Below are 57,390 nucleotides of genomic sequence, written 5' to 3' on the forward strand. Positions count from 1 at the left end.
CGACCTCGCGCAGGTGCTTGCGCAGGGCCGGGTAGCCGTCGAAGCCGAGGGCCACCGCGAACCGGGTCACGGAGGGCTGGCTGACCCCGGCCAGCTCGGCCAGCTCCACACTGGACAGGAACGGCACGTCGGCGGCGCGCCGCACCATGCTGTGCGCGATGCGCCGCTGGGTCGGCGTCAGCCGGTGCCCCTCGAAGAGCGCCTGCAAGCGGGCGGCAGGACTGTCGGTCACGTTCATGACGTGCTCCCCCTCCAGATGTCCGTGAACCGGTCGAGCAGTGCGGCCGCCGCCGTCACGTCGTCCGTGAGCGGCCGGTCGGCCTGGTCGTCGTCGAGTACCGACTCCGCCAGTGCCAGCGCGTGTCCGGCCGGGAGGTCCGGGTCCGGCCGGATGCCGCGCTGGCGCAGCGCGCGGACGGCGGCGACGAGTTCGCAGCCGACCACCAGACGGTACGCACCGCAGGCGCGCAGCGTCTGCCGGGCGGCGAGCGAGGCGAAGCTGGCCTGTTCCTCGACGCCCCGGGAGAGTACAGCGTGCCCGAGCGAGGCGGGAGCCGAGAACGCCCGCAGGTCGCCGAGGGCGGCCGCGGCGGAGTACTCCAGGATCATCACTCCGGAGGAGGCGGCCTCCTGGTCGGCGAGGAAGGGGCGCAGACGGGTGTAGGCGGGCTCGTTGAGGGTGGACAGCCGGGACGTGGACAGCCGGGCCACCTGGGTGACAGCCAGCCTGAAGTGGTCCAGCGCCAGGGCCAGTTGGGCCTGGTAGAAGCCGCCGTGATGGTAGGCGGCCATGTCCTCGACGCAGATGAGGGGGTTCTCGGCGGCCGCGTTGATCTCCGTCGTGAGCACCTCCTCCAGCAGGTCCGCCGCGTCGTGCGCGGGGCCGTGGATCTGGGGCAGGCAGCGGAAGCCGTAGGGGTCCTGGATACGGCCGAGCGGCGGCGTGGGCCGGTCGGCGGCGCCGATCAGCTGCCGCATCCGGCGCGCCACTTCCGCACTGCCCCGGTGCGGGCGGGCCGCGTGCACGGGAGCGGCGTAGGCCTCGTGCGAACCGTCCACGGCCACCAGGGAGAGGGCCGCGACGACCTGGGTGGCGGCGATGAGGCCGCGCAGCTCGTGCAGGGCGAGGGCGGACTGGCCGAGGGTGAGGGCGTTACTGCTGATCAGGGCGAGAGCGTCGTTGTTGTCGAGGGGCTGCGGCTCGGGCGCGCGGACGGCGGGCGGTGCGTCCGGCCCGTCCGGTCCCCGCCAGGGATGTTCGCCGGCCAGCGCCAGCCCGACCTGTGCCAGGGCCGCGATGTCCCCGGTGCCGACGGAGCCGAACTCGTTGACGACCGGGTACGCGCCCGCCTCCAGGGCCTCGCACAGGGCGGTGACGACGCTGGGACGCAGGCCGGCGCCCCCGGCCAGGAGCTGGTTGGCGCGGACGGCGAGCATCGCCCGTATCTGACGGGCCGGCAGTTCCGCGCCGATGGCGCCGGCGTGACTGCGCAGCAGGCGCAGGCCGTGTCCGGCGGCGGCCTCGGTGGGCACGTCCTCGTTCCGGTTGGCGCCCACGCCGGTGGAGCGGCCGTAGACCCGTCCGGTCGCGGCGATCCGCCGGGCCGCGTCCCAGGACTCTCCCGCCCGCTTCATCGCGTCGGTGCCGGGCACCGGCCGCGCCGCGCCGTCGGCGAGCCGTACGACGTCCAGCACGCCGAGACCGACCCCGTCGAGGACGACGAGTCCGCGGTGCCCGGAGGTCTCGACTCCCGGCACGTCCACGATTCGAGACGACATAAAGCCCAAACCACCTCCAGCCGGACATTCCGTCTTGCCTGCCGGTCATCGTTACGCCGGATTAACGCCGGAGCATTGACAACCTATTCAGACACCAAGAACTCTGCATGACGTTATACAGCCGGGCAAGGGACATCTCATGATCCAGTTCGATGCGGTCCACAAGCGCTTCCCCAACGGCACCACAGCAGTCCACGACCTCACCCTGGAGATGCCGGAAGGCGGCGTGACCGTCCTGGTCGGATCCTCCGGTTGCGGCAAGACGACACCCTGCGGATGATCAACCGCATGGTGGAGCCGACCTCCGGCACCATCCGGGTCGGCGGCCGGGACGTCACCGAACAGGACGCCGCCGAGCTGCGCCGCTCCATCGGCTACGTCATCCAGCAGGCGGGCCTCTTCCCGCACCGCACGGTGCTCGACAACGTCGCCACCGTCCCCCTCCTGCTCGGCTGGAACCGCAGGAAGGCCCGCGCCCGGGCGGCCGAACTCCTGGAAACCGTCGGTCTTGCCGCCGACGCCGGGAAGCGCTACCCGCACCAGCTCTCGGGCGGCCGGCAGCAGGGGGTCCCCCCAGGCCCTTAAGGCACTGGGGGAGTGTCGGCGTCGCCCGTGCCCTGGCCGCCGACCCGCCCGTACTGCTCATGGACGAGCCCTTCGGCGCCGTCGACCCGGTGGTGCGCACCCAGCTCCAGGACGAGCTGCTGCGTCTGCAGAAGGAACTGAGCAAGACCATCGTCTTCGTCACCCACGACATCGACGAGGCCGTCCGGCTGGGCGACCGCATCGCGATCTTCCGCACCGGCGGCCACCTCGTCCAGTGCGCCCCGCCCGCCGAACTGCTCGCCCGCCCCGCCGACGACTTCGTGGCCGACTTCCTCGGCGCCGAGCGCGGACTGAAGCTGCTGTCCCTGAAGACCCTCGCCGACGTCCCGCAGGGCCCGGCGCCCGAGGGCGGCACCTGGTCGCTCGTCCTGGACGAGACGCGCAAGCCGACGCACTGGCGTTCGACACAAGGGGCCGAGCTTCCCGTACGGCCGCTGCGGGACACCGACTCCCTGCTCTCCGCGCTCAACGAGTCGGTCTCCTCCCCGACCGGCCTGATCGCCCGCGTCGACGCGACCGGCACCCTCACCGGCGTCTCGTCCCGCGACGACATCCACGAGCACGCGGGCCGGGCCCACACCGAAGTGGGCGTGGCCGCGTGACGATCGACCGGTCGTGGATAGGCGACCACACCGACGACCTCGCCAGCCTCACCCTCTCCCACCTCCAGGCCGCCCTGACCGCCGTGTTCTTCGGCCTGCTGATCTCCCTGCCCCTCGCGGTGATCGCCCACCGGGTCCGCCCCCTGCGCGGCTTCCTGCTCGGCGTCTCGAACATCCTGTTCACGATCCCCTCGATCGCGATCTTCGTGCTCCTGCCGCCCGTCAGCGGCCTGACCCGCACCACGACCGTGACCGGCCTGACCGTCTACACCCTGGTCGTCCTGCTCAGGAACACGGTCGAGGGCCTCGAATCGGTCCCCGCGAAGACGAAGGAGGCCGCCAAGGCGATGGGCACGCGCCCGTTGCGCACCCTCCTCACCGTGGAGCTCCCCCTCGCACTCCCCGTGATCATGGCGGGCGTCCGCATCGCCACCGTCATGTCGATCTCCCTGGTGTCCGTCGCGACCTACATCGGCGACGGCGGCCTCGGCCAACTGTTCACCGACGGCTTCCAGCGCGACTTCCCGACCCCGGTGATCGTGGGCGTGGTCCTCACGATCCTGCTCGCGGTGGTCGCGGACGCGCTGCTGGTGGCCCTCCAGTACGTGCTGACCCCGTGGCGCAGGAGGCGGGCCTGAGATGTACGAGCTGTTCAAGAACCTCGCCAAGTGGCTGACCAGCGGCTCCCAGTGGGCCGGCCAGGACGGCATAGCCCACCGCCTCGCCGAGCACCTCCAGTACTCGCTCCTCGCCACCCTCATAGCCGCCGCGATCGGCCTGCCCCTCGGCCTGCTGATCGGCCACACCGGCAAGGGCGCGTTCCTCGCCATCAACCTGGCGTCCTTCGGCCGCGCCCTGCCGACCGTCGGCCTGGTGGTGCTGGTCTTCCTGGCCGGCGGGCTGTCGATGCTGCCGGTGTACGTCGCGCTGGTCGCCCTCGCCGTCCCCGCGATCGTCACCAACACCTACGCCGGGATGACGGCCGTGGACCCGGACGTCCGCGACGCCGCACGCGGCCAGGGCATGCGCGGCCACCAGGTGCTCTTCCAGGTGGAGCTGCCGCTGGCCCTCCCGTTGATCATGACCGGCCTGCGGCTCGCGCTCATCCAGGTCGTCGCCACGGCCACCATCGCCGCGTACGTCTCCTTCGGCGGCCTCGGCCGCTACGTCTTCGACGGCCTCGCCCAGCGCGACCTCGTCCAGGTGCTGGGCGGCGCGGTGCTGGTCGCGATCGTGGCCGTCGTACTCGACCTGCTGCTCAGCACCCTCCAGCGCTTCCTTTTCCGCCACCGCACCACTTAGGGACCCTCGATGAACCGACGTACTCTCCTCGGCGGCCTCTTCGCAGCGGCCTCCGTCCCCGCCCTCTCCTCCTGCGCCGGCGGTGTCACCTCCCTCGACGGGCAGGGGGGTTCGACCGCCGGCGGCGGCTCCAGCAAGGGCGGGATCACCATCGGCACCGCCAACTTCACCGAGAACCAGGTGCTCGGCTACCTCTACGCGGCGGTCCTGTCCGCGGCCGGCGTGAAGGTGAAGGTCCGCCCCAACCTCGGCACCCGGGAGATCGTGATCCCCGCGCTCAAGGCCGGCGACATCGACCTGCTCCCCGAGTACCAGGGCGCCCTGCTCAACTACCTCGCCCCGAAGGACGATTCGGCGGACCCGGGCACCATGCAGAACGCGCTCACCCTGGCGCTCCCGGCCGGCCTCCAGGTGCTGCCGTACGGGGAGGCGGCCGACTCCGACTGCTTCGTCGTCACCCGGGCGACCGCCCGGAAGTACGGCCTCGCCTCCCTCGCCGACCTGGCTAAGCAGAGCGGCGAACTTGTCATCGGCGCCGCGCCCGAGGTGAAGAAGCGCCGGGTGGGCGCGGTCGGGCTGAAGGACGTGTACGGCGTGGAGTTCAAGGAGTTCAAGTCCCTCGACTCCGACGGCCCGCTGGTCAAGGGCGCCCTGAAGAAGGACGACGTGGACGTGGCGAACCTCTTCACCACCGACACCGACATCGCGGCCAACGGCTGGGTGGTGCTCACCGACCCCAAGAACCTGATCCCCAGCCAGCACATCGTCCCGCTGATCGCCGACCGCAAGGCCGACTCCACGGTCCGCAAGGCCCTCGCCCGCCTCGGCAACACCCTCACCACCGCACAGCTCACCCAGCTCAACAGCCAGGTCGACAACGACAAGAAGGACCCGGAGGACGTGGCGAACGCCTACGCGCAGCAGCACGGGCTCATCAGGTGACCGTCCGGGAACAGGGGGGCTAACCCCAGTGCGGCAGGCGTCCCCGCTGCCTAGCTTGGTCCCATGACCGCTATGGAGGCGCGGGACGCCGATCTGAAGAAGGAACTCAACGCCACCCTGCAGGCGCGCAGGGAGCTGGGTGAGGAGTACGAGTCCGCGCTGGTGGAGTCGTTCCTTGAGAAGGTCGACCAGCGCATCGACGGCGCGGTGGAGCGCCGCGTGCGCCGGCAACTGGCCGAGCAGCAACTGCAGGTCGCGCGGGGCAGCCGGGAGCCGAAGGACGGCGACTCCTGGGGCGAGCGCTTCGGCTTCGGCATCGTCTCCCTGGTGCTGGCGATCCCGCTGTCCGCGATCGGCGGCGGCATCGCGCACCTGCCCGGACTGCTGACCGCCTGGGCCGGCATCGTGGGCGTCAACGCGGTCCAGGCGGCCCGCGCCAACCCCGGCCTGTTCTCCCACCGGCGCCGCGCCTCCTCCCAGCCTTCCGACTGGGAGGAGTGACCCCTCACGCCTGCCGGGTCGGCAGCACCATGATCTGCCGCAGGTTCACGTGCCGGGGGCGGCTGGTCGCGTAGGCGATGACGTCCGCGACCTCCTCGGACGTCAGTGCGCCCATCGCCTCCAGCATGCCGTCCAGCTGCCCGGACAGCTCCGCGCTGTCCACGTGCGTCGCGAGCTCGGTCTGCGTCAGCCCCGGCTCGATGTTGGTGACGCGCACGTCACGCGGGCCGAACTCGGTGCGCAGCGACTGGGACAGATAGGTGACGGCCGCCTTGGTCGCCCCGTACACCGCGTAGGTGGGGAAGGGGATGTGGGCTCCGATGGAGGAGATGTTCACCAGGTCCGCGGTACGGCCCTCGGCGGCGGCCCCCACCAGGTCGGCGGTGAAGGCGCGGATCATGCGCAGCACACCGGTCACGTTGGTGTCGAGCATCCGCTGCCACTCGTCCATACGACCGTCGTCGACCGGGTTCGGCAGCATGACGCCCGCGTTGTTGACGACCAGGTCGACACGTCCGTAGGCCTCCTGGATCCGCTCCTTGGCAGCCTGCACGGACGCGTCGTCGGTGACGTCGGCGACGACCGCCAGCGCCTGTCCGCCGTCGGCCCGGACCTTCGCGGCGATCTCCTCCAGCCGCTCCCCGCGCCGGGCGAGCAGCGCCACCCGCGCGCCCCGCGCCGCGAGCAGCACGGCGACGGCCTCGCCGATTCCGCTGGCGGCGCCGGTGACGACGGCGGTGCGGCCCGAGAGGTTCTCGTACGACATGGGGGACTCCCTGGGTTCGCGGCCGGGGCGTCTCCCCGGCGGCACTCACCACCCTGCGCCGTCGTCGCGGCCGTACCCAGGGATGCGCTTTTCCTGGGTCTGCCAGTACCAGGTTCGGGACCGGCCGTTCCCCTACGATCGAACCCATGGACGGGGACCTCGGAGATTTCCTGCGCTCACGCCGCGCCCGCATCCAGCCCGAGGAGGTGGGTCTGGCCTCGCACGGCAGGCGCCGGGTCCCGGGCCTGCGCCGCGAGGAGGTGGCGCAGCTCGCGGGGGTGAGCGTCGACTACTACATCCGGCTGGAGCAGGGGCGGGGTCCTGGGGGCCCCTCCCGGACGAAGTCTGGGGGAGTGTCGGACGCGGTGCTGGACGCGGTCGCCCGGGTGCTGCGGCTGGACGAGACCGAGCACGAGTACCTGCGGACGCTGGCGCGGCCCGCGCGGCAGAAGCAGAGCAAGCGGCCGCCCGCACCCCGCGTGCGCCCCGGCGTGCAGCTGCTGCTGGACGGCATGGAGCGCAGCCCGGCCTTCGTCCTCGGCCGGCGCATGGACGTCCTGGCCTGGAACGCCCTCGGGGACGCGGTGAACGGCTTCAGCCGGATGGCCCCGGACGACCGGAACATGCCCCGGCAGGTCTTCCTCGACCCCGCGGCCCGGGACCTCTACCCGGAGTGGTCCGCGGTGGCCGCCCAGACCGTGGCCTACCTGCGGCTTGCCGCGGGGCAGTACGCCGACGACCCCGCGCTGTGCGCCCTGGTCGGCGAACTGTCCCTGAAGAGCGAGGACTTCCGCCGCCTCTGGGCCGACCACCAGGTCGCGGAGTGCGCGTACGGCGTGAAGAAGATCCGGCATCCGGTGGCGGGCCTGCTGACCGTCCCGTACGAGACCCTGACCGTGCCGTCGGAGCCGGAGCAGACGATCGTGGTGTACACCCCGGAGCCGGGTTCGGAGACAGCCGAACGCCTCGCGCTGCTGGGCAGTTGGGAATCCGCGCCCGCTCGCTGAGAAGCACATGCGCGGGGACCGCCGCACCCCCGTCACCGGGGGGCGGGACGACGGCGGTCCCCGCGGGGGACGCGGGCCGGGTCAGGGCCGGGCTTGCGCGTCCGTGGCGTCCATGGAGGTCCGGGAGCCGCTCCGGTAGTCCTTGGCGCCGCTGGGCGCCGGCCTGGGCGGGGAGCCGCTCCCGCCCTGCCGACACCCACCAATGTGCCGTACATGTGTTAAGCGGGTGCTGCGCGCACGTGACGCGCTCGTACCACTTCCGCGAAGTCCACCGCTTCGGCAGGACACCGCAAGTTCCGTGCCGCCACCGCCCGTTCACCGGACGTTCGCTACTGCTTCCCGCCCTTGGCGAGGAAGGCCAGCAGGTCCTGCCGGCTGACCACGCCGGTCGGCTTGCCCTCGACGAGGACGATCGCCGCGTCCGCCGAACCCAGCACGGACATCAGGTCCGCGACGGGCTCGCCGGAACCGACCTGGGGCAGCGGGGCCGACATGTGCTTCTCCAGCGGGTCCTCCAGCGAGGCCCGCTTGCTGAACAGCGCGTCCAGCAGTTCCCGTTCGACGACCGAGCCGACGACCTCGGCGGCCATCACGTCCGGGTGGCCGGCGCCCGGCTTGACGACCGGCATCTGCGAGACGCCGTACTCGCGCAGCACCTCGATGGCCTGGCCGACGGTCTCGTCCGGGTGCATGTGGACCAGGGACGGGATGATGCCGCCCGCCTTGTACTGCAGCACGTCGGCGACGCGGGCGCTGGGGCCCTCGTCCTCGAGGAAGCCGTAGTCGGCCATCCACTCGTCGTTGAAGATCTTGCTGAGGTAGCCGCGCCCGCTGTCGGGGAGCAGGACCACGACGACGTCGTCCGGACCGAGCCGCTCGGCGACCTTCAGCGCCGCCACCACCGCCATGCCGCAGGAGCCGCCGACCAGCAGACCCTCCTCCTTGGCCAGCCTCCGGGTCATCTGGAAGGAGTCCTTGTCGGACACGGCGACGATCTCGTCCGCGACGGTCCGGTCGTAGGCGGTCGGCCAGAAGTCCTCACCGACGCCCTCGACGAGGTACGGCCGCCCGGAGCCGCCGGAGTAGACCGAGCCCTCGGGGTCGGCGCCGATCACCTGGACCTTGCCGTCGCTGACGTCCTTCAGATAGCGGCCGGTGCCCGAGATGGTGCCGCCGGTGCCGACGCCCGCCACGAAGTGGGTGATCCTGCCCTCCGTCTGCTCCCACAGCTCGGGGCCGGTCGAGTGATAGTGCGACAGCGGGTTGTTGGGGTTGGAGTACTGGTCGGGCTTCCAGGCGCCGGGCGTCTCACGCACCAGCCGGTCGGAGACGTTGTAGTACGAGTCCGGGTGCTCGGGGGCCACGGCGGTCGGGCACACGACCACCTCGGCACCGTACGCCCGCAGCACGTTGATCTTGTCGGTGCTCACCTTGTCGGGGCACACGAAGATGCACTTGTACCCCTTCTGCTGGGCCACGATCGCCAGGCCCACCCCGGTGTTGCCGCTGGTCGGCTCGACGATGGTGCCGCCCGGCTTGAGTTCCCCGCTCTGCTCGGCGGCCTCGATCATGCGCAGGGCGATGCGGTCCTTCACGGAACCACCCGGGTTGAAGTACTCAACCTTGGCCAGGACGGTCGCCTGGATCCCCTTGGTCACACTGTTGAGCCTCAGCAGCGGGGTGTTGCCGACGAGGCTGATCATCGAGTCGTGGAATCGCACCGTGGTCTCCGGTTGCTTGCAAAAAATGGTCGTGATGGGTGCGGCCAGCCTACGGCCCGGGTCGGTGCCGTGGCGGGCGTTCACTGACCGTTGAGATTGGAGTACGGGCCGTACGGGGCAAGGAGTGGATGTACGGGTACGAGGAGGTGGCGGCGAGGCATGACGAGCATGTCAAGGGCGAGAGTTGCCCGGCGGATCGCGGCCGGCGCGGCATACGGGGGCGGCGGGGTCGGGCTGGTCGGCGCGGCCACCGTGGGCGTGGTCCTGGCCGAGATGCGGCTGGCCAGGCGGCATGTGGGCAACGGCACGCGCGGGCGGGTGCCCGTGGCCGACGGTGTGTACGGCGGCTCCTACGAGACCCCCGGAGAACCGCCCCTCCGGCTGACCATGCTGGGCGACTCCACGGCCGCGGGCCAGGGTGTGCACCGGTCGGGGCAGACACCGGGAGCGCTGCTGGCCTCCGGGCTGGCGGCAGTGGCGGAACGCCCGGTGGAGCTGCGCAACGTCGCCCTGACCGGCGCCCGGTCGGACGACCTGGACCGCCAGGTGGGCCTGGTCCTCGCCGATCCCTCCGCGGTGCCCGACATCTGCGTGATCATGGTCGGCGCGAACGACGTGACGAACCGGATGCCCCCGACCCGCTCGGTCCGTCATCTCTCGGCCGCGGTACGCCGGCTGCGCACGGCGGGTGCCGAGGTGGTGGTGGGCACCTGCCCGGATCTGGGCACCATCGAGCCGGTGCAGCAGCCGCTGCGCTGGCTGGCCCGCCGCGCCTCCCGGCAGCTGGCGGCGGCCCAGACGATCGGGGTGGTGGAGCAGGGCGGGCGCACGGTGTCGCTGGGCGACCTGCTGGGCCCCGAGTTCGCCGCGAACCCGCGTGAGCTGTTCGGCCCCGACAACTACCACCCCTCCGCCGAGGGGTACGCCACGGCGGCGATGGCGGTCCTGCCGACCGTCTGTGCCGCCCTGGGGCTGTGGCCGGCGGAGGAGGAGCGCCCGGACGTCTCGCGGCGGGAGGGCTTCCTGCCGGTGGCCCGCGCGGCGGCGGAGGCGGCGGACGAGGCCGGTACGGAGGTCACCGCGGCGATGCCGACCGGGCCCCGGGGGCCGTGGGCCCTGCTCAAGCGACGCCGCAGGCGGCGGGTGGCCGAGCCGGAGCCGGCCCCCGAACCGGCTCCGACGACACCCCTGACGTGACAAAGCAAGCGCTTAGACAAGTGCGGTCAGGGTCACACCCGGTTACTCGTGACCTGAGCCATACGTACGGGTAACTTCCCAGGGAGCCCACCAGATCCCGTAGCCCGCGACGCTACGCGCTGCCTTTCGAACTGGAGCCGTGATGCCCGAAGCAGTCATCGTCTCGACCGCCCGCTCCCCCATCGGCCGCGCCTTCAAGGGCTCCCTCAAGGACCTCCGCCCGGACGACCTGACCGCCACGATCATCCAGGCCGCCCTGGCCAAGGTCCCCGAGCTGGACCCCAGGGACATCGACGACCTGATGCTCGGCTGCGGTCTGCCGGGCGGCGAGCAGGGCAACAACCTCGGCCGGATCGTGGCCGTGCAGATGGGCATGGACCACCTGCCGGGCTGCACGGTCACCCGTTACTGCTCCTCCTCGCTGCAGACCAGCCGCATGGCCCTGCACGCCATCAAGGCCGGCGAGGGCGACGTCTTCATCTCGGCCGGCGTCGAGACGGTCTCGCGGTTCACCAAGGGCAACTCCGACAGCCTCCCGGACACGCACAACCCGTTCTTCGCCGAGGCCGAGGCCCGCACCGCCGCCGTCGCGGAGCAGGAGGGCACCACCTGGCACGACCCGCGCGAGGACGGCCTGGTCCCCGACGCCTACATCGCCATGGGCCAGACCGCCGAGAACCTCGCCCGCTGGAAGGGCGTGACCCGCCAGGACATGGACGAGTTCGGCGTACGCTCGCAGAACCTCGCCGAGGAGGCCATCAAGAACGGCTTCTGGGAGCGGGAGATCACCCCGGTGACCCTGCCGGACGGCACCGTGGTCGGCAAGGACGACGGCCCGCGCGCCGGCGTCACCCTCGAGGGTGTGCAGGGCCTCAAGCCGGTCTTCCGCCCGGACGGCCTGGTCACCGCCGGCAACTGCTGCCCGCTCAACGACGGCGCCGCCGCGCTCGTCATCATGTCCGACACCAAGGCCCGCGAGCTGGGCCTGACCCCGCTCGCCCGCATCGTGTCGACCGGTGTCTCGGGCCTCTCCCCCGAGATCATGGGCCTCGGCCCGGTCGAGGCCAGCAAGCAGGCCCTCCAGCGGGCCGGTCTGACCATCGACGACATCGACCTGGTCGAGATCAACGAGGCCTTCGCCGCCCAGGTGATCCCCTCGTACCGCGAGCTCGGCATCGACCTCGACAAGCTGAACGTCAACGGCGGCGCCATCGCCGTCGGCCACCCCTTCGGCATGACCGGCGCCCGGATCACCGGCACGCTCATCAACTCGCTGCAGTGGCACGACAAGCAGTTCGGCCTCGAGACGATGTGCGTCGGCGGCGGCCAGGGCATGGCGATGGTCATCGAGCGCCTGAGCTGAGCACCCGGGCGGGCGCCGCCCGGTGACCGCCACGGGACCCAACGTGACCGCATGGCCCGGCGTTCGAGAAAACCTCGAACGTCGGGCCGGTTTGTGATCCAATCTCCCCCAGGATGTGACCTATCTCCCGCAGGAGGTATCCAGGCAGGTCAGAGCGGCGAACACAGGAACATCGAGGCAGAGAACTGTCCGTTTCGTGACGTTACGCACTGACAGCTGGTTAGTCCGCCCTTCAAGCTGATGTAGGAAATCGGGGGTCGACTTTTAACCGGGAGTACGTCAGTGAGCGCCATGCCGATCGCCCTGCTGGTCACCACGGCCGCCACCGGCGCCGTGGGCGTCGCCGTCCTGCGCGCACTGCTGGACCTGCGTCGGCAGCTCGCGGCCCTGCACAAGCAGCTCGCCGAGAACCGCGGCGCCGCCACGCGCGCCCTGCTACCCGCCGCCCGCACCGCGGCCGGCACCGACGAGATACGCGCGGCCGTGGCCGCGGCGCTCGCCGAGGAGCGGGAACGCGAGCTGGCCGAGGCACGGGCGTTCTGGGCCGCGCAGGAGGCCCGCGAGACGCCGGACGCGCCCACCCTGCTGGGCCTTCCCGACAGCGAGCTGTTCCTGCCCCGCCCGGCCGACTTCGCGGGCCTGGAGCCGGTGGCGGAGCCCGGCGCGGACACCGACGAGTTCGCCGGGGAGTCCCCGGAGCTGGCCGCGGCCCGCCGCCGCCACCCCTCCCACCCCGACTTCCTCCCCGTGCAGTCGCCCGTCGTGAACGACCACGAGCGCACGGTCACCATCCTCGAGGAACTCGCCGATTCCCGCACCGAACTCACCGACGTCCGCCCGGGGCCGCTCGGCACCCTCGACGTCTACGTCTTCGCCGACGGTACGACCCTGTGCATGACCCCCGGCCACCGCGAAACGGCGGAACGTCTGGCGGCGGCTCTGCGGGCGGGTGAGAAGCCGTACCTGCTGGGCGGCTCGGGCATCTCGGGCGCGTACACGCTGACGTTCGCGTGCGCCGAGGAGAGCGTCTACATCCTGGCGGACCGCGTCATCGCGTCCCAGTAGGGGCACTCCCCGGCGAACGGGGCGAACCGCCCCGCACGGCACGGGGAGCGAAGCTCAGACCCCCGCCCGCTTCTGCGCCTCGGCGACCAGCCGCACCGCGTCCTCGACGTCCGCCTCACTGGACAGCACGAGCGCCAAGTCGTGCGCGGCGACGGTGATCTGGTCGGCGGCCGCGAACATCCCCGCGTCCGGCATCCGCCTCGGCTCGAGCCCGGGGCACTCGATCCGCTGGGCCCGCACCGCCAGGTCCCGGGCCAACTGCAGGGCCTCCGCGGCAGCGCTTCGTTGCAGTCGGGACTGCGGCGCCGCCCGCAACCGGTCGGCGAAATGATCCACGGCACGGGTCAGGGGCGTCGTATCAACCACGCGGTGAGCGTAACGCGTCCCAGCGGGACTGTTGCCAATCCGCCAACGCTAGGGCACGGTGACCTGAAGGACCGGCTTACATCCCCTTTGCGTTCGGAGGCGCCGATGTCCCAACTGTTCTCCGAGGAGACCCACCGCAACCTGCTCGCCCGCATCCCCCACTGCACCGGTCGTGAAGTATCCGACTGGCTTCGCGCCGTAGAAGAAGGTCCCGCGCTCTTCCGCTTCGAGGAAAAGGTCAGCTGGCTCCGGCACGAGCACAACCTCGCGTACGGCCACGCCAAGGCGATCGTCCATGAGTACGACCTGAGGAGGGCCGCGCGCAAACTCCTCTAGTCGCGCATCACGCCGTACCCGCACGAGAAGGGCCCCGGGGAAACCCGGGGCCCTTCTCGTGACCGTCGGCCGGCCACCGCCGGGCGGTGGCTAGTCGTTGCTGCTGAAGATCGCCGCGAGCCGCAGCATCTCCACGTAGATCCACACCAGGGTCATGGTGAGGCCGAACGCGGCCAGCCAGGCCTCCTGGCGCGGGGCGCCGTAGGCGATGCCGTCCTCGATCTGCTTGAAGTCGAGGGTCAGGAAGAACGCGCCGATGATCACCGCGAGGATGCCCACGGCCGCGCCCAGCGGACCGAAGCTGCGCAGACCGCCGTCGCTCGCGACGCCGAACGCGACCAGCAGCAGGTTGACCGCCATGACCAGCACGAACGCCATGGCGATGGCCAGGCCGATACGGGCGTACCGGGCGGTGACGCGGATCCAGCCCGCCTTGTAGACCAGCAGGGTGGCGGCCGCGACCGCCATGGTGCCGAGCACCGCCTGGAACGGGGCGCCGCTCCACTGGCTGTTGTACATCTCGCTGATCACGCCGAGGAACACGCCCTCGAAGGCGGCGTATCCCAGGATCAGCGCGGGCGACGGGGTGCGCTTGAAGCTCTGGACGAGGGCCAGGACCATCGCGACCAGCGCGGAACCGATCGCCAGGCCGTAGCTGCCGGCCGAGACGGGAAGCAGGGCCCAGGCGAGGACCGCGCCGACGGCGACGGTGCCGAGCGTCATGGCCGAGCGCATGACGACGTCGTCCATCGTCATCCGGCCGGTGGAGACCGGTGCCTGCGGCGGAGCGCCGTACTGCTGGTCCTGCTGGGCGTACGGGTTGGTCGCGTAGGGGTTCTGCCCGTAGGGGTTGCCCTGGGCGTAGGGGTTGCCCGGTGCGTACCCGGCCTGCGGCGCGGTGTTGAAGCCCGCGTAGCCGTTGTCGCGGCTGAACCCCCGTCGCGAGAAGACCGGGTTGCTGCTCCTCATTTCACTCCTCCATGGCCACCCTTCGTGGCCTTGGCTCAAGAGTAATGGATTGGCAAAGGAATGCCCCTCGTACTTGAGGAGGATCTTTCCCTGCCCGTGCTGGCCAACACGCTACGCGGATGCGTGATTCCCGGCCACGGAGGGATCCATTCCTCACCGAACCGGTACACAGCCGGAACCGGACACGGACGACGGGCCGTCGCCGGTCGCCGTCAGTCGAACGCGAAGCCCGTGTACGCCTCGGCCAGATCGGCCTCCGCGGCCCGGGAGTTGGCGATCCGCTCCAGGCGGGCGAGCTGGAGGCGGTCCTCGAACGCCGTGGCGTCCGGGGTGCGGTGCAGCAGGGTCGTCATGTCGTAGGAGAACCGCTCGGCCTGCCACACCCGGCGCAGACAGGTCTCGGAGTACGCGTCGAGCAGTTCGGCCGAACCGGTGTCCCGCCGGTGGGTCAGCGCCCGAGCGAAGGTGACGACGTCACCGACGGCCAGATTCAGCCCCTTCGCGCCGGTCGGCGGCACGATGTGGGCGGCGTCCCCGGCGAGGAAGAGGCGGCCGTGCCGCATGGGTTCGTGGACGAAGGAACGCATCGGGGTCACCGACTTCTGGGTGATGGGCCCGCGCTCCAGCCGCCAGCCGTCGGCGGTCTCGAACCGGCGCTCCAACTCGTCCCAGATGTCGCCGTCGGCCCAGGACTCCGCCTCGGTGCCGGCGGGCACCTGGATGTAGAGGCGGGAGACGGACGGGGATCGCATGGACAGCAGGGCGAAACCGCGGTCGTGGCGGGCGTAGACCAGTTCGTCGTGCGAGGGGGCGACATCGGCGAGGACGCCGAGCCACCCGAAGGGATACGCGCGTTCGAAGACTTGGGAGAGCGCCGCGGGGACGGCCTTCCTGGACACACCCCAGAAACCGTCGCAGCCGACGACGTACTCGCACTCCAGTACGTCCTCACGGCCCGCGTGCCGGAAGGGAACACGGGGGCGGTCGGTGTCCACGCCCTCGACGGCCAGCGCCTCCGCCTCGAACAGCAGCGGGCCGCCCTCCTTCAGCTGGAGGGCGATGAGGTCCTTGCAGACCTCGGTCTGGGCGTAGACCATCACGGACCGGCCGCCGGTGAGCGCCGGGAAGTCCACTCGGTGGCGCCGTCTGGCGAACCGCAGCTCGATGCCGTCGTGCCGCAGCCCCTCCCGGTCCATGCGCTCCCCCGCGCCGGCCGACCGCAGCACGTCCACCGTCCCCTGCTCCAGGATCCCGGCGCGCTGCCGGTGCTCGACGTAGGCGCGGTCACGGCTCTCCAGGACCACCGAGTCGATGCCCGCGGTGTGCAGCAGCCGCGCGAGGAGAAGCCCGGCGGGGCCTGCCCCGATGATGCCGACGGTGGTGCGCATCGGTCGTTCCCTTCGGTCGGTGCGCGAACTCGCGCCACTGTTGTTCGTCTGGTGAAATTTCCTTCACTTTGCCGCTGGTCGAGTCTCCGCCCGGCCTGCGGTGATGTCAATGGCCGTGGGACAGCCCTCCGCCGGGCCGCGCACAGTGCGCGGCCCGGCGGAGGGTGGGGGGTGACGGAGGCCCGGGTCAGTGGCCGGGCCAGCCGTCGAGGTGGCGGTGCACGGTCACGTCGGGCTGCGTGTCACCCTTCGGGGCCTGTGCCACCGCGTCGTGGAGGACACCGGTGACCTCCGCGGCGAGGCCGTCGACCTTCGACTTCAGTTCGGCGGCGGGGAGCGTGGACCGCGTCAGCTCGTCCAGCCGGCGGTGGATGTCGGCGAGCCGTCCCCGGGCGGTGTCGTCCAGGGTGAGCGGGGCCGGCGTGGAGACGACGAACTGGTAGGCGCCGGCGAGCGTCTGACAGCCCGTGCACTTCTTGTTCGCCGCGTCGCTGAGGTTCACGGCGTTCAGGTGGGTGTGCTCCCCGGCGACCGTGACGATCTGGAAGGACAGCGCCACCGAGCGGCAGTGGGCGTCGGCCGAGCAGCCCGCCGAGACCGCGTTGGCCTGGTTGCGCACGGCGGTGGCGTCCACGTTGCCGAACTGCCGGATGGTGAAGGAGTCCTTCGCCTGCGTGTGGTGCGCCCGGTCGGCGTGGCTGAACACGTGGTCCGAGGCGATGGCCATGTGCGTCTGCGGCGCGGCGGTCGCGGCCTGGGCCGGCACGGCGGTCGCCACACCGGCGATTCCGGCGGCGAAGAGCCCTATGCGGACGGCCCGTTGGGTGAAGGGGCTGCTGGTGGAGCGTGGCTTTCGATGGCTGTTCATGGGATCTCCAGCGATGGATCGGACACGTACGGGTGGGCTTCCGCCGCAGGTGGACGGGCGGCTGCCGGGGCGGGGCACGGTGGGCGGCTGACGGGGCCGGGGACCGGTGGGCGGCCACCGCAGGTGGGCGGTCGGCCTGCCCCCACCGGCGCCGCCCGGCCGCCGGGAGCGCCGGCGGCGACTGCCGTCACGAGGGCGCGGTCCGCGGCCGCCACCGCAGGTGGGCGGTCGGCTGCCGCGGGCGGGATGCCGAGGTGACTGCCGCGACCGGCCCCACGGCCGTCCCGGGCAGGTGTTCGGCGGATTCTCAGGACGTCACCGGGGCGGGCGAGTCGCTGACCGGTGGTGCTGAAGGGCTGTCCGTCGGGGTCGCCGGGACGCTCTCCGACGGGGTGGGCGAAGGATCGACCACCGGGCCGCCGCCGGTCCCGCCGGAGGCGGTGGGCGGCACGGGATCCCGGGTGGGCGGGACGCTCGGCGCCGCCTTCGGCGAGGACGCCGTCCGGCTCGGCTTGGCCGACGCGGAGGCCGAAGCCGACTTGGACGCGCTCTGAGAGGCCGAGGCCGACGGACCCGCCCCCGGCCGCGCCGACCCGGTGCCCGCCGCCCCCGACGGCGAGGCGGCGTCCTCGCGCCCGGGATCGTACGAGGCGCCGTCCTCCGGCGTGGACGCCTCCCGCGGCTCCGGCTCCCGTGTGGAGACCCCCGGCTGCAGGATCGGCGCGATCGGCGGCTTCTTCGGCAGCGGCTGCGGCGTCAGCCCGGACACCCAGGCGTAGCTGAGACCCGCCAGCCCGGCCAGGGCCAGCGCGCACAGCGCCACCCGCAGCCGCGGCCGGCCGTCGGTGGAGCGTTTCGCGGCCCGCAGGATCCGGCCGCCCATCTTCACCGACAGGTAGACGACACCGGCCATCGGGCACAGCAGCATCACGCAGCCGATGACCCCGACCAGGCCCTCGACGATCTGCCCGTGCACGAAGGCCGACCCGGTGCCGAGGAGCTGCTCGGTCAGCGACCGGGTCATCGTGGCGACGATCCGGGGCAGGTTCCACAGGGCGTACCCGAGTTCACCGACGATCAGCGGGACCATCGTCAGCACCCAGGTGGCCACGATGGTCCGGGCCGACTTCTTCAGCCCGGCGACCTCCTCGCGGGCCGCGCGTCCCTTCCGTCCCGGCACCAGGCTCAGCAGGATCGGTTTGACCTTGCCGTACAGGTCCGGCACGCCGGCGAGGTCGCCCAGGATGTAGTAGCCGTCCAGCCGGACGGCCGGCATCAGCTGCTCCAGGATCTCGAAGTGCCCGAGATAGACCGTGGCCAGCAGGAACTGCGCTCCGGTGGCGAAGTACAGCCCGGCCATGGCCAGCATGAAGACGACGTTGAAGTACACCCCGCCCAGGTCGGTGCGCAGCCGGCCGCCGCGTCCGATCCGGTAGACGTCGGTGACGTCGGTGTACATCGACGGCCAGATGAGGAAGAGCCCGCAGCCGATGCAGCCGGGTCTGGCACCGCCGTATCTGCAGGCCGACGCGTGGCCGAACTCGTGGAAGACGAGGGAGGCCACGGTGAGCACGAAGACGACGAGGATCAGCACCGGCTGGTCGAGAACCTCCAGGACCGGCTCGATCGCCCCGAAGAACCCGAACAGCCAGACGTCCATGGCCACGGCCGACAGCAGGACGAACACGACCGCGGCCGGCCGGTGCAGCCAGGCCAGCGCCCGGGCGATCCGCGCGGTGCGCCGCTCGTCGAAGATGACCCGGTGCCCCTTGAGGGCGAGCAGCAGGTCGGAGCGCGGGGCCTCGACCTCGTCGCTCTCCTGCCCCTCGGGCACCGTCAGCCCGAGCGGCTCGAGCTTCTCCTCGACCAGGTAGCGGACGTTGTCACCGCTGACCTCCTTGCCGTACCGGGCGCTGACCCGGTGGGCGATGGCCTCGACGTCCCGCTCCCCGTCCACGGACGACGCGACGAGGTACAGCAGCCGCGACAACTGCACGACCTGCCCGTCCCCCCGACGGGCGATGTACTTGGGGTCGGTGAAACCCGATCCCTGGTACTCACCGTGCAGCCGCAGCCCCGCGCTCAGCCTCGGTACCAGCGCCGGCGGCTCGACGACCGGCAGGCTGCCCGTCGCCACCTGCTCGTAGGTCACCGGCCAGCCGCCGGGGCCGGGGACCGGTCCTGTGTCGTGCAGCGCCGCGGTACCGTCTCCGAGCACCGTCATCCGTGTTCTCCCCCCACGTGCTCACCGCTCCCCCCGTCCGGCTCCGGGGGCGGACCGCGCCACCTCGCGGGTCCGCCCCCGTCAGGCCGTCGTCGCGGCGCCGCCGCTTACTGCGTGACGTTGATCGTCTGGGCGGCCGAGGACTCGGCGGCCGACCACGCCGAGTGGTCGTTGAGCGCGGCCGACTCGTTGTGCGCGTTGATGTTCGCGACGTGCTTGGTGACGTTCACGGTCTTGCCGAAGCTGAACTTCAGGCGACCCAGGGCCTCACGGCCCGGCAGCAGCTCCGCGGACTCGGTGTCGAGCTCGTGCATGTCCATGCTCATGATGGATGTCCTTTCGGTGTTTCAGTGGTGCGGATATCTCGGGTGTTCAGGTGCTCGGCCCAGCGGCTACCAACTGCTCGGCCGGGCGTGCGTCACTGGGCGACGTTGATGGCCTGCGCGGCACCGGAGTCGGCCACGGACCACAGGGAGTGGTCGTTCACGGCGGCGGACTGGTTGGCAGCGTGGATGTTCGCGACGTGCTTGGTGACGTTCACGGTCTTGCCGAAGCTGAACTTCAGGCGACCCAGGGCCTCGCGGCCCGGCAGCAGTTCCGCGGACTCGGCCTCGAGCTCGTGGGCGTCCATCATGATCGATTCCCCCTCAGGGATAGACATTTCCGGTCGGATCGAGTCAGGTTCCCCCCGGACTCTGTCCAACGTGGTCGGACGTGCTGTCCAACGAGATTGGACACTACGGGGTCGGGGACCCTCCGCGCAACCCATTCGGGTAATCACCCTTTCGGCCGCACCTGCCCCCGACCGTAGAATCGGCCCCGACATGGACAGCCAGGCCCCAAGCCGAGCGGCGAGCAGGAAGTGACCGTCAGTGGCCAACGCACTGCAGCAGTTGATCCGGGAACGCCTCGACCGCAAGAGCTGGTCCTACGGTGACGTGGCGCGCCGCGGCGGCATCCCCCGCTCCACCGTCCACCACCTGGCCACCGCCGACCGCGTCGTCCGCATGCCCCAGGCGGCCACCCTGGAAGGCCTGGCCAAGGGACTGGAGCTGCCCCTGGACGCCGTGCGGCGCGCCGCCGCCGAGGCCTGCGGCATCCACGTCTACGGCACCCCGCCCGCCGATGCCGGGGCCGCTCCCGCCACCGACCCCGAGGTGGACCTGCTCATCGCCAGTGTGCAGAAGCTGTCCTCGGACGACCGCCGCCACGTCGCCGCCCTGGTGGAGTCCCTGCTGGACCGCTCCGCACGGGAGGAGTGACCGCGGCCCCGGCCGGCCCGGCCGCGTCCTGAAACCCGAACGGTCGCTCTGTCACCAAGTCGGTTAAAGAATCCGACACCGCCCGAAACCGCCGAGATCCCCCGCTAGTCTCTCGTCCTGCCCGACAGCCTCTCGTCCTGTCCCGACGCGCGAGAGCCGCACGACCACGGGCTCTCAGGGGGGAATGTGTTGTTCGTGCACGGCGGACCGACCACGGCAGTGGTCCGGGGACCCGCCGGTGAATCGGTCGTCCTGTTGTCCGGAGACCTGCCCGAGGTACTCACCGTGGAGGCGGTCGACAACCTACTGGACCTGGCCGCCGCCATCCTGGACGCGGAAGAACTCGCCCTGTTCCGCACCTGCCTGGAGACCCTCCGCCGCAACGGCATGCGCGCGGGACGGCGGATCGAGGTGGGGGGCGCCGTGCTGACGGTCTACGAAGGCTGACCGCCGGCACCGGTCGACCGTCGACGGGGGCCGACGGCGCGCCGCAGACATACGAAGTGCCCGGAACCGGACTTGAACCGGTACGCCCGCGAGGGGCAGCGAGGTTTAAGCTCGCCGTGTCTGCATTCCACCATCCGGGCAGGCCATGGGCTCCGCTTCGAGGTTCGAGCCTATCGGGGGCGCATCCCCCGAACAGCGGGAGGGCGGACCGATGTTGTCTTATTTTATTGAGGTCTGAGGGTGCATCAGCCCACTGAACTAGCCATCAGCACTTGCCAACAGCGTTACGCGCGGTGGGTGCCCGCGTACACGGAATGACGGAATTTCACCGTACGAACAAGGGGGCCCCACCTGTTCTCGACAGCTTGTCCACTGGTCTGAGGGCCTTTCAGGGGTCGGCCCTCATCCCCAGGTATGACACGACGCCGCCCGGTCCGACCGCAGTCGGCCCCCGGAACCGGAACAGCGGCTGACTACGGGACGGGGAACGGCCGGGACGATGGTTCACGTCCCCAGCGAACGCCGTCGTCCCGACAGGAGCACGATTCCGTGACCACCACACCCACCGCCGACCGGACCACCGCCGTGGCCGCGCGCGCCTCGGAGTTGTCGAAGATCTACGGTCAGGGTGAGACCCGGGTGGTCGCCCTCGACCAGGTCTCGGTCGACTTCCGGCAGGCCGAGTTCACCGCGATCATGGGTCCGTCCGGCTCCGGCAAGTCGACCCTGATGCACTGCGTGGCCGGGCTGGACACCTTCTCCGCCGGGTCCGTGCGGATCGGCGACACCGAGCTGGGCGCCCTGAAGGACAAGCAGCTGACCAAGCTGCGCCGGGACAAGATCGGGTTCATCTTCCAGGCGTTCAACCTGCTGCCCACGCTGACGGCGCTGGAGAACATCACCCTCCCGATGGACATCGCGGGCCGCAAGCCGGACAAGCAGTGGCTGGACACCGTGATCGAGATGGTCGGCCTGTCCGGGCGGCTGAGCCACCGGCCGTCCCAGCTCTCCGGCGGTCAGCAGCAGCGCGTCGCCGTCGCCCGCGCCCTGGCCTCCAAGCCGGACATCATCTTCGGCGACGAGCCCACCGGGAACCTCGACTCCCGCTCGGGCGCGGAGGTGCTGGGCTTCCTGCGCAACTCCGTGCGGGAGCTGGGACAGACCGTGGTGATGGTCACCCACGACCCGGTGGCCGCGGCCTACGCGGACCGGGTGGTGTTCCTGGCCGACGGCCGGATCGTCGACGAGGTGTACGCGCCCACGGCCGAGTCCGTGCTCGACCGCATACGGCATCTTCCTGGGGGCGGTAACACCAGCGGCTCCGCCGCGCGGCCCCGGACCCCCGAGTTCGACTCGAAGGGCCGTACCAGCTGATGTTCCGCACCGCACTGCGCAACGTACTCGCGCACAAGGCCCGGCTCCTGATGACCGTGCTCGCCGTCATGCTCGGCGTGGCGTTCGTGTCCGGGACGCTGGTCTTCACCAGCACCATCTCCCAGGCCTACCAGAAGAGCTCCGCCAAGGGCTTCGACCAGGTCGACGTCGCCGTCACGGCCGAATACCAGGAGGACAAGGGCAACACCGTCGGCAAGACGGTGAAACTGACGCAGGCGATGCTCGACAGGAGCGCGAAGGTCCCGGGGGCCGCCTCCGCGACCGGCGTCGTCACCGGGTTCACCGCCATCGCCGACAAGGACGGCAAGCTGGTCGGCAGCGGCTGGCAGTCCGAGGGCGGCAACTACTGGGGAACCAAGGACGCCCGGTACCCGCTCGTCCACGGCCACGCCCCGCGCGGCGAGGACGAGGTCCTGATCGACTCCAGGACCGCCGAGCGGGCCGGTTACAAGGTCGGCGACAAGGTGCGCGTCTCGGTCGACGGCCCGGTGCTCGAGCCGACCGTCAGCGGCATCTTCACCACCGACGACGGCAACGTCGCCGCCGGCGGCAGCCTCGCCCTGTTCGACACGGCCACCTCGCAGAAGCTGTTCGGCAAGCCGGGTACGTACGACGAGATCGACGTCAAGGCGAAGCCGGGCACCAGCCAGACCGCGCTGCGGCACGCCGTCGACCAGGCCCTGCCGAAGAACCTCGTGGAGACCACCACGGGGCAGAAACTCGCCGACGACCAGGCGAGGGAGATCTCCTCGCAGATGAGCGGACTGAAGCAGAGCCTGCTGGTCTTCGCCTACATCGCGCTCTTCGTCGGCACGTTCATCATCGCCAACACCTTCACCATGCTGGTCGCCCAGCGCACCAAGGAGCTGGCCCTGCTGCGCGCGGTCGGCGCCTCCCGCCGCCAGATCACCCGGTCGGTGCTGATCGAGGCCTTCGTGGTGGGCGCGGTCGCCGGCGTGACCGGTCTGCTCGCCGGCATCGGCATCGGCGCCGGGCTGCGGTCGCTGATGAGCACGCTCGGCGCGACCGTCCCGGACGGCCCGCTGGTCGTCACGCCCGGCACGGTCGCCACCGCCCTCGCGGTGGGCGTCGTCATCACCATGCTGGCCGCCTGGCTGCCCGGCCGCCGCGCCGCGAAGATCCCGCCGGTGGCCGCGATGAGCGCGGTGCACGCCAAGGCCACCACCAAGTCGCTGGTGCTGCGCAACACGATCGGCGCCCTGTTCTCGGCAGGCGGCATCGCGGTGGTCCTGGCGGCCACGTCGATGGACGCCGACGCCGCCAAGGGCCCCATGGGCCTGGGTGCCGTGCTCCTGATCATCGGCGTGTTCGTGCTGACCCCGCTGCTGTCGCGTCCGCTGATCGCGGCCGCCGCGCCGGTGCTGCGCGTGTTCGGGGTCTCCGGCAAGCTGGCCCGGCAGAACTCGGTGCGCAACCCGCGCCGCACGGCCGCCACGGCCTCCGCGCTGATGATCGGGCTGACCCTGATCACCGGCATGACCGTGATGGCGGGCAGTCTGCAGAAGTCGATCGACAAGATGGCGAGCTCGGCGATCCGCGCGGACTACGTGGTGTCGATGGCCAACGGCAACGAGCTCTCCCCCGACGTGGCCGAGAAGCTCTCCACCGCGGACGGCGTCACCGCCAGCAGCCCGATGCGCGACGGCTACTCCCGGATCGACGGCACGTCCGAGCTCCTGCGCGGCGTCAACGGCTCCGCCATCGCCGAGCTGACCGACCTGAAGGTCGACGACGGCTCCTTCGAGGTGGGCGGCTCACAGGTCGTCGTCGACTCCGACACGGCCAAGGCGCACCACTGGAAGCCCGGTTCCGGCTTCACCGCGCACTACGAGGACGGCAAACAGCAGAAGCTGACGGTCGCCGGGGTGTACGAGGGCAACGACCTCATCCAGGGCATCATGACGGACGACAAGGCCCTGACCCCTCACCTGACGGACCCGGCCGACAGCCGGGTCATGGTGAAGACGGCGGGCGGCGCGTCCGACGCCACCAAGGACAAGCTGGAGAGGGCGCTCGGGAACAACCCGGCGATCCAGGTCCAGGACAAGCAGGACCTGTCCGACTCCGTCGCCAAGATGTTCACGCTGATGCTGAACATGGTCTACGGCCTGCTGGCGATGGCCGTGATCGTGGCGGTGCTCGGGGTCGTCAACACCCTGGCCATGTCGGTCTTCGAACGCTCCCAGGAGATCGGCATGCTTCGCGCGATCGGCCTGGACCGCAAGGCCGTCAAGCGGATGGTGCGCCTGGAGTCCCTGGTCATCTCCCTCTTCGGCGCGGTGCTCGGTATCGGTCTGGGCGTGTTCTTCGGCTGGGCGGCGGGTCAGCTGCTCGCCACGAAGATGGAGACCTACGAACTGGTCGTGCCGTGGGCCCGGATCGCCCTCTTCCTGCTGCTGGCCGGCGCGGTCGGCGTCCTGGCGGCCCTGTGGCCGGCCCGGCGGGCGTCCCGGCTGAACATGCTGTCCGCCATCAAGGCGGAGTAGCCGTACGGACACCGGGGCCCCGCTCTCCTCCCACGAGTTCCGGGAGGAGAGCGGGGCCCCGCGTGTTTCAGTTCCAGGTGCGGGACCGCAGCGGCAGCCCCGACTCACCCGACTCGGGGGTCCGTACCGCGAGAACCTGGTTGACGCCGATGCGGTTGCCCTCGAAGGCGAGAGCGGAGGCCGCCATGTACAGGCGCCAGACGCGGGCGCGGCCGGGGCTGGTGAGCCGGACCGCGTGCGGCCAGCCGGCCTCCAGGTTGGCGACCCACCGGCGCAGGGTGCGGGCGTAGTGCTCGCGGATCGACTCCACGTCCCGGACCTCGAAACCGGCCCGTTCCAGCTGGGTGACGGTGGTGCCGAGCGGGGCGAGCTCGCCGTCGGGGAAGACGTAGGCGTCGATGAACTCGTTCACGTTGTAGGCGGACTCGTCGCCCTGCGGGCGGCGGGCGATCTGGTGGTTCAGCAGGCGTCCGCCGGGCCTGAGCAGGGCGTGCAAGGCCCTGGCGTACTGCAGGTAGCGTTCGGCGCCGACGTGTTCGGCCATGCCGATGGAGGAGATCGCGTCGTACGGGCCGTCGGAGACGTCCCGGTAGTCCTGGACCCTGATCTCCACCCGGTCGGCGAGTCCTTCGTCGGCGACCCGTTTGCGGGCGTAGACGGCCTGCTCCTGGGAGAGGGTGACGCCGACGACGCTCACGCCGTGCTCGCGGGCGGCGTGGATGGCCATCGAGCCCCAGCCGCAGCCGACGTCCAGGAGGCGCTGTCCGGGCGTCAGGGCGAGCTTGCGGCAAACCAGTTCCAGCTTGTCGCGCTGCGCCGACTCGAGGGTGCCGGCCTCCTCCCAGTAGGCGCAGGAGTACACCATGGACGGGCCCAGCACGAGCTCGTAGAAGTCGTTGCCGACGTCGTAGTGGTGGCTGATGGCCCGTCTGTCGCTGCGCCTGGTGTGCAGATGGCCGGGCCTGCGCACCTCCTCGCGGGGCGGCGAGGGCGGGATCGGGGGTCCGGCGAGCCGGAACAGCCCCCGGGCGGCGGACCTGAACTGCGGGTCGCGCAGTGCCTGGGCGAGGGTGCGGGCGTCCTCCCCACGCTCCCAGACCAGGCCGGACACGGCCCGCAGGGCGGCGTACAGGTCGCCCTCGATCTCCAGGTCACCGGCCACCCAGGCACGGGCCAGGCCCAGTTCGCCCGGCTTGAACAGCAGACGGCGCAGGGCGCGGCGGTTGCGGACCACCAGCAGCGGGGCGTCCGGCGGACCGGCCTGCGAACCGTCCCAGGCTCGGATGCCCACCGGGAGCGGGGCTCCCAGCAACTGTTCGAGCAGGCTCTTGAGCCGCGACGCGGCGTCGGCCATGGCGCGCACCTCCGTGACGACGTACCCCGGAATGTCCTCCACCACGTAAACATCCCCATACCCTCCGAGGAGTCCCGTAATGAAGTCATGTCTGGGCAAACACCCTTTCCGAGCAACGCGGGGCCGGAAACGCCGAAGGACCTCCCGCACCACGGATGGCGGGAGGTCCTTCGGTGTGTTCGGCGACCGGTGAGGGTCAGGAGGCCTTGGCCTTCTCCTCGGTCTTGCTCGCGGCGGCGACCGGCGCCGGCTTGGCGGCCTCGTAGAACTCCTCGCGGGGGTTCTCCATGGCGCCGAGGGAGACGACCTCGCGCTTGAGGAACATGCCGAGCGTCCAGTCGGCGAAGATGCGGATCTTGCGGTTCCAGGTCGGCATGGCCAGACCGTGGTAGCCGCGGTGCATGTACCAGGCGAGACGGCCCTTGAGCTTGATCTTCATCTTGCCCATGACGATCATCGCGACGCCCTTGTGCAGACCGAGGCCCGCGACCGCGCCCTTGTTGGCGTGGCTGTAGTCCTTCTGCGGGAAGCCCCGCATGCCGGAGATCACGTTGTCGCCGAGGACCTTGGCCTGGCGCAGCGCGTGCTGGGCGTTCGGCGGGCACCAGGCGTTCTCGTTGCCCGCCTTGCGGCCGACGAGGTCGGGGACCTGGGCGTTGTCACCGGCGGCCCAGATGTAGTCCGTGCCCTTGACCTGGAGCGTGGGCTCGCAGTCGACGTGGCCGCGCGGGCCGAGCGGCAGGCCGTAGCGGGAGAGCGCCGGGTTCGGCTTGACGCCGGCGGTCCACACGATGGTGTTGGAGTCGACCTCGAGGCCGTTCTTCAGCACCACGTGGCCGTCGACGCAGGAGTCCATGGAGGTGGAGAGGTAGACCTCGACCCCGCGGCTCTCCAGGTGCTCCTTGCCGTACTGGCCGAGCTTGGGGCCGACCTCGGGGAGGATCTTGTCGGCGGCGTCGACCAGGATGAAGCGCATGTCCTCGCGGGACACGTTCTTGTAGTACTTGGCCGCGTCCCGGGCCATGTCCTCGACCTCGCCGATGGTCTCCGCACCGGCGAAGCCGCCGCCGATGAAGACGAAGGTGAGCGCCTTGCGGCGGATCTCCTCGTCGGTCGTGGAGTCGGCCTTGTCGAGCTGCTCGAGGACGTGGTTGCGCAGACCGATGGACTCCTCGATGCCCTTCATACCGATGCCCTGTTCGGCGAGGCCGGGGATCGGGAAGGTGCGGGAGACGGCGCCGAGCGCGATGACGAGGTAGTCGAAGGGCAGCTCGTACGCCTCGCCGATCAGCGGGGCGATCGTGGCGACCTTGCGGTCCTGGTCGATGGTGGTGACCCGGCCGGTGAGGACCTCCGCCTTCGGCAGCACGCGTCGCAGCGGGACGACGACGTGGCGAGGGGAGATGCTGCCGGCGGCGGCTTCGGGGAGGAAGGGCTGGTAGGTCATGTACGACCGGGGGTCGACGACCGTGACGGTCGCCTCGCCGTAGCGCATCTTCTTCTGGATGCGCCGAGCTGCGTACAGGCCTACGTACCCACCGCCTACTACGAGGATCCTGGGACGCTCCGTGGTGCTCATGCCATCGAGTATCCACCCGGCCCTAGGGGGTCGCTCGTGCGCCCCTTCACAAGCTCCTCGGGGGCCTGTGTTAGACTCCGCGGCCCTCGTGACCCAGATCATGATCACAACCTGGAACCGGCGGCCGCCGTGATCCGTTGTCAATGCCGCATGAGCTGCCTCTCCGGCCACCGGCGCCTCCTGAGAGCCCCCGGAAACACCCCCTCCGGGCGGACCCGGAACACCGGCACACAAAGCCCTCCTGAGCAGGTCCTCAGGGGACTCGGCCCCCCGAACGGCTCAGCGGAACCTCTTGGATCCCTCTTGGGGGCAGAATTCCTTGTGAAGAACTTCACGAACTTTCTCGGCGGGGGTGCACCGAAGGGCCCTGGACACCCCCTCCACGGCGCTCAAACGTTGTCCGACCTGCTCATCCGACAGTCATCGAGCAGAGCGAACGCGGCCTAGGAGACCGACCACGCGATGCCGTCGAGGATGTCGTGCTCGCTCACGACGACCTCCTCCGCCCCGACGCGTTCCATGATCGCCAGCAGGACGAGGGCGCCCGCGCCGATGACGTCGACGCGGCCCGGGTGCATGGAGGGGATCGTCGCGCGCTCGGCGTGGGTGGAGCGGAGCAGCGCGCTGGTGATTCCGCGGACGCGGTCGAGGGAGACGCGGGAGTGGTGGATGGCCCCGGAGTCGTACTCGGGCAGGTCCTGTGCGATCGCCGACACGGTGGTGACCGACCCGGCGAGACCGACCAGGGTGCGCGCCTCGCGCAGCGGGACCGTCTCCTCGGCCAGGTCGAGGGCCGCCTCGATGTCCGCCCTTGTCGCCGCGATCTGCTCCTCGGTGGGCGGGTCGCTCACCTTGCCGTCGCGCACCAGGTGCCGCTCCGTCATCCGTACACAGCCGATGTCCACGGAGCGGGCGGCCCGCACATGGTCGTCGCCGACGACGAACTCCGTGGAGCCACCCCCGATGTCCACCACGAGGAAGGGCCTGGCGAGGTCCGCGCGCCCCGTCAGTTCCTTCGTGGCACCGGTGAAGGAGAACTCGGCCTCCTGGTCGCCGGAGATCACCTCGGGCTCGACCCCGAGGATGTCCACGACCCCGCGCACGAACTCGTCCCGGTTCTCCGCGTCCCTGGAGGCGGAGGTGGCGACGAAGCGCAGCCGTTCGGCGCCGTGTTCCTTGATGGCCGCCGCGTACTCACGGCAGGCGGCGAAGGTCCGCTCCAGTGCCTCGGGGGCGAGCCGCCCGGTGCGGTCGACGCCCTGCCCGAGCCGCACGATGGTCATGCGCCGGTCCAGCTCGACCAGTTCGGCCGTCGCGCCCGCGCCGGAGGCGCTGTCGGACACGGTCGCGTCGGCGACGAGCAGGCGGATGGAGTTCGTACCGCAGTCGATCGCGGCGACGCGGGTCATGGGCGGGCCCTTCTGTGATCGGGGGGAGTGCGAAGCGGGGGCTCGGCCTCCGGGGGCGGGAGCCGGGGTCAGTCGTCGGCGGCCGGGACCACACACGGCCCCTTGCGCCACCACTCCGGCAGCATCGCGATCGCCTCGTCGCCGAGCGGGTTCACGCCCGGGCCGGCGGCCAGGGAGTGGGCGACCAGGACGTGCAGGCACTTCACCCGGTCCGGCATGCCGCCCGCGCTCGGGAAACCCGTGAGTTCCTCGATCTCGTCCCGGCGCCGGATGTAGTCCTCGTGCGCGGCGCGGTAGGCGGCCGCGAGCTCCGGATCGGTGGCCAGCCGCTCCGTCATCTCCTTCATCACGCCCTCGGCCTCGAGCGTGCCGATCGCCGAGGCGGCACGCGGGCACGTCAGGTAGTACAGCGTCGGGAAGGGCGTGCCGTCGGGCAGCCGCGGGGCCGTCTCGACGACGTCCGGCTGTCCACAGGGGCATCGGTGCGCGATGGCGCGCAGTCCGCGCGGCGGCCGGCCGAGCTGCTGCCTGAAGGCCTCGACGTCGGCCTCGGTGGGCTCGGTGCGCGGGGTGGAGGGCGGGGGCGTTTCCATGCGTGTAAGAAAGTCTCTCTGTCTGTTCACTGGTCGGAGGCGTCGGACTTGTCGACCCCGTCCCAGACGTTCGCGTACCAGGGGCGGTCGGCCGCCCCCAGGTCGGCGCGCGCCTGCTTGCCCGCGTGGGGGTCGATCACGACGTATCCGGTCTCCCCCGGCATCACGTAGTGCAGCCGCCGCCGGATCTGCTGTTCGGCGTAGGAGTCGTCCTGCCACCGTGCCTTGAGGTCGCGCAGCTCTTCGACCCGCTGCTCGGCCTGCTGCTTCTGCCGCTGCAGGTCGGCGATCTGGGCGCGCTGGGAGACGTACTGCCGCATCGGGTAGGCCAGGGCCACCACCATGGTGCAGACCACGAGGGCGAGCAGTGCGGCCCGGCTGGTGAGCCGGGAGCGACGGGCCTGCCGTTTGGTCTGGGAGCGGTAGACCCGGGCCGCGGTCTGCTCGCCGAGCAGCCGGATCCTGGTCGCGGTGGAGAAACGGTCCCGTTCCTTCGCGGCCATCTGGCTCTCCGCCTCCCCTGGGTGCTTCCTACGCGTGCTTCCCACGTGCGTACGTCCCCGGACACGGTACGGGACCGGGTACGGGGACGTACGTACGACTGGCTAGACCTTGCTCGGGGTCGACCGGTTGGGGTCAGCCCTTGGAGATCGCGCCCTTGAAGCGCGGGAACGCGCTGCGGCCCGCGTACACCGCCGCGTCGTCGAGGATCTCCTCGATGCGCAGCAGCTGGTTGTACTTGGCGACGCGCTCGGAGCGGGCCGGGGCGCCGGTCTTGATCTGGCCGCAGTTGGTGGCGACGGCCAGGTCGGCGATGGTGACGTCCTCGGTCTCGCCGGAGCGGTGGGACATCATGCACTTGAAGCCGTTGCGCTGGGCCAGCTCGACGGCGTCCAGGGTCTCGGTCAGCGAGCCGATCTGGTTGACCTTGACCAGCAGGGCGTTGGCGGTGCCCTCCTCGATGCCGCGGGCCAGGCGCTCCGGGTTGGTGACGAACAGGTCGTCGCCGACCAGCTGGACCTTGTCGCCGAGCTTGTCGGTGATGACCTTCCAGCCGGCCCAGTCGTCCTCGAACAGCGGGTCCTCGATGGAGACCAGCGGGTAGGAGGCGACGAGCTCCTCGTAGTACTCCGTCATCTCGGCGGCGGAGCGGGACTTGCCCTCGAACTCGTACTTGCCGTCCTTGTAGAACTCGGACGCGGCGACGTCGAGCGCGAGCGCGATCTGCTCGCCCGGGACGTAGCCGGCCTGCTTGATCGCCTCGAGGATGAGGTCGAGGGCGGCGCGGTTGGACTCCAGGTTCGGGGCGAAGCCGCCCTCGTCGCCGAGACCGGTGGACAGGCCCTTGGACTTCAGGACCTTCTTCAGGGTGTGGTAGACCTCGGCACCCCAGCGCAGCGCCTCGGAGAAGGACTCCGCGCCGATCGGGGCGATCATGAACTCCTGGATGTCCACGTTGGAGTCGGCGTGCGAGCCGCCGTTCAGGATGTTCATCATCGGCACCGGCAGCAGGTGCGCGTTCGGGCCGCCCAGGTAGCGGAAGAGGGGGAGGTCGCTGGCCTCGGAGGCGGCGTGGGCGACGGCGAGCGAGACACCGAGGATGGCGTTGGCGCCGAGCGAGCCCTTGTTGTCGGTGGCGTCCAGGTCGAACATCGCCTGGTCGATCAGGCGCTGCTCGGTGGCGTCGTAGCCGACCAGCTCCGGGCCGATCTGCTCGATGACGGCGAGGACGGCCTTCTCCACGCCCTTGCCGAGGTAGCGGTTGGGGTCACCGTCGCGGAGCTCGATGGCCTCGAAGGCGCCCGTGGAGGCGCCGGACGGGACGGCGGCACGACCGGTGCTGCCGTCGTCGAGGCCGACCTCGACCTCGACCGTGGGGTTGCCTCGGGAGTCCAGGATTTCCCGGGCTACGACGACGTCGATGGACGGCACGAGCATCTCCTTCTTGGATGTGACGCTGGAAGTGCGGGGCTGGTGTGCCTTGCGACTAGAGCCTAACCGTCCCCGGGGCGTCGGCAGCCGACCGACCGTCCCGTGGACACGGTGACCGTACACATTGTTCCTTGCCGGAACAAAGGGTGAGGCGAAGAGGAACCCGGAGGGAACGAAAAACCCCGCCCCGGTGCGTACGGGGGAACACGCACCGGGGCGGGGTGCCCGTGAGGGCGGCAGGCCCTCATATGACCGCCACTGTGGGGGCCGCGGCCATGAGGGCGCTGTGGTTCGGATACGAGCCAGGTGTCACTTCAGGTGCAGCTGCTGACCCGGGTAGATGACGTTGGCGTCGTCGATGATGTCCTTGTTGAGCTGGAACAGCTTCTCCCAGCCGCCGGCGACGTGGTGCTTCGCGGCGATCGAGCTGAGGGTGTCACCCGTGACGACCTTGTACTCGCCGTCGCCCTTCTCGACCTTCTTGCCGGTCGGGGTGGTGACGGTCTTCTTGGGCGTCGACCGCACCTCGGAGCGGTTGGCGGCCTGCTGGTCGGTCGAGCGGGTGGTGGTGCCGTTCGACGAGGAGCCGGCGGAGCTCGACGAGCCGCTGGAGCTGCTCGAGCCGCTGTACGTGGCGCCGGACAGTCCCTTGCCGCAGACCGGCCAGGCACCCTTGCCCTGTGCGGCGAGGACCTTCTCGGCGACGGAGATCTGCTGGGCCTTGGAGGCCTGGTTGGCCTGGGGGGCGTACTGGGTGCCGCCGTAGGCGGCCCAGGTGGAGGCGGAGAACTGCAGGCCGCCGTAGTAGCCGTTGCCGGTGTTGATGGACCAGTTGCCGCCGGACTCGCACTGGGCGACCGCGTCCCACTCGGAGGCGGTGGCGGCGGAGGCGGTGCCGGACGCCATCAGCGGGGCGGCGACGGCGGCGCCGGTGACACCGGCGACAGCGATGGCGCGGACGGCCTTGGACGGACGACGGTGCATGCCCTTGCCGGAAAACAGCATGGATCGATCCCCTCACCGACGCCTGCGAGGTGAGCTGTCGGGTTCGGGCCGGTTGAGTTGCCCGGCCGCACCTCGCGTGGTTCTCGTGCGAGACGCGGCTCCACCCCTAGCCGTTCCCGTCGGTCTGTCGACCTTCGGGCCCGGCGCCTACCTTGGGTCCCCCGCTCCTGCCTACGGCGCTTGACGCGACGACTGTTCCCGGGCGGCCGCTGGCAGGATTCGGCGTTGCGGCAGCCGGGGCCCGCGTTGGCGAGCGGTCATGACCGTAGACACGCGATCCGTCGAATTTCAAAGACGATCAGGGCTTCTGAGACTCATCCCACACTTTCACCAAACCGGACATCAAGCCCAAAAGGGGTCGTCAAGTCTCCCCTGTATCAACCGTTTTGAGTGCTGAGTTCCAGCGTCTGACCGGGGGCGATGTTATTCGGGTCGGTCCCGATGGCGTCCTTGTTGGCGGAGTAGAGCGCCCGCCAACCGCCCTCGAGGTCAAGGGAGTCGGCGATGGAGGCAAGGGTGTCGCCGGTGCGGACGGTGTAGCCGCGTGCGGCGTGACGGCCGGAGGAAGGGGTCGTCCGGCTTTTTGTCACGTTTTCATCCGCGATGTCACCCCGATGGCGGCCACCACTGATCGCCCCGGTGTCGACGAGGCTCCAAGAACCTCCGCTCTGCCACGAATTGTCCGAGTCGTCAGCCTCGGGGCTCGCCGCGGACGCACCGCCACCGCTCTGCGCATCCCCGGAGCCGGCGGATGTCGACTTGTCCGAATCATCCGACTTGCCGGAGCCGGAGGAACGGCCCGCGGCGTCGGCACCCTTGCCCGAATCCGGCGAGGGCGAGGCGTCCGGCGAGGAGCCGGAATCGGGCGACGCGGACGAACCGGACGAGGAATTCGGGGAATCCGAAGAATTCCCGGACGCAGAACCCTCGGAACCGGAGGAACCGGATGAACCGGAGGAACCGGAGGAGTCGACGGAACCGGATGATCCGGAGTTTCCGACGCCCGTGTCGACGTCCACCGAACCGGAATTCGACGTGAGACCGGAAAGCAGGGCACAGGTGGCCCAGGGCTTGGTGCCCCGGTCGGCGAGGATCTTCTCGGCGACGGCGATCTGCTGGGAGCGACTGGCCTCTTCGGGGCTGGCGGCGTAGTCCAGACCGCCGTGGCCGTCCCAGTCGTCCTGGGAGATCTGCAGGCCGCCGTAGTAGCCGTTGCCGGTGTTGGCGCTCCAGGATCCGCCGCTCTCGCAGTCGGCGACCTTGTCCCACGTGGTCCCGTCGGCCGCGTTCGCGGCGGATGCGCCCAGCAGCGGGATGGCGATTGCGGAGCCGGTCACTCCGGCCGCGACGAGGAGAGCCGGAGCCTGACGGGGGCGACGGTGGCGACCGTTCCCGGAGAGCATGCGGTGACCTTTCGCAAGACAGCGGTGACCAGCGCGGCGAATACCGTGAGGGACCGCGCTGACGAGTGAACGTATCGGCAGACGATCACTTGTCACAAGTTAATGCCGCGCAGATCACGTGAAGATCACAGAGTTGAACACCGGTCACTTCTTGTGATGGCTGTACTGCTTTTCAGCCGATTGCGGGACGGGGTGTGAACTCCACGGGCAAGGTGCGTAGTCCACGCATGATGAGTCCGCCGCGCCAGCGCAAATCGGTTTCTTCCACCGCGAGTCGGAGGTCGGGGACACGGGTGAGGAGGGTGGCGAGCGCGGTCTGGGCCTCCAGCCGGGCGAGCGGGGCGCCGAGGCAGTAGTGGATGCCGTGGCCGTAGCCGAGGTGCTGATTGTCACGGCGTGCGAGGTCGAGGACGTCCGGGTCGGCGAACCGCTCGGGATCCCGGTCCGCCGCCGCCAGCACCACGAGGACGGGGTCGCCGGGTGCGATGTCCTGTCCGCCGATGGTGAGGGGCCGGGTGGCGAATCGCCAGGTGGCCAGCTCCACCGGGCCGTCATAGCGCAGGAGTTCCTCGACCCCGGTCTCCAGCAGGTCCCGTTCACCGCGTTCGAGGGAGGACTGCAGCCGCTGCCGCTGTGCGGGGTGGGTGAGAAGGGCGTACGTGCCGTTGCCGATCAGGTTGACCGTGGTCTCGAAACCGGCGAACAGAAGGATGAACGCCATGGCGGCGGCCTCGTTCTCGGTGAGGTGCTCACCGTGGTCGGAGGCGCGGATGAGACCGGAGATGAGGTCCTCGCCCGGGGCCGGCTCGGCCGGGAGCGCCTCCCGCTTCTTGTGGATCAGCTCGGCCAGGTAGCCCCGCATCTTCTTCACCGACCGTGCCACGCCGCCCCGCGGGCCCCCGCCGTGCCGGATCATCATCCCCGCCCAGTCCCGGAAGTCGTCCTGGTCCTCTCCCGGGACGCCGAGCAGGTCGCAGATGGCGTAGATGGGGAGCGGGAAGGCGAACTCGTGGATGAGGTCGGCGGAGCCCTTCGTGACGAACCCGTCGATGAGGTGGTCGGTCAGCTGCTGCACGCGCGGCGCGAACTCGGCGACCCGGCGAGGCGTGAAGGCCTTGGAGACGAGTCTGCGCAGCCGGGTGTGGTCCGGCGGGTCGATGTTGAGCAGATGCGTCATCAGCTCGGCCTTGCGTTCGCCCGGGATCCCGGTCTTGCCCTTGGCGTGCTCCGGCTCGTCGTGGTGCGCCGGGTTCTTCGACAGCCGCTGGTCGGCCAGGGCCTGCTTGGCGTCGGCGTACCGGGTGACCAGCCAGGCCTCCACCCCGCTGGGCAGCTTCGTCCGGCGCACGGGCGCGTGCTCCCGCAGCCAGGCGTAGGCCGGGTAGGGGTTGCCGGCGAACTCCCAGGTGAACAGCTCGGGAGCGGGCGCTTCGGGGACTTCCGGGGGGCGGGGCTGGTTGGTCACCCCCTGACGGTATCCGGCTTCTCGGCCCGCGCCCGCGGCGTGCCCCCCGGTCGCTAACCGACGCCCTCGGCGACCCGTATCGCGTCCCGGTAGGCCCGCGCGGCCGCCCGCAGCGCGGCCTCCGGGTCCACGCCGTCCGACTCCGCCCGGACCGCCAGTGCCAGCAGGTCGTAGCCGATGCCCTCGCCCTGGGGCAGGGGCACGTCCAGGCCCGCGGTGCGCACGCGGGAGGAGAGTTTCGCGGCGAGGGCGAGGCCGGGCTGGCCGAGGGGGATGCCCTCCGTCACCGAGGTGCGCCGCTTCTCGACCGCCTTGGTGCGCAGCCAGTGCTCCTTGACCTCCTCGGGCGTCTCGGCCGTCGCGTCGCCGAAGACGTGGGGATGGCGGTGGATGAGCTTGGCGACGATGCCGCCGGCCACGTCGTCGACGGAGAACGGGGCCTCGGCGTCCTCCTCGGCTATGCGGGCGTGGAAAACGACCTGGAGCAGGACGTCGCCCAGTTCCTCCCGCAGTTCCTCACGGTCGCCCGCCTCGATCGCCTCGACGAGTTCGTACGCCTCCTCGATGCCGTACTTGGCCAGACCCTCGTGGGTCTGCCGGGAGGACCAGGGGCATTCGGCGCGGATACGGTCCATGACCTGGACGAGGTCGAGGAGACGGGCACCGGGCAGGTCGTAGGAGGCGGGGAGCAGCTCCAGCTCCGGCATGGCGACGCGGCCGGTGCCGGCGAGGCGGGCCAGGCCGTCCGTGAGGGCCGGCTCGCCCTCGCCGGTCGCCACGACCACCACCGTGCGCCCGCCGGCGCAGGCGTCGACGAGTTCCTGGGCGGTCGGGGCGGCCTCGTCGACGGATACCCCGGCCTCACGCAGATGGGGCAGCTGGGGATGCGCGCCGTCCGCGCAGAGCACGCGGTCTGCGGCGCGCAGCACCTGCCAGGCGGGCCAGGACAGCAGGCCGGGGGCGACCCGGTGGCTGGTGGTGAGCAGGACGATCCGGCCGGGGGCCGTGTCCGGGCCCGGTGCCTGGGTGTCTTCGAGGCTGGTGGTGTTCACGCTTCGAACGTAACGCACGCCTGCCGGTCACCTCCCGCGTTGTCCACAGGGTGTGGGTGATGATCGGTTCGTATGACCGTCCTGGTGGCGGCCTGCTGACCGTCCCGGTGCCGGCCTACGCCGTCTCCTGCGCCCCGCCCGCCGTGACGTCCCGCACCCACGGGGTCTTGGCGTCCACCCGGCTGCTCTTCTGCACGTCCCAGGTGCCGTAGCGCGGGTTGAGGTCGACGTGGAGTTCCTCGGACGCGGTGGACAGCGCCTTCCAGAACGCGGGGTCCGTGGTCTGCGTACCGAGCTTGCCGGCGAGCTTCGTCGCCTCGACCTGGAGGCGCAGATTGTCGTCGAGGCGCTTCGGCGCGATGCCGTACTTCTGCAGCCAGGTCGCCTCCAGCCCCTTGGAGCCGCCCGCCTGCTGCTCCAGGCGGGCGCGCATCTGCTGGACCTCCAGACGGCTGACCGTGACGCCCTGGTCCTGCGCCGCGCGGTGCAGGACCTGGTCGAGGACCATGTTGTGCAGGGTGTCGCGGGTGAGGCTGCTGGTGGCGGCGAGGACCTGCTGGTACTGCGTCTCGTCCGGCACCGCGGCCTTCTGCGCCTGGCGCACCTCGTTCACCCGGCTCTCCAGTTGGGCGACGGTGATCCGCTGTCCGCCGACGACGGCCGCCGCGCCCGGGTGCGCTTCGTCTCCGCACGCGGTGAGCAGGGGGGCCGCGGCGACGATCGCGGCGGACAGGACGAGCGCGGTGCGACGGCGGCGGTGCAAGGGAACCTCCCGAGGAGATTGCAATAACAGGTGCGGCGCGCAGCGCCTCCACCAGGGGTGGTGGTCGGGCGACGGGCGGGCGCACAAAGTCTTGCGGTGATCGATGGTAGGCAGTGGGCAAGCTCTGGCCAACCCATTCGACCAACGATTCGCGTGCTCTTCGGGCACCGTCGCGCCGCCCCGGCGGTGCGGCCCGTCAGCCGGTGATGGCCACCGGCGCGTCCCACGCGTCACGGTCGACGGTGATCGTGACGCCGCCGTGCGTCTCCTTGCTGTTGACCATGTACTGGTGGGCACGGCTGTGCCCGGTGAACTGGGTGGACCCCCACGGCCAGTCCGCCGTCGTGGTGTTCTGCTTGTCCCACAGCGCGTACCAGAGGTTGCCCGGCAGGTCCGTCCTGTCGGCGGCGCCGGCGACGGCCCACGTGATGTATCTGCGCTTCCTGGACTGCCGATGGCTCGACATGTGAATCCCACCCCTGTGTGTGCTGTTCGGTGCACTGCTGTTCGGCGCACTGCTGTGCGAAAAACGGACCGCAACCTATCCGATGGCTGGCCGGTGTCCGGAGAACTCCGCCTCAGGGGGATCACAAGGATCTCCCGGGGAACGGCAAAGACTAACCACGGACCTGCCCCAGCCACTGCAGGGTCCGCCTGATCTCGGCGGCCAGCGGGGTCCCGGGGCCGTGTACCCGCTCGACGTCCAGCAGCAGCCGCGCGAGCGTGTCGTGGGCGGCGGGCCGGTCGCCGAGGGCGAGCAGCAGGTGGCCGATGCGGCGGCGGACGTCGTGGGCGAGCTGCGGATCACCGGAGACGTACTGGTTCTCGTAGTACGGCAGCAGCGCCCGGTACTCGGCGAGTGCCGCCGCCGGTTCGCCGAGCTGTTCCAGGCACTGGGCGGCGTCGTAGCGGAAGCGCAGGGACTGCGGGTCGGCCTGGCCGGCCTCGGCGGCGCGTTCGTCGGCGAGGCGGCGCAGCTCGGGCAGCGCGCGCCGGTACTGGCCGTCGTCCATGAGGGTGGCCGCGTACTGCTTGCGCAGGGTACGGACGACCGGGGAGTGCTCGCCGTGCTGGTCGGCGGCGACGGGCAGGATCGCGCCCAGGATGTCGACGGCCTGGGTGATACGGCCCTCGCCGAGCAGCCGCTTGACCTCGTCTACGGCGGCGGCGACATCGGGCTTGTCCGCCACGGGCGGCGGGGGTGCCACGGGGGCGGGCTGGGGCGCGGGCGTGCGCGCCCGGTCCGGCCAGGGGGCGTGCGGGCGCAGGAAGGGGCGCGTCGGGTCGAGCGGGGCTCCGGTGGGTGTGCCGCGCGCGGGCAGGAGCAGCGCAAGGTGCTCGTACACCTCCTGCGCGGAGGCGGGCCGGTGCTGCGGGTCCTTGGCCAGCAGCCGCAGGACCAGCGCCTCCAGGGCCTCCGGGACCTCCGGGCGGATCCGGCGCACGGGCAGCGGCGGCTCGTACAGATGCCGGTGCAGTACGCCGAGCGCCGTGGAACCCGCGAACGGGACGTTGCCACTGAGCAGTTCGTGCAGCAGCACACCGAGCGCGTACAGGTCGGTGTACGGGCCGACCGCGCCGCCCATGGCCTGTTCCGGAGCCATGTAGGCGGGCGAGCCGATCGGTGAACCGGTGTGCGTCAGACGTGTGGTGTCGGTGTCCATGACGGACGCCACGCCGAGGTCGAGGACGGTGACCGTGCCGTCCTGCTTCACCATCACGTTCCTCGGTTTCAGGTCGCGGTGGACGATCGGCACCGCGTGCACGGCGCTGAGCACGGCGCACAGCTGCGCGGCCACGGCGACCGCCCACTGCCACGGGTACGGGTCGTGCTCGGCGAGGTGGTCGGAGAGGTCGGCGCCGTCGACGTACTGCATGACGAGGAACAGCTCCTCGCCCTCGCTGCCCGCGTCGTGCACGGTCACCAGCCCCGGATGGTCGACCTGCGCGGTCACCCGGCACTCGCGCTGGAACCGGCGGCGCAGTTCGTCGGCCTCCTGGCCGGCCACCTTGTCGGGACGCAGCAGCTTCACCGCCACACGCCGGTCGAGCCGCTGGTCGTACGCGGTCCACACCTGGCCCATGCCGCCCTGCCCGATGAGCGTGGACAGCTCGTAGCGGCCGGCGACGACGCGGCCTTGCGCCACGGTCACCTTCCGCTCTCGTGGTTGCCGTCGTGGTTGCGCAGATAGTCACTCAGTTCGTCCAGCTCCGCGCGCACCTGGTCGATGCGGGCGGGCGCCGGGCGCTGGGGCGGCGGCGGGGTCGACACGGGCGGCGGGGTCGACACGGGCGGCTGGGGCAGCGGCGTGTGCGGCATCGGGGGCGGTGTGTGCGGGCTCAGCGGGGTCTGGGGCACGCTCGGCACCGTCGCCGCGGTGAACGGCGACGGCTGCGGGTAGCCGTAGGCCGCCGCGGGCTGCTGGGCGCGGAAGGCGCCGCGGAGTCGCTGGAAGTGGCGTATGTCCGCGGCCAGGTAGTACGCCAACGCGGCCACGAGCGTGCCGAGGAGCAGGGTGATGCCCAGATAGCCGCCCGGGGTGTGGATGTCGTCGCCGGGCTCGTTGCCGAGCAGCACGATGCTGAGGATGTCGGCCGCGAGCACCGCCACGAACAGTCCCCAGTCCAGCGACCTGCGGGTCACGATGGCCAGGCGCAGCAGCATCACCCAGGCGAAGAACCCGATGCTGAAGAAGGCGATCACCACGAACAGCAGGCGCAGGAAGATCAGCCACCCGGTGTGCGGCGGCTGCTGCACCGGCTGTGCGTAGCCGTGGCCTTGCATGGCTGCTCCTGTTCGCCTGAAGAGGACCCGCGGTCGTCGCGTTGTCGCTTCGAGCGTATAGGCCGACACGGACAAGCGGCCCCGGGTTGTGCCGAACCGTTGTACTGCTGATCACAGCACGGCTCAGCCGGGCGCCACCGTGCCGTCCGTCAGGCCGTCGTACATGCCGCGCACGAGCCGATCGCCGAGCCGGCCCGCGTGTCTCAGCGCCCGCTCGAACTCGTCGAGGGCGCGGAAACGCTCGCCGTAGCGCCGCTGTTCGTCGAGCGGGAGCCGGGGCAGCTGCAGGCGGCGCACGTCGAGGCGGGTGGCGGTGGACGCGTAACTGCTGGCCTGCCGGTTGTTGGCGGTACCGCGCAGGAATCCGGCGAGGAACCACGGGTCGAGCGCGGAGGAATCGGTGCGCAGCAGCACGAGGTTGCGTCCCAGGGCGGCGCCCGCGGTCGTGTCGTCGACCACGCGCGCCACCGAGCCGCCGCCGAGCACCGGGACGACGACGTCGCCCGGTTCGGTCAGCACCGCCTCCTCCTCGCTCTCGGGAAGCGTCCCCGAAGGCGCGGTGCCGGCGAGTACGTCGTGGTCGGTGAGAACGGGCACGCGCACGTGGCCGCCGCTTCCGCCCGCGCGCAGCACCAGGGCGCCGCCGCGCGCGAGTTCACCGATGGTGGTCAGCGGCCAGCGCGCCGGCTGCGCGGAGTCGGCCGGGGGCGGGGTGAGGTCGGCGGTCAGGCGCAGCGTCTCGCCGAGGCGTTCGCGCACGGCCGTGAGCTGCTGTGCGCCGTCGGGTGCGGCGGGCGGCGGGAGGTGGCGGGCGGGAGCGAGGTCCACGTCGTCGTCGAGGAGTTCGATGACCGGCACCGATCGGGCCAGCCCCGGCCGTTCCTCGCACCGGCCCTCGCGCGCGAAGGCACGCCAGGCGTCGAGGACCACGTCCCGCACGGCCTGCCAGTCGGGGCCGCCGCGCCCCTCGGTGGCGAACCGCCCGGTGTCCGCCAGCAGCACCTCGGGGTGCACGGGCGTCCGGTCCGGGCGGCGCAGCACCCACAGGTGCAGGGGGATGTTGTAGGGCGGCGCCGCGCCCACCGGCAGCGCGACGACGGCGCGCAGCGCGCCGCGGCGCAGCAGGTCGGCGCGGATACGGCGGCCGGAGCGGCGGGAGGCGGCGGCGGGCGGCATCAGCAGGACGGCGGTGCCGCCGTCCCGGAGCCGGGCGAGCGCGTGCTGCACCCAGGCCAGCTCGGACTCGGTGCGCGCCGGGAAGCCGTACTCCCAGCGGGGGTCGTAGGCGAGTTCGTCGTGCCCCCAGTTGCGCTCGTTGAACGGCGGATGGCACAGGACGGCGTCGGCGCGCAGCTCGGGGTAGGCCTCGGCGCGCAGGGTGTCGCCGACGGCGGCGCGCACCGTCACGCGCGCGTTGAGCGCGATCCGCAGCGCGGTGAGCGCGGCGAGCTCGGGCGCGCTGTCCTGGACGTACAGCTCCTGGCCGGACCGGGCATCGACGGCGCGGGACAGGGCGCCGGTGCCGCAGGCCGGGTCGAGCACGGTGCGGGCCGGGCCGGCGAGCTCGGCCATGAGCCGGGCGAGTTCGGCGGGCGTGAGGGTGTACTGGCGGGGGTTGGCGTCCAGGTGGCGTCCGAGCAGGAACTCGAAGGTCTGCCGCGCCCCGAGTTCGGCCGCGAGTTCGGCGGCGCCGCGCAGGAGGGCCGCGGAGGGCAGCAGTTCGGGGCCGGCGGGGAGGTGGACCGCTGGGGCACTGCCCCCAGCACCCGCCCCACGCGCTCCACCCGCTCCACCGGCTCCGCCCGCGTCGCGCCGCTGGTGAACGCGGCGGTCGGGTGTCGGACCGAAACGCGGGACGAGCACCTGCTCGAGCGCGTCGGGAAGCATGGCGGCCATCCGCGCGTCGGAGCCCGCGCTCACGTCCAGCCAGACGGTGGGGCGCTCGTGGATCAGCAACAGGGCGCAACCGGCGTGCACCAGCGCGGTGACCGGGCCGCCCGGGTGCCCGGCGAGCTGCTGCCAGACACGTTCCCGCAGGGGGACCTCGGCGAGTTTGCCCTGCTTGCGCAGCCATGCCTCGACCTCGGCGAGCGCGAAGGAGGGGCTGGTCTCGGTGCCGCCGACGGGCTTGGGGAAGTCCGCGTGCCGACGGCGCCAGTTGCTGACGGCGGCACGGCCGACCCCGGCGAGCCGTGCGATTCCGGCGGCGGTCACTTCTGTCGCGTTGTCCTGCACCCGCGCCGCTCCCCTCGTCCTGTGTGTGGCGCCGAGCATAGCCGCGTACACATGATCGACGCATTCACGGTCGTGCACTCGTCAAAACTTGTGAATCGTGTTGACTCGGTTCACAGGCTCTGCTCTTATTGACCCGGCGAACGGGCCACAACCGGTCCCGCACCGCCACCCAGCACCCCACCCCACCGGCACCGTCGACCATCTCTCACCAAGGACCTCCCATGCGTCGCACCGCACTCGCCGTTGTCTGCCTCGCCGCCGCGACCGCCGTCGGCCTCACCGGCTGCATGCCTGGACAGGACAAGGCGGACAGCAAGCCGAAGGGCCCGTTCGCCGGGCTGACCGGTGGCGAGATCGCCGACCGGGCGATGAAAGCCACGACCGGAGCCTCGTCGCTGCGGATGAAGGGCGACGTCACCGACGACGGGAGCGACGGCACCATCCAGCTCGACATGGCCGTGAACAAGGAGGGCGAGTGCGCCGGCACCATGAGCATGGGCGGCCAGGGCAAGGCCGAACTGGTCAAGACCGGCGACACCGTCTACATGAAGTACGACGAGGCCTTCGTGCGCGCCCAGAGCAAGGGCGAGTCCAAGGAGGACACGGACGCGGCCGTGTCGATGCTGGCCGGGAAGTGGACCAGGATGGCGGCCAAGGGCCAGGACGCCAAGGACATCGCCGGCCTCTGCGACCTGAACTCGGTGCTCGGCGGCGCCGAGGACGGCAACTCGGACGCCACCCGGGGCAGGACGACCACCGTCGACGGCACGCCCGCGATCGTCCTGCACGAGAAGGACGGCAAGGACCGTTACACCGCCTACGTCGCGACCGAGGGCAAGCCGTACCTGCTGCGGATCGACGGCTCGTCGGCCAAGGAGCCGCTGAACCTCAGGTTCAGCGACTACAACCGGCCGGTGCCGGCGAAGAAGCCCGCCGGCAAGATCCTCGACCTGGACGCGCTGGACGGCTGAGCCGGTTCCGGCACCTGCTCACAGCCGGTGGCGCATCCATACGTTGGGCTCGACGTACACGGCGTACCCACGCCCCGGTTCACAGCGCACCGGCACCAGCGCGCCGGGCACCTCGACGTCGCCCTGGCCGTCGAAGGGCAGCCCCGTCCAGCGGCGCCACTGCTCCAGCGAGCCGGAGACGGTCATGGAAGCCGGGGCGACGGAGTCGACGGTCGCGCCGGCCCGGGCGTGCACCCGCAGCCACGGGTCGTACGGCAGCCCGTCCTCGCGCACCCGGTGGGCGTACTCGGCCATGGGCGTGTGCGGTTCCAGGTGCTTGGCGCTGGGGCGGACCGGGGCGACGACCTCGGTGAAGCCCTTCGCGCGGGCGCTGTCCCGCATCGCCGCCAGCATCCGCCCCGACAGGCCGAGGCCCTGGGCGTGCGGGGCGACCACGATGGAGATCGCGCTCACCGTGTCGGGCCGCACGGCGCGGCGCAGGTCGGAGAAGGCCCAGACGAGCACCTCGTCCCAGCCGCGGGCGGGCAGTTCACGGCGGCCGTCGGTGTGGAGGGCGAAGGGCACGCTGTAGGCGTGCGCGACGACCTCACCGCCCTCGTCCTCGGCGAACAGCACGTACTCCGGGAGTTCGACGGGAATCCGCGGGTAGTGCGCGTCGCCCACCGCGTCCTGGGTGGTGAACTCCGCCCAGCTGTCGGGCATGCCGAGGATCGCACCGAGCATCTCGGGGCGGTCGGCGAGACTCGACACCTTCACTTCCACGCGGTCACCGTAGGAGAGATGACCGCCGGGCGAGAACCGGGTTTTCCGCGCCCGGTCGGCTCACCGGCCGCACTGGGCCAGCATCATCCGCTTGTCGGCGGTCGTCACGGGAAGTCCGTACTTCAGCGAGACCTGGGCGAAGCGCACGGAGTACGCGCAGCGGATCGTCCGGTCCGGCGGCAGCCAGGTCGCCGGACCCGAGTCGCTCTTCGCACCGTTGGACGGGCCGTCCACCGGGATCAGGTTGAGCGGGTCGTTGGCTATGTCCTCCCGCTTGTCCTTCGTCCAGCGGGAGGCGCCCATCTGCCAGTCGTACGACAGGGGCATGACGTGGTCTATCTGGACCGTGGTGGCGTGGGACTTGGTCCACTCGATGGTCCTGCCCGTGTACGGGTCGTGCAGCGTCATGGAGGTGACGACGCAGTTCGAGCCCGCCCGGTAGCGGACCTGCTCCCCGTCGCGCTTCAAGAGGTCGTTGCGGGTGTCGCACCCGTTGTGCGCGAAGGGGATGCCACCCGGGGCGGAGTCCATCCAGGCGTAGCCGAACTTGTCCCGCTCGTAGCCCGTCTTGGGACCGCGTCCCTTGGTCGCCACCTTCTCGATCAGCGACCGTGCCTTCTCCTTGCCCGCGGCGGAGGTGATCACCGCCAGCCCCGGCTTCGTTCCGTCCGGATTGTCCAGTGGACTCACCGCCCGGCCGTTCCCGCCGGTCGGGACGGCGGAACCCGAGGGCCCGCCGTCCGCGGGTGTGGTGAGGTCCTTGCAGCCGGCGAGCATGACCCCGGTGGCCAGCACCGCGACGGACGCCCGGAGGATCCTCCGGCCTCCGGCACCGCGACCCGTGCAACCGGCCTCGGTGGCATGCCCCTTGACCGTCCCGCCCCTCGGACGCATCACGTGCGCCTCCTCCTGCCCGCCCTGTGCCGCCGCCGCACGGGCGGACCGTTCCTGGTCCACCGTAGCGGCCGGCCGGTGGGGAACGGAGAGCGCCCGGGGGCAGAACGACAGGCGCGTGGAGCGCGTGAGCAGTCCTGACCCGGTGAACCTCGTACCCCGTTTTCCTCCAACCTTGCCTGAGCCGACCGGGCTTGACCCTGCCCCTGGCGTCAGGGGCCGAGGATTCCCGGCATGGGCGAATCGAGCGCACCGCACCGCATCCCCCGCACCGCCCTGGTCACCGGAGCCGGCACCGGCACCCGCACGTCGTCCAGGTGAGCCCCGCGTCCAGCAGTTCCCGCCTGCCCCTAGTGCCGCAGGGCGCGGGGCGTCGCCCCGGTCGCCGCCGCCAGTTCACCGATCCGCACGCGTAATCCTGCTCAGGACCCCAGAACGGAGGCCAGGAACTCCCCGACCCACCCCAGCAACTCCCGTCCGACCAGCGGCTTCCCGCCCACCTTCGCGGTCTTGGGCCGCGGCACCAGCAGCTGGTGGACGGCCGGCTTGATGACCGTCCCCGGGTACAGCCGCTTGACCCGCAGTTCCTGCGACTCCCGCAACTCCACGGGGGCGAAGCGGATGTTGGTGCCCTGCAGCACGATCTCACCGACCCCGCACGCGCGCGCGAGCATGCGCAGCCCCGCCACCAGCAGGAGGTTCTCCACCGGCTCGGGCAGCTTGCCGTACCGGTCGGTGAGTTCCTCCCGTACCGCCTTGATGTCCTCCTCGGAGTTGGCGGAGGCGATGGCCCGGTAGGCCTGCAGGCGCAGCCGCTCGCCGGGCGCGTAGTCGTGCGGGACGTGCGCGTCGACGGGCAGCTCGATCTTCACCTCGAGCGGCGGCTCCTCCTCGATCTCGCCGGTCTCCAGCTGGCGCCGGTAGTCCGCGACGGCCTCGCCGACCATGCGGACGTACAGGTCGAAGCCGACGCCGGCGATGTGCCCCGACTGCTCGCCGCCGAGGAGGTTTCCGGCGCCGCGGATCTCCAGGTCCTTCATGGCCACATACATGCCCGCGCCCATCTCGGTGTGCTGGGCGATGGTGGCCAGACGCTCGTGCGCGGTCTCCGTGAGCGGCTTCTCCGGCGGGTAGAGGAAGTACGCGTACCCCCGCTCGCGTCCGCGGCCGACCCGGCCGCGCAGCTGGTGCAGCTGGGACAGGCCGAAGGTGTCGCCCCGTTCGACGATCAGGGTGTTGGCGTTGGAGATGTCGATGCCGGACTCGACGATGGTGGTGGAGACGAGCACGTCGAACTTCTTCTCCCAGAAGTCGACGACGACCTGCTCCAGTGCCGACTCCGACATCTGGCCGTGCGCGGTGGCGATGCGCGCCTCGGGGACGATGTCCCGGAGTCTGGCGGCGGCGCGGTCGATGGACTCGACCCGGTTGTGGATGTAGAAGACCTGTCCCTCGCGCAGCAGCTCGCGGCGGACGGCCGCGCCGATCTGCTTCTCCTCGTACGGGCCGACGAAGGTGAGCACCGGGTGCCGCTCCTCCGGCGGGGTGGTGATGGTCGACATCTCGCGGATGCCGGTGACCGCCATCTCCAGGGTGCGCGGGATGGGCGTGGCCGACATGGTCAGCACGTCCACGTTGGCCCGCAGCTTCTTCAGCTGCTCCTTGTGCTCGACGCCGAAGCGCTGTTCCTCGTCGACGATGACCAGGCCGAGGTCCTTGAACTTGGTCTCGGAGGAGAACAGCCGGTGGGTGCCGATGACGACGTCCACCGAACCCTCGCGCAGGCCCTCCAGGACGGCCTTGGCCTCGGTGTCCGTCTGGAAGCGGCTGAGCGCCTTCACGCTGACCGGGAACTGGCTGTAGCGCTCGGAGAACGTCCCGAAGTGCTGCTGCACCAGCAGGGTGGTCGGCACCAGCACCGCGACCTGTTTGCCGTCCTGGACGGCCTTGAAGGCGGCGCGGACGGCGATCTCCGTCTTGCCGTAGCCGACGTCGCCGCAGATCAGCCGGTCCATGGGGACCGACTTCTCCATGTCCTCCTTGACCTCGGCGATGGTGGTGAGCTGGTCGGGGGTCTCGGCGTAGGGGAAGGCGTCCTCGAGTTCGCGCTGCCAGGGGCTGTCCGCGCCGAAGGCGTGCCCGGGGGCGGCCATGCGCGCGCTGTACAGCTTGATCAGGTCGGCGGCGATCTCCTTGACCGCCTTCTTCGCGCGGGCCTTCGTCTTCGTCCAGTCGGCGCCGCCGAGCCGGTGCAGGGTGGGAGCCTCGCCGCCGACGTACTTGGTGATCTGCTCCAGCTGGTCGGTGGGGATGTAGAGGCGGTCCCCGGGCTGGCCGCGTTTGGCGGGCGCGTACTCGACGACCAGGTACTCCCGGGTGGCGCCCTGGACGGTGCGCTGCACCATCTCGATGTAGCGGCCGACGCCGTGCTGCTCGTGGACGATGTAGTCGCCGGCCTCCAGGGTGAGCGGGTCGATGGTCTTGCGGCGGCGGGCGGGCATGCGGGCGCCGTCCCGGCCGGCCGCCTTCTGCCCGGAGAGGTCGGTCTCCGTCAGTACGGCGAGCTTGAGCGCCGGGTCGACGAAGCCGTAGTCGATGGAGCCGCAGGAGACGTGCACGAGGGAGGGGCTCAGCGCGCCGAGGTCGGCGTCCAGACGGGCGGCGATGCCCTCGCCGCCGAGCACCTCGGCCGTACGGGCGGCCGGGCCGTGGCCCTCGGTGACGAAGACGGTGCGCCAGCCGTCGGCGAGCCAGCCCTTGGTGTCGGCGAGAGCCTTGGCGGTGTCGCCGCGGTAGGTCTCGGGCGCGTGCATGCCGAGCTTGAGGGTGCCCTCGTCCAGGGTCTCGTCGGCGGCGAACGGCGAGACCGACCACCACATCATGTCCAGCTCGCGGGCGCGGTCGCGGACGTCCGCGATGGACCACAGGGAGGCCGCGCCCACGTCGATGGGCGCCTCGCCGCCCGCCCGTCGCCCACCACCACCCTTGCCGGAGCGGACTTCGTCCGCGCTGGACATCGCGGTGGCCGCCCAGGAGGCCTGCAGGAACTCCTGGGAGGTCGCGACGAGGTCGGCGGCACGCGTGCGTACCCGCTCCGGGTCGCACACGACGGCCATGGCGCCCTTGGGCAGCACGTCGAGCAGCAGCTCCATGTCGTCGACGAGGACGGGAGCGAGGGACTCCATGCCCTCGACCGCGATGCCCTCGGCGATCTTGCCGAGCAGCTCGCCGAGCTCCGGGTGCTGTTCGGCGAGGGCACGCGCGCGTGCCCGGACGTCTTCCGTCAGCAGCAGTTCGCGGCAGGGCGGGGCCCACAGGCCGTGCTCGGCGACCTCCAGGGAGCGCTGGTCGGCGACCTTGAAGTAGCGGATCTCCTCGACGTCGTCGCCCCAGAACTCGATGCGCAGGGGGTGTTCCTCGGTGGGCGGGAACACGTCGAGGATGCCGCCGCGCACGGCGAACTCGCCGCGCTTCTCGACCAGCTCCACGCGCGCGTACGCGGCGGCCGCGAGGGCTTCGACGATCGCGTTCAGGTCGGCGGTCTGCCCGGTCCGCAGGGACACCGGCTCGAGGTCGCCGAGACCCTTGACCTGCGGCTGGAGCACGGACCGTACGGGCGCGACGACGACGGAGACCGGTCCGGTCTCGGGGTCGTCGGGACGGGGATGGGCCAGGCGGCGCAGGACGGCGAGGCGGCGGCCGACGGTGTCGCTGCGCGGGCTGAGCCGCTCATGGGGAAGCGTCTCCCAGGAGGGGTACTCCACGACGCCCTCGGCGGGCAGCAGCGAGCGCAGGGCGGCGGCCAGGTCCTCGGCCTCCCGTCCGGTCGCCGTGACCGCCAGCACCGGGCGGGAGGCCTCGCGGGCCAGGGCGGCGACCGCGAAGGGGCGGGCCGCCGGGGGGCCGACCAGGTCGACGTGCATGCGGTTGCCGTCGGCCGCCGCCTTGATCGCTTCGGCGAGGGCGGGGTCCTTGACTACGGCGTCGAGCAGACCGTGCAGGCTCATTCGGGGGCGGCTTTCGTCCGGGGTGGGCAACACGACGGGCCCGACACGCGTGGCGGGCCGGGGGTTCCCAGAGTACGACGCCAGAGGCTTGTCACCCGGCGGAGTGAACGCGGTGGCCCGGACGAGGGAGGGCGGGCTACGGTGAACCAGAGGCTAGCCCATACCTAGTCCACCGACCCGGGAGGCTTCATGAGCACGCAGCACGCACAGCGGCAGTACAACGTCCACGAGGCCAAGACCAACTTCTCCCGGATACTGCAACTGGTGGAGACCGGAGAAGAAGTCATCATCAGCCGGGCCGGGCAGCCGGTAGCCAAGGTCGTACCACTGCGGCCCACGGTCAACCGGACCGACTATGGAGCCCTCCGGGGCCAGGTCCACATCCCGGAGGACTTCGACGAACTGCCCGACGACATCGCAGACACGTTCGGAATGCGGTGACCAGTCGATGAAGTATCTGCTCGACACCCACGCCGTGCTCTGGTGGATGGACGCATCACCGGAGTTGTCCGATGAGCTCCGGGAGCTGCTTCGTACGGAGCCCGAGGTCTACGTCAGTGCGGTGACGCCATGGGAGATCGCCCTCAAGCAGTCACTGGGCAAGCTTCCTGGCCCTCCTGAGCTGGCGGAGCGTGCACGCGACCTGCAGTTCAAGAGCCTCCCGGTCACCGCTGACCACGGTGTCCGCACCGGTCGGCTGCCGTGGCACCACCGCGACCCCTTCGACCGCATACTCATCGCCCAGGCACAGCTCGAAGACCTCACCCTCATCACTCGCGACACCTGGATCCCCAAGTACGACGTCCCCGTCCTGCGCGCATGACAACGGCCCGGCGCCGAGAAGTCCCCCGTGACTTCTCGGCGCCGGGCCTCCCCCGTGACCCCCGTCGGGATGGCTAGTCGGTCGCGATCGCGTTCAGTACGTTCATCCGGCCCGCCCGGAACGCCGGGACCAGCGCCGCGAACAGGCCCACGAAGGCCGAGCCGGCGAAGACGGCGATGATGGTGGGCCAGGGGATGTCGAGGACGTTCAGGCCCGCCAGGGCGAGCAGCTTCTGGGCGGTGGCTCCCCAGCCCAGGCCGAGGCCCAGGCCGAGCAGGGCGCCGAAGAGGGCGATGACCACCGACTCCAGACGGATCATGCGGCGCAGCTGGCGGCGGGAGAGGCCGATGGCCCGCATGAGGCCGATCTCCCGGGTGCGCTCCACCACCGACAGGGCCAGGGTGTTCACCACGCCCAGCACCGCCACGATGATCGCCAGCGCCAGCAGGCCGTAGATCATGTTCAGCAGCTGGCCGATCTGGTCCTTCAGCGCCTTCTTGTAGTCGGTCTGGTCGCGCACGGTGTACTGCGGGTAGCCGTGCAGGGCCGACTTCAGCGCCTTGTACGCGGTGGCCTGCTGCCCGTCCTTGGCGCTGGCGAAGACCAGCTGGTCGAGCGGCATCTCCTTGGCGGGCACGTACTTGGCGAGGGTGGCGATGGAGGTGTACTTGGCGCCCTGGTCGATCACCTCGTCGCTGCTGGTGATCGCGCGGACCGTCAGACGGGCGGTGGAGCCATGCTCGAAGGCGACGGTGATCTTCGAGCCGATGTGGATGCCGTGGGCCTTGGCGAACTTCTCGTGGACGGACATCGAGTCGGGCAGGTAGGCGTCCTTGAGGTTGCCCGCGATGGTCTTCTTGCGCAGGTCGGACGCGTACGTCGGGTCGGCCGCCGTGATGTCGGTGCCCTTGAGCGTCTTGCCGTCAGGGGTGGTGTAGTCGGCCTTGGTCGTCCTGTACTCGGTGACCCGCGCGAGGCCCGGCGTCGCCTTCACGGCCTTCACCGCCTGCGGGACGACCGTGGCCCCGTTGTCGCCCATGATGATGAAGTCCGTACCGACCGTCTTGTCGAGCTGGTCCGTGGCCGAGGCCACCATGGAGGAACCGACCACCGACAGGCAGGCGACCAGTGCGAGGCCGATCATCAGGGCCGCGCCGGTGGCGCCGGTGCGGCGCGGGTTGCGCAGCGCGTTGCGCTCGGCCATCCGCCCCACGGGGCCGAAGATCCGCAGCAGTACGGCGCCGAGAACGCGCACCAGGCCGCCGGCCAGCAGCGGGCCGATGACGACGAAGCCGACCAGGGTCAGCACGATGCCCAGGCCCAGCCACGAGGAGCCGGCCTTGGCCTTGTCGGCGTTGGCGGCGACGAACAGGCTCAGTCCGCCGGCACCGGTCAGGACGGCACCGATCAGGGCCCGTATCCAGCCGGCCCTGCCGTCGGCCGGGGTGCCGGCGTCGCGCAGCGCGGCCATCGGGGAGACCTTGCCGGCCCGCCGAGCGGGCAGGTAGGCGGACAGGACGGTGACCACGACGCCGAGGAGCAGACCGATCACCGGGGTGGTCCAGGCGACCGTCAGATCGTCGGTGGACAGGTGCATGCCGATCTTGCCCATGAGCTTCATCAGGCCGACCGCGATGCCGACGCCCGCGCCGACGCCGAGCACGGACCCGACCACGCCCAGGAGCAGTGCCTCGACCAGCACCGAGCGGTTGACCTGCTTGCGGGAGGAGCCGATGGCCCGCATCAGGCCGATCTCCCGGGTGCGCTGGGCGACCAGCATGGAGAAGGTGTTGATGATCAGGAAGATGCCGACGAGGAAGGCGATCCCGGCGAAGCCGAGCATCGCGTACCGCATGACGTTCAGCGAACTCGCGACTTCCTTCTGGTTGGCGTCGGCGACCTCCTTGGCGGTCTGCACCTTGTAGCCGCCGCCGAGTTCGGCCGCCACGTTCTTCTTCAGCCGGGCGTCGGTCACGCCCTTGGCGGCCGTGACGTTGACGTTGGTGTAGACGCCGGTCTCGCCGACGAGCGTCCGCTGCGCGGTGCGGGTGTCGAGGTAGAAGATCGCCGCGCCGGGGTTGGTGACGGTGAAGGTGGCGATGCCGGAGATGCGCGCGGTGTGCGTGCCGACCGCGGTGATCACACCGATCTCGTCACCGAGCTTCAGGTGGTGCTTGCCGGCGGTGTCCGCGTCGACCATGATCTGGCCGGAGCCCTTGGGTGCCGTACCCGAGGTGATCTTCATGGTGCGGGCGTCGTTGCCGTTCCAGCTGCCGACGATGGTCGGGGCGCCGCTGCTGGGCGAGAGCTTGTCCTTGTCGGCGTCCACGACGGTGACCTTGGTGGAGAACACCGTCCCCTCCGCGGCCTCGACGCCCTGAGCGCGGCGGACCTCGTCCAGCACCGAGGCCGGCATCACCGGCGGCTTGCCGTTGTCGGAGGTCGTCTCACCGGTGTCCGAGGCGCCCTTGGCGCTGATCTGGACGTCGGAGGAGGTGGCCTGGAACAGCTTGTCGAAGGTGGTGTTCATCGTGTCGGTGAACACCAGCGTCCCGCACACGAACGCCACCGACAGCAGCACCGCGATCGCCGACAGCGCCATGCGGCCCTTGTGCGCGAAGAAGTTGCGCATCGAGGTCTTCAGGACGGTCATGACGTACGCCCCCGGGCGTCGAAGTCCTTCATGCGGTCCAGGACCTGATCGGCCGTCGGCTGGTGCATCTCGTCGACTATCCGGCCGTCGGCGAGGTACAGCACCCGGTCCGCGTAGGAGGCGGCCACCGGGTCGTGGGTGACCATCACGATGGTCTGGCCGAGCTCGTCCACCGACGTGCGCAGGAAGCCGAGGACTTCGGCGCCGGCCCGGGAGTCGAGGTTTCCGGTCGGTTCGTCCCCGAAGATGATCTCGGGGCGGGCGGCCAGGGCGCGGGCCACGGCGACGCGCTGCTGCTGGCCGCCGGAGAGCTGGGTGGGCCGGTGCTTGAGCCGCCCGGCGAGGCCGACGGTCTCCACCACCCGGTCCAGCCACGCCCGGTCGGGCTTGCGGCCGGCTATGTCCATGGGCAGCGTGATGTTCTCGAGCGCGTTCAGCGTCGGCAGCAGGTTGAACGCCTGGAATATGAACCCGATCCGGTCCCGGCGCAGCTGCGTGAGCTTCTTGTCCTTCAGCCCGGTGATCTCCGTCTCGTCCAGGTAGATCTGACCGCTCGTCACCGTGTCGAGCCCGGCGAGGCAGTGCATCAGCGTGGACTTGCCGGACCCCGACGGACCCATGATCGCGGTGAACTGGCCGCGGGCGATGTCCACGTCGACGTGGTCCAGGGCGACGACGCGGGTCTCCCCCGACCCGTACGCCTTCACGACCTGCCGCGCCCGCGCGGCAACGGCCGTTCGCCCTCCAGTGCCCCCGTGCCTGGGAATGGTCACAGCCGAAGTCACGGTATGTCTCCTATGTCGGTCGGCAAGTCTGTGGATGCGCCCCGGTGAACCGGTGCGTCGTTCTGGGTACGCCGATGAGTCTCCCGGCCGACGGGGCCGTCGCGCGCTGGTGCGAAGCCCCGTCTTCCAGGGGGGTTAACCCCACCGGTGCCGGTTCGGCCGGCCGCCCCCCGACGGCGTAAAGCCAGGTTAAGTACCGGGCCGGTGCCTTCTCCTCCTCCGGCGGGACGAACCCTCCCCCAGCCGTTGTACGGAGGAACCCCTAGGGGCGGTCCACCCCGGGGTGGAGCGGGCCTCGGGGTAGCTCTCCACCCACGGCCCCGCCAGCCTGCACCCTGCCGCCGCGTGAGGGGCAAGGGACAAGCCGCAGCCGGCAGACGGGTGCAGGGGGCAAGGGATCCTGGGCCGGTCACGGCAGCCGGACGGAGACCTCCGGATGCCGCGGCGACGGCCGTCGAGAAGGCGCCGCCGGACGCCCGTCAGGCGCGGGCCGAAGAAGGCGGCCACGTACGCGCGCGTGGTCGCTTCGCGCGCGTACGTGGCCGCCTTCTTCCGAGCGCGCCGAGCAGAGCACGTCCGGAGCGGCGGCACCGAGCGGTTCCCCGAGCAGGGGCGCGTCGGCGAAGGTGCCGTGGTCCGATCCGGCGACATCCGGCCCCGGGTGTCCGACTCCGGTCGCCCGCCCGCGCGCCGGGGCCGGCCGGGGCGCCTACTCCACCGCCCGACCCGTCCACGTCGTGAGGCTGCCGCGCACGTCGTCCATCTGTGCCTGCATGTCGTCCCACGTCTCCCCGTGCTCGCGCAGCACCCGCTCCGTCTCCCGGGCGATCGCGTCCTCGCGCACCTGGGCCTCGGCGAGGATCTCCGCGGCACGCGCGTGCGCCTCCTCCAGACACGGGCCCACCGCCGCCCGAGCCTCCTCCAGCTGCCGCTCCGCCTCCGCCACCGCGGCCTGTGCGCGCACCATCCGCTCGGCGTGCAGCGTGTCGAGCGCGGCCGACCGCTCGGCCTCCTCCCGCTCCAGCGCCGCCCACCGCGCCTCGTGCTCCCGGGTCTGCTCGGTCAGCATCCCCGAGGTCCGCTGCCGCATCTCCCGCAGCGCGGCCAGGGCCTCACCGCGCCCCTCCTTCACCGCGCGCCGCGTGCCGACCCGGATCTCGTCGGCCTCGGCGCTCGCCGCGAGGAGCCGCTGGCGGGCACGTTCCTCGACGTCCGTGCGGAGCGTGTCCGCGTAGTCCGCGGCCGCCCGGCGCAGGTTCTCGGCGTACGCCTGCGCCTCCGAGACCTCCTCCCGTGCCGCGGCCCGCGCCGACTCCCGTACCGTCTGCGCCTCTTCCACCCCGAGCTGGAAGAGACGCCGCGCGCCCTCTCCGAGCGCCTCGTACGTCTGCGGCGCGAGCCGCGCGACCGCCTCGCGCAACCGGGCCACCTCCCCCGCCATGTCCTTGGCGAGCACGGTGAGCCGGGCGGCCCGCTCCCAGGCGGCGTCCCGGTCCCGCGCGAGCGCCTCGGTGAACGCGTCGACCTGGCCGGGCCGGTAGCCCCGTCCCCGGACGGCGACGAAGCCGTGCGGCGACACCGGTGCGCTGCGCATCCTGTGAACCCCTCTCCGTCAGACACACACGAAATGATGATTTCGGGCATATTTTGATGCATCGGACGTAAACGTTCACAACACGACACTCCGCAGACATGTCGCGGCCAGGTTCCCGCACATGCGAAAGGGCCGGCCCCGGTCACCCGGGTCCGGCCCCACCGACTCCACCAGCCGCGCTACAGCAGCCCGTCCCACATCTGCTCGAGCAACACCGACCACCAGCTCTCCGGCGAACCCAGCGCCGCCGGATCCAGCGAGGCCAACTGCGCCTGGAAATCGACCGTCCAGCGGCCCGCCTGCTCCGGATTCAGCCCGAACCGCAGCCGCCACATCCGGCCCAGCAGCGCCAGACAGCGCGTGAACTCCGGCAGACCCGTGTTCACGAACTGCGGCGGCACGGGCCCACCGCCCGGCCCCGCCTCCACCGGCACGGCGACGATGTTCGCCGTCCCGTACTGCACACAGACCGCCTTCCCGAAGTCCGTACCCATGACCAGGTACGACCCCGCGTCCGGCGCCGGCTGCACCCCGCGCTCGGCCGCCAGCTCCGCCAGCGTCGGCACCGGACGGCCCGGCTGCGCCTGTGCCCAGAAGAACGGGCCCATGTCCACCGGCAACCCCGCCACCACCAGGGTGTGCGCCACGATCGGCGGCACACCCTGACGCGACACCGCCTGCTGGTCGAACCGGAACACCCCCGGCCCGAACGCCGCCGCCAGCTCCTGGGCGACCGCTTCCGGCGGAATCGGCGGCGCGGACTGCACCGGCGGCAGCGGCGCCCGCACCGGCGCCGGCCGCGCGGGACCGTCCGCCACCTGGTGCAACTCGCCCTGGTGCGCCAGCAACTGCCGCATCCCCTGCTGCCGGCTCGCGTGATCCGTACCGTACGGCGCGATGCTCGCGATCCTCGCCTGCGGCCACTGCTCCCGGATCATCCGGGCACAGTACGCACCCGGCAGCTCACACGACTCCAGCTCCGTGTGCAGCTCCAGCACCTGGTCCGGCGGGACGTTCATCGCACGCAGCTCATGGAAGATCTGCCACTCCGGGTGCGGCGTGCCCGGCGCCGAACGCCGGATCAGCTGCTGCTCGGAACCGTCCTGCGCGCGGTAGCGCAGCACGGCCTGATAACCCGGGCCGACCATCGGCTGACCCTGCTGCGGATAGCCGTACGACGCAGGCTGCCCCGGCGGGGGCATCGCACCGGGAGGAGGCATCGCACCCGGCGGAGGCATGGCACCGGGGGGAGGCATCGCACCGGCCGGGGGCATCCCACCGGGAGGAGGCATCGCACCCGGCGGAGGCATCGCACCCGGCGGCATCGGCTGCGGCGCACCCGGCACTCCGGGCGCGGGCCGCGGCGGAGGCGGCGCGCCGGGGCCCGTCACCGGAGGCCCGGCCAGCACCGTCTCCGCATGATGCACGGCACCGCCACGCCCGCCCGCCGAAGCACCCGGGGCACCCGGCGCACCCGGCGCACCCGGCGCACCCGGGGCACCCGGCGCACCGGGACCGGGCGGGCCCGCCGGAGACTGCGGAACACCTCCGCCCATCCGACCGGGATCCGCCAGCACCGTGGCCGCGTGGTCCGCACCGGGAGGCATACCGCCCGGCGGCCGCGGGACGTCGCCCGGCGGCTTCGGCCCCGCGGGCCCTTCCGGCCCCAGCCCCGACACCATCTGCGTCGGCGCATACCCGCCCGCCGGCGCACCCGACGCTCCCGGCGCCCCGGGCGCACCCGGCGGGGGCGGCGGCATGCCCGGAACCCCCGGCGCACCCGGCGGAGGCGGCGGCGCACCCACCCCGCCGCGCGCCCGGCGCGGCGGAGGCGCGGCCTTGCTCGTCGCGGCGTCCGCGATGTCCCCGGCGTTCGGCGCCAACGGCCGCCCCGGCCCACCGGGACCAGCGGGACCACCAGGACCACCAGGACCACCGGCCGGAGGCTGAGGCACACCAGGAGCACCCCCCGGCGGCGGATAGCCGTACCCCGGGGCACCCCCCGGCGGCGGAGGCGGAGGCGTACTCCCCTGCGGATACCCGTACCGCGGCGCACCCGGCGGCGGCACACTGCCCCGCGGGCCCCCCGGCGGGGGAGGCACAGGCACCCCCTGCACACCCCCCGGCACCGGCGGAACCGGCGGCGCAACCGACGCCCCCGACCCGTCCACCGCAGGCCCGTCCACCGCGGGCGCCACCGCCGTCGGCGGCAACCCACTCCCGCCCGTCAGCAACGCCGTCCTGGCATCCGGCGGCGTCGCCGAACCCCCACCCGGCTCACTCACCGGCGGCGCGAACACCGTGTCGGGCAACGGCACCGAACGATCCTCACCCGCATCAGCGTTCGTGTCCGTACCCGCCCAAGGCGTAGCCCCGGCCGGCACCGCGGCCGACGGCACCGCACCGGCCGGCACCGCACCGGACGGAACCTCCCCCGAACCCCCGGACACCGGCATCCCCGCCTGCGTCTCGGGCAGCGCACCACGCTCCGGCCGACGATCCGGAACCCCCAGCTTGTCCGCCGCCTCCTGCAACCACTCCGGCGGACTCAGCAAGAACGACGTCTGATTCAGATCCACCCGCGCCGCAGGAGCCGGAACCGCGTCCGCCACCACGTCCTCACGGCCGTACTCCTCCTCGTACCGGCGGATCACCTCACCCACCGGCAACCCCGGCCACAACGTCGCCTCACCACTGTCCCGGGCGATCACCA

General features: G+C 71.3%; 48 protein-coding genes, 1 tRNA gene, 2 pseudogenes and 1 riboswitch (2 of these 52 cut by a window edge). Of the genes and pseudogenes, 17 read left to right on the forward strand and 34 right to left on the reverse strand.

Translation table 11 applies throughout. The annotated features are described in order from the left end of the window. Window positions 1-238 carry the beginning of a MurR/RpiR family transcriptional regulator gene (locus ACWC21_RS20950; RefSeq protein WP_450883915.1) on the reverse strand. It extends 605 nt beyond the left edge of the window, so only the first 238 of its 843 coding nucleotides appear in the window; the start codon lies at window positions 236-238; its stop codon lies beyond the left edge, outside the window. Then, on the reverse strand, window positions 235-1,779 hold the full coding sequence (locus tag ACWC21_RS20955; RefSeq protein ID WP_450883917.1) for an aromatic amino acid ammonia-lyase: 1,545 nt from the start codon (window positions 1,777-1,779) through the stop codon (window positions 235-237). Before ACWC21_RS20955 ends, ACWC21_RS20950 begins: the two co-directional genes overlap by 4 nt. Before the next feature lie 139 nt (window positions 1,780-1,918). Between ACWC21_RS20955 and ACWC21_RS20960 the strand changes: the two are divergent. The 5 genes and pseudogenes from ACWC21_RS20960 to ACWC21_RS20980 all read left to right on the forward strand — a co-directional run bounded on the left by ACWC21_RS20960 (window position 1,919) and on the right by ACWC21_RS20980 (window position 5,732). After that, a pseudogene (locus ACWC21_RS20960) lies at window positions 1,919-2,987 on the forward strand (ABC transporter ATP-binding protein). Beyond that, on the forward strand, window positions 2,984-3,625 hold the full coding sequence (locus ACWC21_RS20965; protein WP_450883919.1) for an ABC transporter permease: 642 nt from the start codon (window positions 2,984-2,986) through the stop codon (window positions 3,623-3,625). The pseudogene ACWC21_RS20960 and the gene ACWC21_RS20965 overlap by 4 nt, the downstream one beginning before the upstream one ends. Before the next feature lies 1 nt (window position 3,626). Continuing rightward, window positions 3,627-4,289 carry an ABC transporter permease gene (locus tag ACWC21_RS20970; protein WP_450883921.1) on the forward strand — a complete coding sequence of 221 codons (663 nt, stop codon included), beginning with the start codon at window positions 3,627-3,629 and terminating at the stop codon, window positions 4,287-4,289. A gap of 9 nt (window positions 4,290-4,298) precedes the next feature. After that, window positions 4,299-5,231, forward strand: a complete 933-nt coding sequence (locus ACWC21_RS20975) for an ABC transporter substrate-binding protein (RefSeq protein WP_450883923.1) — start codon at window positions 4,299-4,301, stop codon at window positions 5,229-5,231. 72 nt (window positions 5,232-5,303) lie between these two features. Then, on the forward strand, window positions 5,304-5,732 hold the full coding sequence (locus ACWC21_RS20980; protein ID WP_450884079.1) for a hypothetical protein: 429 nt from the start codon (window positions 5,304-5,306) through the stop codon (window positions 5,730-5,732). A gap of 4 nt (window positions 5,733-5,736) precedes the next feature. Here ACWC21_RS20980 and ACWC21_RS20985 read toward each other — a convergent pair whose 3' ends face one another. Further along, window positions 5,737-6,498: an SDR family oxidoreductase gene (locus ACWC21_RS20985; RefSeq protein WP_450883925.1), complete on the reverse strand. Its 762-nt coding sequence runs from the start codon at window positions 6,496-6,498 to the stop codon at window positions 5,737-5,739. Between the two features lie 146 nt (window positions 6,499-6,644). Here ACWC21_RS20985 and ACWC21_RS20990 point away from each other — a divergent pair, with 146 nt between their 5' ends. Further along, window positions 6,645-7,505 (forward strand): helix-turn-helix transcriptional regulator, encoded by an 861-nt coding sequence (locus ACWC21_RS20990; protein ID WP_450883927.1) that lies wholly within the window; start codon window positions 6,645-6,647, stop codon window positions 7,503-7,505. Window positions 7,506-7,834: 329 nt separating this feature from the next. Here ACWC21_RS20990 and ACWC21_RS20995 read toward each other — a convergent pair whose 3' ends face one another. Beyond that, entirely contained in the window at window positions 7,835-9,226 is a 1,392-nt protein-coding gene (locus tag ACWC21_RS20995; protein ID WP_450883929.1) for a cystathionine beta-synthase, read from the reverse strand. A 159-nt stretch (window positions 9,227-9,385) separates the two neighbouring features. Here ACWC21_RS20995 and ACWC21_RS21000 point away from each other — a divergent pair, with 159 nt between their 5' ends. From ACWC21_RS21000 to ACWC21_RS21010, 3 genes are all read left to right on the forward strand, one after another. Then, the gene (locus tag ACWC21_RS21000) at window positions 9,386-10,423 is read left to right on the forward strand and encodes an SGNH/GDSL hydrolase family protein (RefSeq protein ID WP_450883931.1); all 1,038 of its coding nucleotides are present in this window, start codon (window positions 9,386-9,388) and stop codon (window positions 10,421-10,423) included. Window positions 10,424-10,565: 142 nt separating this feature from the next. After that, window positions 10,566-11,786, forward strand: a complete 1,221-nt coding sequence (locus ACWC21_RS21005) for an acetyl-CoA C-acetyltransferase (protein WP_450883933.1) — start codon at window positions 10,566-10,568, stop codon at window positions 11,784-11,786. A 282-nt stretch (window positions 11,787-12,068) separates the two neighbouring features. Beyond that, window positions 12,069-12,851, forward strand: a complete 783-nt coding sequence (locus ACWC21_RS21010) for a hypothetical protein (RefSeq protein WP_450883935.1) — start codon at window positions 12,069-12,071, stop codon at window positions 12,849-12,851. A 54-nt stretch (window positions 12,852-12,905) separates the two neighbouring features. Here ACWC21_RS21010 and ACWC21_RS21015 read toward each other — a convergent pair whose 3' ends face one another. Beyond that, window positions 12,906-13,217, reverse strand: a complete 312-nt coding sequence (locus tag ACWC21_RS21015; RefSeq protein WP_450883937.1) for a hypothetical protein — start codon at window positions 13,215-13,217, stop codon at window positions 12,906-12,908. 105 nt (window positions 13,218-13,322) lie between these two features. Here ACWC21_RS21015 and ACWC21_RS21020 point away from each other — a divergent pair, with 105 nt between their 5' ends. Then, entirely contained in the window at window positions 13,323-13,553 is a 231-nt protein-coding gene (locus ACWC21_RS21020; RefSeq protein ID WP_388803168.1) for a DUF4287 domain-containing protein, read from the forward strand. Window positions 13,554-13,643: 90 nt separating this feature from the next. On the opposite strand, the gene ACWC21_RS21025 is transcribed toward ACWC21_RS21020, so the two are convergent. From ACWC21_RS21025 to ACWC21_RS21050, 6 genes are all read right to left on the reverse strand, one after another. Next, window positions 13,644-14,522, reverse strand: coding sequence for a Bax inhibitor-1/YccA family protein (locus ACWC21_RS21025; protein ID WP_450883940.1), 879 nt, complete (start codon window positions 14,520-14,522; stop codon window positions 13,644-13,646). A gap of 212 nt (window positions 14,523-14,734) precedes the next feature. Beyond that, window positions 14,735-15,910: a 4-hydroxybenzoate 3-monooxygenase gene (locus ACWC21_RS21030; RefSeq protein ID WP_450883942.1), complete on the reverse strand. Its 1,176-nt coding sequence runs from the start codon at window positions 15,908-15,910 to the stop codon at window positions 14,735-14,737. 187 nt (window positions 15,911-16,097) lie between these two features. Beyond that, a complete protein-coding gene (locus tag ACWC21_RS21035) occupies window positions 16,098-16,778 on the reverse strand; it encodes a hypothetical protein (RefSeq protein ID WP_450883944.1) in 681 nt (226 codons plus the stop codon). 307 nt (window positions 16,779-17,085) lie between these two features. Beyond that, window positions 17,086-19,002: a hypothetical protein gene (locus ACWC21_RS21040; RefSeq protein WP_450883946.1), complete on the reverse strand. Its 1,917-nt coding sequence runs from the start codon at window positions 19,000-19,002 to the stop codon at window positions 17,086-17,088. Between the two features lie 107 nt (window positions 19,003-19,109). Continuing rightward, complete coding sequence (locus ACWC21_RS21045) at window positions 19,110-19,328, reverse strand: hypothetical protein (protein WP_388803153.1); 219 nt, start codon at window positions 19,326-19,328, stop codon at window positions 19,110-19,112. 92 nt (window positions 19,329-19,420) lie between these two features. Continuing rightward, on the reverse strand, window positions 19,421-19,636 hold the full coding sequence (locus tag ACWC21_RS21050) for a hypothetical protein (protein WP_450883948.1): 216 nt from the start codon (window positions 19,634-19,636) through the stop codon (window positions 19,421-19,423). A 238-nt stretch (window positions 19,637-19,874) separates the two neighbouring features. Between ACWC21_RS21050 and ACWC21_RS21055 the strand changes: the two genes are divergently transcribed. Continuing rightward, entirely contained in the window at window positions 19,875-20,264 is a 390-nt protein-coding gene (locus tag ACWC21_RS21055; RefSeq protein WP_450883950.1) for a transcriptional regulator, read from the forward strand. A gap of 195 nt (window positions 20,265-20,459) precedes the next feature. Continuing rightward, the gene (locus ACWC21_RS21060) at window positions 20,460-20,711 is read left to right on the forward strand and encodes a hypothetical protein (RefSeq protein ID WP_450883952.1); all 252 of its coding nucleotides are present in this window, start codon (window positions 20,460-20,462) and stop codon (window positions 20,709-20,711) included. 57 nt (window positions 20,712-20,768) lie between these two features. Here the strand turns inward: ACWC21_RS21060 and ACWC21_RS21065 are convergent. Next, a tRNA-Leu gene (locus tag ACWC21_RS21065) sits at window positions 20,769-20,851 on the reverse strand. Window positions 20,852-21,260: 409 nt separating this feature from the next. Between ACWC21_RS21065 and ACWC21_RS21070 the strand changes: the two genes are divergently transcribed. Together ACWC21_RS21070 and ACWC21_RS21075 are read left to right on the forward strand one after the other, a co-directional pair. Next, window positions 21,261-22,085, forward strand: coding sequence for an ABC transporter ATP-binding protein (locus ACWC21_RS21070; RefSeq protein ID WP_450883954.1), 825 nt, complete (start codon window positions 21,261-21,263; stop codon window positions 22,083-22,085). After that, window positions 22,085-24,613 carry an ABC transporter permease gene (locus tag ACWC21_RS21075; RefSeq protein ID WP_450883956.1) on the forward strand — a complete coding sequence of 843 codons (2,529 nt, stop codon included), beginning with the start codon at window positions 22,085-22,087 and terminating at the stop codon, window positions 24,611-24,613. Before ACWC21_RS21070 ends, ACWC21_RS21075 begins: the two co-directional genes overlap by 1 nt. 67 nt (window positions 24,614-24,680) lie before the next feature. Here ACWC21_RS21075 and ACWC21_RS21080 read toward each other — a convergent pair whose 3' ends face one another. The 15 genes and pseudogenes from ACWC21_RS21080 to ACWC21_RS21150 all read right to left on the reverse strand — a co-directional run bounded on the left by ACWC21_RS21080 (window position 24,681) and on the right by ACWC21_RS21150 (window position 42,188). Continuing rightward, complete coding sequence (locus ACWC21_RS21080) at window positions 24,681-25,967, reverse strand: class I SAM-dependent methyltransferase (protein ID WP_450884081.1); 1,287 nt, start codon at window positions 25,965-25,967, stop codon at window positions 24,681-24,683. A 196-nt stretch (window positions 25,968-26,163) separates the two neighbouring features. Continuing rightward, on the reverse strand, window positions 26,164-27,546 hold the full coding sequence (locus ACWC21_RS21085; protein WP_450883958.1) for an NAD(P)/FAD-dependent oxidoreductase: 1,383 nt from the start codon (window positions 27,544-27,546) through the stop codon (window positions 26,164-26,166). Between the two features lie 443 nt (window positions 27,547-27,989). Continuing rightward, entirely contained in the window at window positions 27,990-28,955 is a 966-nt protein-coding gene (locus tag ACWC21_RS21090) for a Ppx/GppA phosphatase family protein (RefSeq protein ID WP_450883960.1), read from the reverse strand. Window positions 28,956-29,023: 68 nt separating this feature from the next. After that, entirely contained in the window at window positions 29,024-29,548 is a 525-nt protein-coding gene (locus tag ACWC21_RS21095) for a DUF501 domain-containing protein (protein WP_450883962.1), read from the reverse strand. Between the two features lie 26 nt (window positions 29,549-29,574). Further along, window positions 29,575-30,051, reverse strand: coding sequence for an FtsB family cell division protein (locus ACWC21_RS21100; RefSeq protein ID WP_450883964.1), 477 nt, complete (start codon window positions 30,049-30,051; stop codon window positions 29,575-29,577). Window positions 30,052-30,184: 133 nt separating this feature from the next. Next, window positions 30,185-31,486, reverse strand: a complete 1,302-nt coding sequence (gene eno / locus ACWC21_RS21105; protein ID WP_450883966.1) for a phosphopyruvate hydratase — start codon at window positions 31,484-31,486, stop codon at window positions 30,185-30,187. Between the two features lie 303 nt (window positions 31,487-31,789). Further along, window positions 31,790-32,485, reverse strand: a complete 696-nt coding sequence (locus ACWC21_RS21110) for a transglycosylase family protein (protein WP_450883968.1) — start codon at window positions 32,483-32,485, stop codon at window positions 31,790-31,792. Between the two features lie 4 nt (window positions 32,486-32,489). Beyond that, window positions 32,490-32,674: riboswitch (cyclic di-AMP (ydaO/yuaA leader) on the reverse strand. A gap of 188 nt (window positions 32,675-32,862) precedes the next feature. Further along, a complete protein-coding gene (locus ACWC21_RS21115; RefSeq protein WP_450883970.1) occupies window positions 32,863-33,888 on the reverse strand; it encodes a transglycosylase family protein in 1,026 nt (341 codons plus the stop codon). Between the two features lie 172 nt (window positions 33,889-34,060). Beyond that, window positions 34,061-35,353 (reverse strand): cytochrome P450 family protein, encoded by a 1,293-nt coding sequence (locus ACWC21_RS21120; protein WP_450883972.1) that lies wholly within the window; start codon window positions 35,351-35,353, stop codon window positions 34,061-34,063. A gap of 53 nt (window positions 35,354-35,406) precedes the next feature. Then, entirely contained in the window at window positions 35,407-36,405 is a 999-nt protein-coding gene (locus tag ACWC21_RS21125) for a nucleoside triphosphate pyrophosphohydrolase (protein ID WP_450883974.1), read from the reverse strand. Window positions 36,406-36,520: 115 nt separating this feature from the next. Beyond that, window positions 36,521-37,168, reverse strand: a complete 648-nt coding sequence (locus ACWC21_RS21130) for a SurA N-terminal domain-containing protein (RefSeq protein WP_450883976.1) — start codon at window positions 37,166-37,168, stop codon at window positions 36,521-36,523. 196 nt (window positions 37,169-37,364) lie between these two features. Then, window positions 37,365-37,589, reverse strand: a pseudogene (locus tag ACWC21_RS21135) (glycoside hydrolase domain-containing protein); the annotation flags it as partial. 196 nt (window positions 37,590-37,785) lie between these two features. Next, a complete protein-coding gene (locus ACWC21_RS21140; protein ID WP_450884083.1) occupies window positions 37,786-39,279 on the reverse strand; it encodes a protein kinase domain-containing protein in 1,494 nt (497 codons plus the stop codon). A 38-nt stretch (window positions 39,280-39,317) separates the two neighbouring features. Beyond that, the gene (locus ACWC21_RS21145) at window positions 39,318-39,953 is read right to left on the reverse strand and encodes a hypothetical protein (RefSeq protein ID WP_450883978.1); all 636 of its coding nucleotides are present in this window, start codon (window positions 39,951-39,953) and stop codon (window positions 39,318-39,320) included. Window positions 39,954-40,076: 123 nt separating this feature from the next. Continuing rightward, window positions 40,077-42,188, reverse strand: coding sequence for an N-6 DNA methylase (locus ACWC21_RS21150; RefSeq protein WP_450883979.1), 2,112 nt, complete (start codon window positions 42,186-42,188; stop codon window positions 40,077-40,079). 221 nt (window positions 42,189-42,409) lie between these two features. Here ACWC21_RS21150 and ACWC21_RS21155 point away from each other — a divergent pair, with 221 nt between their 5' ends. Then, the gene (locus ACWC21_RS21155; protein ID WP_450883981.1) at window positions 42,410-43,159 is read left to right on the forward strand and encodes a hypothetical protein; all 750 of its coding nucleotides are present in this window, start codon (window positions 42,410-42,412) and stop codon (window positions 43,157-43,159) included. An 18-nt stretch (window positions 43,160-43,177) separates the two neighbouring features. Here the strand turns inward: ACWC21_RS21155 and ACWC21_RS21160 are convergent, their stop codons facing one another. The 3 genes from ACWC21_RS21160 to mfd form a co-directional block, all read right to left on the reverse strand. Further along, the gene (locus tag ACWC21_RS21160; RefSeq protein ID WP_450883983.1) at window positions 43,178-43,921 is read right to left on the reverse strand and encodes an N-acetyltransferase; all 744 of its coding nucleotides are present in this window, start codon (window positions 43,919-43,921) and stop codon (window positions 43,178-43,180) included. Window positions 43,922-43,981: 60 nt separating this feature from the next. After that, window positions 43,982-44,698: an HNH endonuclease family protein gene (locus tag ACWC21_RS21165; RefSeq protein WP_450884085.1), complete on the reverse strand. Its 717-nt coding sequence runs from the start codon at window positions 44,696-44,698 to the stop codon at window positions 43,982-43,984. Between the two features lie 539 nt (window positions 44,699-45,237). Continuing rightward, complete coding sequence (mfd, locus tag ACWC21_RS21170) at window positions 45,238-48,822, reverse strand: transcription-repair coupling factor (protein WP_450883985.1); 3,585 nt, start codon at window positions 48,820-48,822, stop codon at window positions 45,238-45,240. Window positions 48,823-49,011: 189 nt separating this feature from the next. Here mfd and ACWC21_RS21175 point away from each other — a divergent pair, with 189 nt between their 5' ends. After that, complete coding sequence (locus ACWC21_RS21175) at window positions 49,012-49,263, forward strand: type II toxin-antitoxin system Phd/YefM family antitoxin (RefSeq protein ID WP_450883987.1); 252 nt, start codon at window positions 49,012-49,014, stop codon at window positions 49,261-49,263. 7 nt (window positions 49,264-49,270) lie between these two features. Then, a complete protein-coding gene (locus tag ACWC21_RS21180; protein WP_450883989.1) occupies window positions 49,271-49,645 on the forward strand; it encodes a type II toxin-antitoxin system VapC family toxin in 375 nt (124 codons plus the stop codon). A 73-nt stretch (window positions 49,646-49,718) separates the two neighbouring features. On the opposite strand, the gene ACWC21_RS21185 is transcribed toward ACWC21_RS21180, so the two are convergent. The 4 genes from ACWC21_RS21185 to ACWC21_RS21200 form a co-directional block, all read right to left on the reverse strand. Further along, complete coding sequence (locus ACWC21_RS21185; protein ID WP_450883991.1) at window positions 49,719-52,298, reverse strand: ABC transporter permease; 2,580 nt, start codon at window positions 52,296-52,298, stop codon at window positions 49,719-49,721. After that, window positions 52,295-53,083: an ABC transporter ATP-binding protein gene (locus tag ACWC21_RS21190; RefSeq protein WP_450883993.1), complete on the reverse strand. Its 789-nt coding sequence runs from the start codon at window positions 53,081-53,083 to the stop codon at window positions 52,295-52,297. Before ACWC21_RS21190 ends, ACWC21_RS21185 begins: the two co-directional genes overlap by 4 nt. Window positions 53,084-53,792: 709 nt before the next feature. Beyond that, complete coding sequence (locus tag ACWC21_RS21195; RefSeq protein ID WP_450883995.1) at window positions 53,793-54,677, reverse strand: cellulose-binding protein; 885 nt, start codon at window positions 54,675-54,677, stop codon at window positions 53,793-53,795. 179 nt (window positions 54,678-54,856) lie between these two features. Continuing rightward, a protein-coding gene (locus ACWC21_RS21200) for an SUKH-4 family immunity protein (protein WP_450883997.1) crosses the window boundary here: on the reverse strand, window positions 54,857-57,390 show its 3' portion. It continues 166 nt past the right edge of the window; only the last 2,534 of its 2,700 coding nucleotides appear in the window; the start codon falls outside the window, past its right edge — the gene reads right to left on this strand; it ends in the stop codon at window positions 54,857-54,859.

This window comes from Streptomyces sp. NPDC001348 (assembly GCF_053597535.1).

Bases quoted from the DNA above. Each gene is read 5' to 3' on its own strand.
- ACWC21_RS21115 (WP_450883970.1), bottom strand. From the start codon at position 33,888: ATGCTCTCCGGGAACGGTCGCCACCGTCGCCCCCGTCAGGCTCCGGCT.
- ACWC21_RS21030 (WP_450883942.1), bottom strand. From the start codon at position 15,910: ATGCGCACCACCGTCGGCATCATCGGGGCAGGCCCCGCCGGGCTTCTC.
- eno (WP_450883966.1), bottom strand. From the start codon at position 31,486: ATGCTCGTGCCGTCCATCGACGTCGTCGTAGCCCGGGAAATCCTGGAC.
- ACWC21_RS21175 (WP_450883987.1), top strand. From the start codon at position 49,012: ATGAGCACGCAGCACGCACAGCGGCAGTACAACGTCCACGAGGCCAAG.
- ACWC21_RS21155 (WP_450883981.1), top strand. From the start codon at position 42,410: ATGCGTCGCACCGCACTCGCCGTTGTCTGCCTCGCCGCCGCGACCGCC.
- ACWC21_RS21195 (WP_450883995.1), bottom strand. From the start codon at position 54,677: ATGCGCAGCGCACCGGTGTCGCCGCACGGCTTCGTCGCCGTCCGGGGA.
- ACWC21_RS21035 (WP_450883944.1), bottom strand. From the start codon at position 16,778: ATGAACAGCCATCGAAAGCCACGCTCCACCAGCAGCCCCTTCACCCAA.
- ACWC21_RS21050 (WP_450883948.1), bottom strand. From the start codon at position 19,636: ATGATGGACGCCCACGAGCTCGAGGCCGAGTCCGCGGAACTGCTGCCG.
- ACWC21_RS20975 (WP_450883923.1), top strand. From the start codon at position 4,299: ATGAACCGACGTACTCTCCTCGGCGGCCTCTTCGCAGCGGCCTCCGTC.
- ACWC21_RS20980 (WP_450884079.1), top strand. From the start codon at position 5,304: ATGGAGGCGCGGGACGCCGATCTGAAGAAGGAACTCAACGCCACCCTG.
- ACWC21_RS21090 (WP_450883960.1), bottom strand. From the start codon at position 28,955: ATGACCCGCGTCGCCGCGATCGACTGCGGTACGAACTCCATCCGCCTG.
- ACWC21_RS21000 (WP_450883931.1), top strand. From the start codon at position 9,386: ATGACGAGCATGTCAAGGGCGAGAGTTGCCCGGCGGATCGCGGCCGGC.
- ACWC21_RS21045 (WP_388803153.1), bottom strand. From the start codon at position 19,328: ATGAGCATGGACATGCACGAGCTCGACACCGAGTCCGCGGAGCTGCTG.
- ACWC21_RS21095 (WP_450883962.1), bottom strand. From the start codon at position 29,548: ATGGAAACGCCCCCGCCCTCCACCCCGCGCACCGAGCCCACCGAGGCC.
- ACWC21_RS21180 (WP_450883989.1), top strand. From the start codon at position 49,271: ATGAAGTATCTGCTCGACACCCACGCCGTGCTCTGGTGGATGGACGCA.
- ACWC21_RS21185 (WP_450883991.1), bottom strand. From the start codon at position 52,298: ATGACCGTCCTGAAGACCTCGATGCGCAACTTCTTCGCGCACAAGGGC.
- ACWC21_RS20990 (WP_450883927.1), top strand. From the start codon at position 6,645: ATGGACGGGGACCTCGGAGATTTCCTGCGCTCACGCCGCGCCCGCATC.
- ACWC21_RS21145 (WP_450883978.1), bottom strand. From the start codon at position 39,953: ATGCAAGGCCACGGCTACGCACAGCCGGTGCAGCAGCCGCCGCACACC.
- ACWC21_RS20955 (WP_450883917.1), bottom strand. From the start codon at position 1,779: ATGTCGTCTCGAATCGTGGACGTGCCGGGAGTCGAGACCTCCGGGCAC.
- ACWC21_RS20985 (WP_450883925.1), bottom strand. From the start codon at position 6,498: ATGTCGTACGAGAACCTCTCGGGCCGCACCGCCGTCGTCACCGGCGCC.
- ACWC21_RS21040 (WP_450883946.1), bottom strand. From the start codon at position 19,002: ATGACGGTGCTCGGAGACGGTACCGCGGCGCTGCACGACACAGGACCG.
- ACWC21_RS21165 (WP_450884085.1), bottom strand. From the start codon at position 44,698: ATGCTCGCCGGCTGCAAGGACCTCACCACACCCGCGGACGGCGGGCCC.
- ACWC21_RS21085 (WP_450883958.1), bottom strand. From the start codon at position 27,546: ATGAGCACCACGGAGCGTCCCAGGATCCTCGTAGTAGGCGGTGGGTAC.
- ACWC21_RS21110 (WP_450883968.1), bottom strand. From the start codon at position 32,485: ATGCTGTTTTCCGGCAAGGGCATGCACCGTCGTCCGTCCAAGGCCGTC.
- mfd (WP_450883985.1), bottom strand. From the start codon at position 48,822: ATGAGCCTGCACGGTCTGCTCGACGCCGTAGTCAAGGACCCCGCCCTC.
- ACWC21_RS21020 (WP_388803168.1), top strand. From the start codon at position 13,323: ATGTCCCAACTGTTCTCCGAGGAGACCCACCGCAACCTGCTCGCCCGC.
- ACWC21_RS21100 (WP_450883964.1), bottom strand. From the start codon at position 30,051: ATGGCCGCGAAGGAACGGGACCGTTTCTCCACCGCGACCAGGATCCGG.
- ACWC21_RS21005 (WP_450883933.1), top strand. From the start codon at position 10,566: ATGCCCGAAGCAGTCATCGTCTCGACCGCCCGCTCCCCCATCGGCCGC.
- ACWC21_RS21080 (WP_450884081.1), bottom strand. From the start codon at position 25,967: ATGGCCGACGCCGCGTCGCGGCTCAAGAGCCTGCTCGAACAGTTGCTG.
- ACWC21_RS21075 (WP_450883956.1), top strand. From the start codon at position 22,085: ATGTTCCGCACCGCACTGCGCAACGTACTCGCGCACAAGGCCCGGCTC.
- ACWC21_RS21025 (WP_450883940.1), bottom strand. From the start codon at position 14,522: ATGAGGAGCAGCAACCCGGTCTTCTCGCGACGGGGGTTCAGCCGCGAC.
- ACWC21_RS20970 (WP_450883921.1), top strand. From the start codon at position 3,627: ATGTACGAGCTGTTCAAGAACCTCGCCAAGTGGCTGACCAGCGGCTCC.